This window comes from Lysinibacillus sp. NPDC093692, from assembly GCF_050280125.1.
GTDB lineage: Bacteria > Bacillota > Bacilli > Bacillales_A > Planococcaceae > Lysinibacillus.
In genome coordinates, this window is record NZ_JBNNUW010000027.1 from 1 (window position 1) to 57,671 (window position 57,671).

Below are 57,671 nucleotides of genomic sequence, written 5' to 3' on the forward strand. Positions count from 1 at the left end.
TTTGATGTCCAAAATTTTGTTTCGTTCACTAACTCAAGGTTAGCTACTGAAAACTTTATTGATTACGTTTTGCTTGTTCAGTTTTCAAGGTTCATTTGTTTGTCTCATTTAAGTGACTTTCTATACTTTAACATGTCGTTAACTTCATGTCAACTATTAATGTTAATGTTTTGTTGTTGTTTGTTTCTTTCGTAACAACGTTTATAAATATATCACCTTACTTGTAAGTTTGCAAGCGGATTATTAAAGTAAAACTATTCTAATTAAATAAAAAAGGAGTTTCTTCTATAATATGTGAATCAACTTCAACTACACATGAAAGTGATATGCTTCACATTGACGCTATAACCGCTGATCTCTCATATTAGTAGCTTTCCTTTTCTAGTGCATGATGAAATCTTTTTACCATTATATATTTTTATAGTTTTTAATTCTCCAATAAGAAAGCACCTACAATTGTTAGTTTCGTTTCTAACAATTGTAGGTGCTGTTTATAATTCTATTGTGTATTTATAATTAGCGTACCCAGATAAAGTATGCCAGGAAGACAAAGAACAACCCGTACATCATAGGATGGATTTCTTTTTTACGACCCGCTAAAAGCATTGTTACTGGATAGAATACAAAACCTATAGCAATACCAGTAGCAATTGAGTAACCAAGAGGCATCATTATTACTGTAAAGAATGCAGGTACTGCAATTTCGAATTTATCCCAATCAATTAAACGTAATGAGGATACCATCAAAACACCTACAATAACTAGAGCTGGCGCTGTTACCGCTGGAGTTACCACAGCAAGTAACGGTGAGAAGAATAATGCTATCAAGAAAAGGATTGCCGTTACAACAGCAGAGAAGCCTGAACGAGCACCTGCTGCTACACCAGAAGTTGACTCTACATACGCAGTAGTTGTTGATGTACCAAATAAAGAACCAATTGTGGTTGCAAGGGCATCCGCCATCAACGCACGGCTTGCACGTGGTAATTTATTATCTTTTACTAATCCTGCTTGTGTTGCAACTGCCATTAAAGTACCTGCTGTATCAAAGAAATCCACAAACAAGAATGTTAAGACAACAACTAAAAATTTAACGTTTAATAATGAACCGAAGTCATGGAAAATTGGATCTAAAGCTACCATAAATGTAGAATCCACGCTCGGAATAGCTGAAACAACTGCTGCAGGTGGATCAATCACACCCGTAATCATACCAACAATTGCTGTTATAACCATCCCTAAGAAAATACCAATACTGCGTAGTTTAATAATAAGAATAATTGAAAGGACAATCCCAAATACAGCTAGTAAAGTTGAACCAGTGAATGTTCCTAATGTAACCAATGTAGCTGGGCTATCTACGAGGATACCCGCTCCTTGTAAACCTACAAATGTTATAAACAATCCAATTCCTGCTGAAACTGCATATTTAAGTTGGACCGGAATTGCATTAATTACTGTTTCACGAATACCCGTTAGTGAAAGAATGATAAAGATAATCCCTGAGAAGAAAACACCTGTTAAACCAGTCTGCCAAGGAATACCGTAAGCTCCAACTACAGTGAAGGCAAAGAATGCGTTTAAGCCCATACCAGGAGCAAGGGAAATTGGGAATTTAGCGAATATACCCATAATCAGAGAACCGACTGCAGCTGCTAATGCTGTAGCTACGAATACAGCACCTTTATCCATCCCTGCATTTTCTAAGATGCCAGGGTTAACAGCTAAAATGTAAGCCATAGCAAGGAATGTAGTAATACCACCTATTATTTCGCGGCGATAATTAGTTCCTAATTCATCGAACATGAAATACTTTTTCATTTTAAAGAAATCCTCCGTATGGTCGTCTTCAATATCGAAAACAAAAAAGACACACTGACTACTCTACTAGTCGCATGTCTACGATACATTTCATCACCGTTATTGTGAGAAATTAATTTAGTGTCTATACATTAATATATATAACTAAAATCGTAGTCAAGTTATTTACGGTAACTTGGTAGAAACTCACGGGCCTTATCCCCGACATTATACGACGACTTATTTAATTTACAATCGTAATATATCATTTCATTTTTTAGATTTCAACCCCATTTCCGAACATTTTTTATAAATACCACGAGAAAGTTCGTGTAAAATACTTATTTGACTTCTTTCAGTAGATGTCACATTTTAAGAAATTGTTTAGGACATAATGCTTTATTGATAGTTATAAAATAAAAAACCCCCTAGAATTCATTCGAATTCTAGAGGATTTTTATACAATGACTGTAGGAGATTCTCCCTTGATCAACATATATTTAATTCATCACTTTACTTTGCAAGAGCTGAATTCTTTTTTCTAATTTTTGTTTCCAATCCTCTGCTAATGCATCAACTGCTTGTATGCGTTTCATGGCAAGTGCATCCTTGTTTTTAAAATACACTTCGTTGCAATGCAAAACTGAAACACACGCAGGATGCTTTTCCACTAATTCAATTTTTGAATCTGCATAGATTGTCCCTTCTTCCAGTACACGTGCAAGAAAGCCCGTATAACCTGTTTCAATTAAACGTTTGAGTAATATGTTCGCCTCAGTATATTTATCAATCGTGCTACATGGTACACGTCCTTGTGTAATTTGGATGACAGCATCACCTATTTTATAAATATCGCCAATACAAACATCAGCTTCTAACATATTCGTTACTGTTAAGTTTTCACCGAACGCTGCTGTCGGCAACGGTTTACTCAGTTCCTGTTCCCATTGTATGTAATGCTCCGCAGGATATAAGCAAACAGCACGGTCAGGACCACCATGATGTTTTTTATCTGCTACATCGTCCCCCTCAAATCCACGAGCGGACAAATAAACCTCTTGCACTTTTCGTTTTTCAATCCCTGTAATCATCGAGCGCTCGTTACTATAATGCAATTCTTTTGGCATACCAATAGCAAGTGTATGTATCATCGCTATATTTTTTCCCATCTTATCCCCCCCTAAAACTAAACAACGACATAGAGTCCTATTTATATTTATTAGTTTACTATACCGAACGATTCATCGTATAACTATTTCTTAATACGAATCTGTTTCATCGAAGGGCCCATTCTGGAATATACTTTGGATTAACTCGATATTGAACTTTCCAAATACATTCTTAAGAAAACCCAACTTGTTAATTTGCGGATATTGATCCGCCATAGTTCTAATTTTTATATTCAACAAAGCAACAAATATTCCCTTTATTTAAATTTTTGCTATCGAATCGAAAAATAAAAAGCTCGAAGAAAACCCAATTAAATGAGTATCTTCAAGCTTTTTATAGTTGCTATTTAATTATTCCCACTCGATAGTTGCTGGTGGCTTAGATGTAATATCATACAGTACGCGGTTAACGTGTTTTACTTCGTTTACTAGGCGGACAGAGATTTTCTCTAGTACATCCCAAGGAATGCGTGCCCAGTCAGAAGTCATACCGTCGATAGATGTTACCGCACGGATACCGATTGAGTAGTCATACGTACGTGCATCGCCCATTACGCCAACTGAGCGGATGTCAGGTAATACCGTGAAGTATTGCCAGATATCGCGATCAAGACCAGCTTTTGCGATCTCTTCACGTAAGATGAAATCAGATTCGCGTACGATTTCTAGTTTTTCTTCTGTTACTTCACCAAGTACACGGATTCCTAGACCAGGGCCTGGGAATGGTTGACGCCAAACGATTTTTTCGTCAAGGCCAAGCTCTAATCCTAATGCACGCACTTCGTCTTTAAATAATGTGTTAAGTGGCTCAATTAATTTGAATTGCATGTCTTCTGGAAGACCACCAACGTTATGGTGTGATTTAATCGTTTGTGCAGTTGATGTTCCAGATTCAATGATATCTGTGTAAAGAGTACCTTGTGCTAAGAAGTCCATACCTTCAAGTTTAGCCGCTTCTTCATCAAATACGTAAATAAACTCGTTACCGATAATTTTACGTTTTTTCTCTGGATCAGAAACGCCTGCAAGTTTATCCATGAAACGTTGACGTGCATCAATTTTAATAAGATTCATGTCAAAGTCTTCTGTGAATGTTTTCATAACTTGTTCAACTTCACCTTTACGGTTCAAGTTGTGGTCTACGAACATACAAGTTAATTGGTCGCCAATCGCTTTATGAATTAGAACCGCAACAACTGATGAGTCTACACCGCCAGAAAGTGCACATAATACTTTTTTGTCACCTACTGTTTCGCGGATTTTTGCGATTTCAAGTTCAATGAAGTTTGCCATAGACCAATCGCCTTTTGCTCCACAAATGTCGAATACAAACTGACGTAATAAGTCGTTACCATATACAGAGTGACGTACTTCTGGGTGGAATTGTACTGCGTATAGTTTACGCTCTACATTTGCCATTGCTGAGATAGGGCAAGCAGCACTTGTTGCGATTACTTCAAAACCAGCTGGTACTTCTGTTACATGGTCACCGTGGCTCATCCAAACGATTTGTTCAGTTGGTAAGCTACCGAATAACTTGTTTGAAGCTGTTACTTTAATTTCTGCTTTACCATATTCGCGTGTTTCAGCACCTTCAACTTTACCACCTTGCGTATGTGCCATTAATTGCATACCATAGCAAATACCTAGAATTGGTAAGCCTAATTCGAAAATAGCTGGGTCTACATGGAAGGCATTTTCGTCATAAACTGAGTTTGGACCACCTGAAAAGATAATCCCTGCTGCGTTCATATTTTTAATTTCTTCTGCTGTAATCGTATGAGGATGTAACTCACTGAAAACACCAAATTCACGGATACGACGCGTAATCAATTGGTTAAATTGGCTACCGAAGTCAAGAACAACGATTTTTTCTTGCTCTAATAAAGGGCTAGCTGACAAAATTTCCACCTCTTCTACTATTTTTAAAGGACTTTTCATATGTTCAAAGAAAAACGCGTATGGAAGTAAAAACTTCCTACGCGTTCATAAGTTCTAAATTTATAAAGGCGAATGCGTAGCAAAGAAAAGTGATTTACTAACCTTCTCACCTAACCAAAACATTCACCTTCATAGAGAAATCATTTACGGTGATTTCGTAGAAACATTCGAACCTATTATCGAACTTATATGAAAGCAATCCTCATCATATATAATTTTTTTCATTTTACTCTTTGTACCCATCAAAATCAACTGATAGTGCGATTGATTAAATTTTCCCAACTTTCTTTCAGTTTTGCGAAATCAACCTCTTGTTTATCTTTGCCATAAATATGTTGTTCATATACAGCAGTCAGTTTTTGCATTTCTTCCGTCTCTAGCGACTCATCTACTCTTGTAGCAAATGCTCGTAATGTTTCGCCATCCTTCCTGCGTAATCCAATACGAGATAATTGCTTCGTTAAAACATGGTATGAAGCATCAAAAGTTGTCCAGTCCGCTTCTTTTTTACGAAAAGCGCGTACTTGCATTTTAGGTATCCACGTTTTACGTTGCATAAACAAAGTGATACTAGCGATGATCATCAAAATAACTAGAGCAATCCATACGTAAATATGCTTTTTCACCCATGTCCACACAGAATCAAAGCTAAACGTTGTTGAGCTAGAAGATTCTTTCTTCGGCTCTTGCTCTTCCTTCTTTGGTTGTTCTTGCTTTTTTTCTGGCTCCAACACTTGCTCCTGCTGAGGAGTATCTTGCTCAATATCATAATCGATATTCACATTTCCTGAAAATCCAATTGTCGGTTCAAACTCCATCCACCCTGTTCCAGGTATATACGCTTCCACCCAAGAGTGTGCATTATCATTTGTAATTTGATACTCTTGTAAACCGTCTGATATTCGACCAGGATTACCAGGTGCAAAGCCTTTCACCCAACGTGCAGGTATCCCTGCCGAACGGAGGAGCACAACCATTGATGTTGAGAAATTATCACAGTAGCCAACTTTAGTATCGAATAAAAACTGGTCAACATAGTCCTGACCCTCAGACGGGATGGCTACTTCTTTTTTATCGTATCTAAAGCCATGAGATGAAAAATATTTTTCAACCGCTTTTATTTGATCATAGACCGAAGCTTTATCCTGTGTGATTTCTTGCGCTAAATTCCCTACACGTTGTGGAAGTGTGTCTGGCAATTGTAAAAAACGGTCAAAGGACGGATCTACTGTTTTTAGCGTGGAAGGGTCTGCCATTTGGAGCTGTTCCATGCTAAATACTGGCTCACTATATGAGATCGTATAGTTAGATAATAATTTTGAGTCGCCATTCTGTTGTTCTATTGCTATTTTTTCAGTGTGTTCATCTTGAATAAAGAGCGGTGAATCCTGTGTAGATACAGATATCATGCCATATGTTTGAATTAAAAAAGGCATCGGTACAGCAATGTCCATTTGAACCTGTCGCTCAGTTTCAGGAGATCCAACTTGTAATGAAGTTTGGATAGGAGTATTAGTCTCATAGACATTTTTTCCAAAGCTCCCCTCCGAAAGAATCCAGCCCTTCGAAGTATAAGTATCCTTTGTATCGATACGCCAATAATGACGATCACGGGTAGATGCCGTAAATATTAGTGTATTATCACCTTGGAACGGTCCCCCTAATTGACTATCATCCTCGCTGTAACCAACTGTTTTTTCGCCTGTTCCAATGCCATCTTGCCCTGCCACCCCCTTAATAAAAGGGACTGGATCAGCCCAAGTTGGCCCTGCCTTAGGTAAATAGAATGCCACTCCACTAACAAGCATTACCGAAACAATCATCGGAATAACCAGTTTCCACTTTCCTATGAAATTGCTCGGTGCATCTATTTGAAGCCATAAGCGCTTAACAAAAAGGAAACCTGTCATTATTAATCCAAGCACAAGTACTTTAACAATTGCCACCTTTCCATCATAGTCACTAAATGTATCTAGTGTGGCAATAAAGAATACTGTTAAAGCAAAGAAATAGAATATATTTTTCCGCACGGTTATCCAGTGGTGTATCAGGTATATTAACATCCAAATAAGGGCAACGAAGAGCACCGTTCTAAATGAATCCGATACTTTTCCAAAATCGCCCGAAAAGATGGCAGTCATATTCCATTTCCATTCATGCATTAAAAACGGTATTGTCTGTCCAGAAAAAAAGGGACTTTCACTATAAACAAACACTATAAACCAAGTAACATAACCAAATTTCACTAATCCCGACAGTATTGGGTGCACTTGAAATAAACTGAGTACCAATGATAAACCGATGAACACTAAAAATAAATGAAACAATCCTGTATTTGTTAGCTGCATGACAGGAATAAGCCATTCACGTAAAATTAGAAAAATAATTACGTATGCTATTGCTAATTCGATAAAATTTCCTAGTGATTTTTTCACGGCTTCATCACCTCCGTGAACAAATGGTAATAATCTGTTGGATTTACATGTACAACTTGAATTTGCCTATAACGCTTTGCCAGATTTGTTTGCATAGGCGGCTCCTCCGCTACTACAAAACAAATACAGCTTTTCACCATATTGGCAAGAGAATGTATTAATTCATCTGATACTTCATTCGTAACATATAGTAATGTTGCAACATGCTTAAACACTTGCTGATCTCGAAATTGGAATTTGACAGTTTCAGCAGGTTTTATAGCAGCTAAATGATGCATTACTTGATCTAGCTGCTTATTACCTTGAATAATCGGAAACACCTTCGTGTTAAAACCAGCTGAAACAAATGAAATATCTCCACGTTCTTTGACAATGGTTTGTAGCATCGATGCTACAAGCTCAATTTTTTCTTCAAATAAGGGAGACTTTCCGGCATGGAGTACAAGCATTAACTCCTGTGATTGTCGATCTTCAAATTCTTTAGATTGCAACGTTTGTGTTTTCGCAAATGATTTCCAGTGAATCCACGAAAAACGGTCACCTGGAACATACTCACGTAAACCAACAGCCATTGATGTATCCTTAACAATTGAATAAGGTGACATCATTGTACCAACATCAAATTTTGTTTGAAGCGCGGCATACCTCATTTCGCGTACTCTCGGGTATACTAAAATGACTTGTTCCTTGTCTGCCACAACTCGCTTTTTTGCCCAGCCAAAAAAATCACAGAAAACAATATTAACACCTAAGTAACGATGCTCGCCACGGGACATATTTCCCAGCACATAATTCCAGCTAAATTTTTTCCTGAAGCCAACGAACTTAATGGTATTCGTTCCTTGCACCCTCGATTGAATAAGGACTTCGCTGTTTACAAGTTCCTCCATCATCATATAAGCAAACGGAAAGCGTGTTTTTCGTTCTACCGTAATTGTTACCTTAGCAGATTGTCCACTCTCTACGCAGGAGGGCTCAATTTTGCGTTCCACCAGTAAAATATCTTCTTTCACTAGTAAGAAAATAAATGCGTATAACAAAAACGGGCTAACTGTGAAAAATACAAACCAGCTGACAAACCCACCTTGGAACATGGCATAACAAAACGTTATGATCATTAACAAAGAAATTAAAAGGAAATGTTTACTTTTCTCTATTAAGGCTTGCCATTTCTTCATTGCTCCGCAAACCTCTTTGTTGGCACAGGTATCTTCGCAATAATTCGCTCAATAATTTCCTCTGCCGTTACGTTATCATAGCGAGCATCTGGCTTTAATATTAAACGATGGCTAAAGACAAATGGTGCTAAATATTGAACATCATCAGGTGTAACAAAACTACGCCCTTTTATAAATGCATAAGCTTGTGAAGCCTTCATTAAAGCAATCGTTGCGCGAGGACTTACTCCTAAATGTACATAGTTATTTTCCCTCGTTTGAGTCGCCAATTCGACCATATAATTTTTGACTGAATCCTCAACATGCACACCCTGTACAAGCTCCTGCAATTCAATTAATTGCGTAACTGTTAGTACTGCTTCAATTTTTTCAATCGGTTTACCATGCTCAGCACGACGAAGAATCTCCACTTCTTGACCTCTTGAAGGATAGCCCATTTTTATTTTTAGTAAGAAACGATCTAGCTGTGCTTCCGGTAAAGGATATGTTCCTTCATGCTCAATTGGATTTTGAGTGGCCATAACGAAAAATGGTTGGTTGATTGTTAAGGTTTTACCATCAATCGTGACCGATGCTTCCTCCATCCCCTCAAGTAAAGCAGATTGCGTTTTTGGAGATGTACGGTTAATTTCATCCGCTAAAATTACATCTCCCATGATCGGACCAGGTCGAAATTCGAATTCCAGCGTTTTCGGATTATAAATCGACACCCCTACAACATCTGACGGTAATAAATCCGGTGTAAATTGAATCCTTTTAAATTGTGCCTCAAAGGATTTTGCCAGTGCTCGAACCATCATTGTTTTACCGACACCTGGTACGTCCTCAAGCAAGATATGACCCTTTGCTAGTAGGGCTACTATGCTAAGCTCTGCAACCTCTCTTTTGCCGATCATTACTTTTTCTATATTTTCTAATACACTTTGTATTTGTGAATTCATAAATAAAAAAACCTCCTATTTCATCCAACAATTATTAGAATTGTATGATAACTTATTTAAGAATAACGAAATATGTTTAGTAACACAATTATATGAGACGTTCACCTATTGCTTTAACACCATAGTTCGAGCACTAGCGAGAAAAGTAATAATACTTTAACATGAAAAAGAAGGCCTGCCTGAATACAATCAAAGCAAACCTATCTTTTAGTATAACGTCATTATCTATCAGAATGTTACAGATTTAATTTTTTTAACCATAAATTCTCTAACGAAGATGAATTTTCTTGTAAAAGTATTTCCTCTAATTCACCAGAAATAAGTATGTTCCCTTCGTGTAAAACCAACACATCGTCCGCTACTTCTTCCGCAAAAGACAGTAAATGCGTAGAAAATATGACCGTAGAGCCCCTTGCTTTTTCCTCTAGCATCATTTTTTTCAGCTCTGCAATCCAAAAAGGATCGAGCCCATTGGTCGGCTCATCTAAAATAAGCAAAGAGCCTTCACCGAGTAAACTTTGAGCGAGATTAAGCCGTTGACGCATCCCCTTAGAGAAATGCTTCACTTTTTGCTTTCGAACATCCCATAAAGCAACGCGCCTTAGTACTTCCTCCTGTTCCTTTTTACCAATCTTCTTTAATGAGGCAAGTAGCTGCAAAATTTCTGCTGCTGTTAACATAGAAGGAAAGTCCACATCATCAGGCATGTATCGAATGGCTTGTGGTTTATGCCATATTATTTCTCCTGATTTTTGCTTTTCCTGTCCAGTTAGCAGGCGAATTAAAGTACTCTTTCCAGCGCCATTTCCCCCTACAAGCGCTAAAATACGCCCCGTTTGTAAAGAAAAGGAGGCTTCATGAAGACCTCTATTATTATCATAGATATTTGATAACTTCTTTGTTTCTAATAGCATCATCTTCTATCCCCTTTCTATCAATTATACCTCGGCATAATTGCGTCCAGAATCGGCTTTGTGCTTGCACAAAGCACTCCTTTCCGATTCTGTGACATCCGCCGGAGGCTTTATCTCCTTTCACCGAAAGAAGATAAAAGTAAGCTAGTGTAGGCTAACGGACAAACTATCCAAAGTAATGTCACAGCTACGTATACTGCATAACCTAGTGGCGACGAATAAAACTGCGTTACTTTATAAAATGCTGGCCCAAGAACACTCGCCTGATCTGTAAAAATAAAGTATCCAAAGCGTAGCCACTCCACAGGATTAATATGTATCGCTATAATCGTCAGTTTTTGAAGAATATGACCGGCCACGACAGTTCCGATAGCCATTAAAGCGTAAGAGATTAGCAATAAAAAAATGGACCAAAAAACAAGTGACAACGACAGTGCAAATAATCTTGTTTTCGCAAAGGCTCCTACTGCAATGGCCAATGACACAAAAATGAAAATGCATAGCAAAGTTAAAACAATGAAGATAAATGGCAAACGTACTCCACCAAGAAATCCACCAAGCGCTAATATTACGCCGAACGCCACGGCCACGACTAATAAAAAAGCAAGCACAGAAGCAATATACTTTCCTGCAATATATTGCCTACGTGTCATTGGATATGTTTTTAATAATGAAAACCATCCTGATTCCACATCACCAGCTACACTCATACTACCGATCGTTAATATAAACAGCGGCAATAAAAACAACAATACATTTAAAAAGGAGGCTGTCTGTCGTGTAAAACCGTCTACATCTGGTAATGCCATTTGCTGAATGACAATGATAGCTGTAAACACGAATGTGAAAAGTAAGCCTACAAGTTGCATCCATCGACTTCTGAGCATTTGCTTCAATTCTAGTTTAATAAGCATACTATTCATCACTTATGGATCCCCCATTTAAAATCGTGTAAATCCTTATAGTCTAGTAGCTGACCTTCTCCCTCTGTCGTCATCCATTCCTGTGCTGCTTCCTTCGAATCGAATGCAACTACCCCATAATTCATCGGAGTCCAATAATCCTTGTTGTACACATAAACAGCGTTAATAACGTCAATCCATTCATTTTTTGCCGCATCTTTAATATATGCTGCTCCAACTACATCTTCCCCATTCGCTTTCATATATTCCATAAGACAACCAATATCATCAAACATTTCATAATCGCCATTTTTCAATGCAATCTGGCCAGCATATGCATTATGAACGATACTCATATTACAAATTTTACATACATCAGTTTCACTCACTATTTCACGAGGCTCATATGTTTTTTCACTACAGCCCACCAATACACCACAACATAGCAATACACTCATCAGCCATTTTTTCATTCTGTGATCCCTCTTTTCCATAGCCATAAACTACTTAATGCCAAGAATAAACCTACTAGCATTTGCACCACGTTCATCTTGTTCTTTTCTTGCACATACTTCATCGCCAATTTCGGCGTATGATCAACAAGCATGTTCTTTTCAGTTTTATTAATTTGCTGATCCAGAGATGTCAGTAAAAGGACGCTCGGAGATGCTACAAAATATTGGTAAACAGGCTGGCGTACCATCCATTGACCAAAGCTTGACACAGCCACATATGGAATATCACCGACGCCATTGTCTTTTAAATCAATCCCTGAGTAATCATCATAATAATTATTTTTAAGTTGAAAGCCTTGCTGATCGGAGCGCGCCGTTAAAATATTCCCTGTAAAGTTATTACTACTAGCCAAAGTGTCGTTACTAACCTTTGTACCTTCAAGGGCAGTTTGGTTCATCTGAAAATCATTTGTTTCAATTTGGATAGTTGAACTTTTCTGCATTGCAACACCAGTCCGATTATTTTTGATTGTGTTATGTTTAATTTTTGCTTGCTGCACATCAAACAGCAGCATACCGTAGCCATTAAAATCAAAATGATTAGCTATTGTATTATTTTCAAGGAGGATGTCTGTTGTCATCATAATCATAAGACCAGTCACATTGTGAACATATGTATTAAAAAGTGCTTTGGCATCACTTGTATACATAAAATGCGTACCATAACGGCTGCTCGTCACCTTATTACGTTGAACAACAATACGCTTTACCTCCTCTACATAGATTCCATCCTGTACTTGCTCAATAGTATTGCCTTCGATCGTAATATCCTCACTTTTATAAACTGCCAACCCATTACCTTTTTGGGAATAATGATCCTCGATACCAGTCACATTGATTTCCTGTATGCGCACATTTTTGCAGCGTTGTATATGAACACCTGTATGAACATCTTTCATTTGTAACTTACGTAGCTTAAGTCCGTCTACATTACTAACAACGATCGCTTTACTTTTTCCTGATAACGTTATATTTTCCACACTGACATTAGTAGTATTTTCAATTCGAAGTGCTGGTTTGTCACTTTCACCGATTAGTTCAGTTCCCTCTTCGCCTTGTAGTGTTATCGGTTTCGTCACAATAAAATTACCTCGGTAACGACCAGCAGGAATATGAACGATCTCCCCTGGCTTTGCGACATTAATCGCCTCCTGTACATCGAAATCTGCGTACACTGTCTGACTCATGAATAGAAAAAATAATAAGGCCATCCCTATTTTTTTCACCAATCCTTACCTCCCAGTTCAGCACGAAAAGACTAGAGGAATCCCCCCTAGTCCATTCGATTAATGACTATGACCGTCTTGATTCTTTTCTTCCATATGCATGGAGTCAGATTCACCTTTGGCCTCTTTTTCAGCTTTTTCTTTCATCTTCTTTTCACGACGCTCTAATGCATCGTCTTTAATTTTTTGTAATTCCTCTACATGTGCAGTTGGATTGTCAGCGATATACTTGTCTGCATCAGCTTTATCTTTGAAATAAACATATCCCCAATTCATCGGAGATTTTAGATCCGTTTTGACGATAGTTGCATCATCAACCTTTACCCAATCTTTTGTATTAAAATCACGTACAAATTTTTCGTTCTTTTCATTATTTGCAACCTCGGCATTTACTAAACAGCCGATGTCATCATAAAAGGTAACTGTTCCGTCCTCTTTTATTGCTTGAGTAGAAAATTCACCCATATCTTCGTCCTTCATATATACTTTCATATTACACATTTCACACATTGTATCTTCTTTTGGCTCTTGCAAACGTGGATCCACTAAAGAAGCGACTTGCGTAGATTTATCCTTTGCTTCTGCCTCATTTGCTGTGATATCTTGCTTCGTTTCTTCTTTCTTCCCTTGATCTTCGTCTGTACCACAAGCCGCGAGTAAAAGTGATGCAGCTAGTACAGGTAACCATATTTTTTTCACAATTGCTTCCCCCAATTTCGTTTTTCTATTACTAATAATTACTTTACAGGTAAGTTGTGAAATAAGTTAAAAATCACTGTGAAGTATTGGAAAAATTACCTTGAATATTCATTGAACGTCTCGACTTCAAATATTTTGAATGAAAAATATAACTTCCATTTTTTAATAACTTTTATTATAGATAATGTGATTAGCGTGTCATCTTTATCGCTCTTCGGCAAAGCGAGGGGTGATCTCCGTTCCGACAGGGTGCTTTGTTGCTGCCGCTTCGCTTTCGCACAGTTAAAACATTTGTTGCTGCCGCTTCGCTTTCGCACAGTTAAATCATTTGTTGCTGCCGCTTCGCTACAGGGTCTCGGGCCAACAGATGTTTTTTGCGCGAAAGCGTAGCGCTAACTTAGCAGCAGCAAATGATTTCATGATATATAGGAAACATTCGTAAATATTGTATTGACACCATTTTGGTTTTCAACACAAAAAACTCCCTACATCCTGAATGATGTAGAGAGCTTGAATTTATGATGTTATATAGAAGAACGGTAACTATTGAGAAACTTCTTTTGCTTGCTGACCAGATTTAGCTTAACAGCAGTTTCATTTAATTCATTACGTATTTGTAAATCGTAAGCATTGTCCACAAAACTAGCTGCTACATTATTTGGACGTTGCTGTTGGATTTGTCTATTATTACTTAATTGCTTTTTACCTTTATTCTTTAGCAAACTGTTTTTAAACTGTTTCTTCGGATTTTGTCCGAAATTATGGCTTAAATCTCCAGCATGTAAATACTGTTGTTCATTACGAAATATACTACTAGTCGTCGAACTTACTCTAGAAGTCCTCATAAATAATTACCCTCCTTTACTTTTTATCAACTTTGTAGGTATATATATCGACATTATATGCTCGAACTTAATAATACAGAACCAAATTGCTTAAAAAAATAGAAAAGAGTTATTTTCAAAAGTGGTCATCACTTTTTTATAACTCTTTTCCCAAATATTACTCATCATCAATAACGTGGAGTTGATTTCCGTTCCGGCTAGGAGCTTTGTTGCTGCCGCTTCGCTTTCGCACAGAAAACGTCCGCTACGCTGCATGGTCTCGGGCCAACCGATGTTGGTCACGAAGGCGTTATCACAGGACGTGATGTTCTTAACCTTCGTTCCTCTATCGCTGATCCCCCCGTAGCGAAGATCAACTTATCTACATAGTAGATGCTTTAATAACTATCATCCCTATATTTTGGTAATGAATCTCAAATATAAATTACTTCCAAAAATCATCAAATATTGTAATTGGCATATGGCGTTTGTGCTGTGAACGTAAATAATGCCCTTCTAATATTTTACGAGCTTCTTCAGGGATAGCCTTCCCCTCTAAATAATCATCAATTTGGTCATACGTTAAACCAAGCGCTTCTTCATCAGGTAATGAAGGACGATCTTCCTCTAAGTCAGCAGTTGGTATTTTTAAATATAAGTGCTCTGGGCAATCAAGTGCCGCTAACAACTGCTTACCCTGACGCTTGTTGAGACGGAAGATAGGCATTAAATCTGCACCGCCATCCCCAAATTTTGTGTAAAAACCTGTAATTGCCTCCGCAGCATGATCTGTCCCAAGCACAACAGCATTATTCATAGCAGCGATAGAATATTGCACCTTCATTCGCTCACGTGCCTTTTCATTCCCTTTTGCAAAATCGCTTAGTTCAATACCTGCATTCGTTAATCCTCTAACACTTGCATCGACTGCATCTTTAATGCTTACTGTAAAAGTTTCCGTAGGTTTGATATAGTCAATCGCATCTTGACAGTCCTTTTCATCTGCTTGCACACCATATGGTAAGCGAACAGCCCAAAATGAGTACTTCGCTTCTCCCATCTCGGCATTTAATTCATCGACCGCAAGCTGCGTTAACTTTCCAGTTAATGTGGAGTCTTGACCACCTGATATTCCGAGAACAAATCCCTTTACAAAACTATAACGACGCGCATATTCCTTTAAAAAATCAATGGATTTGCGAATCTCTTCCTGCGCATCGACAGTAGGTAATACACGTAATTCCTTTATGATTTCTTGTTGTAATGTCATTTTGTCCTTCACTCCTTACGCTTTACAAGCGATTGACCATTTCACTTACTTCTTCAATATTGCGCATTTTATTATTCCAGCATTTTTGGCTTAGATCGACTGGGTATTCCTCAGGATTCATAGCACGTTTATATTCATCCCATAGCAGTTCTAAATTATCTGCTGCATAATCGCGCATTTCTTCCAAAGTAGGATTTTGATATTGTATTTCGCCATTTTTAATCACTTGTTGATGTAGGTTTTTAGCTTCAAAGTTTGTAACAAATTTTGATACGAATGTATGAACAGGATGGAACATTTTAATGCGTTTCTCTGATTGAGGATTTTCATCGTGCATTGTAATGTAATCTCCCTCTGCCTTGCCATTCTTTCTATCAATAATACGATATACATTTTTAAGGCCTGGCGTCGTTACCTTTTCAGTATTCGCTGAAATTTTAATCGTATCTTCTAATTGTCCATCGTTATTTTCTATCGCCACCATTTTATAAACAGCCCCTAAAGCAGGTTGGTCATAAGCGGTAATGAGCTTCGTACCAATTCCCCACACATCAACTTTTGCGCCTTGAGCCTTTAAGTTTAAGATCGTGTATTCATCTAAGTCATTCGATACGATTATTTTAGCGTTCGGGAAACCTGCTTCATCTAACATACGTCGTGCTTCTTTTGACAAGAAAGCAATATCCCCACTGTCTAAACGAATTCCAATAAAATTAATGCTGTCACCAAGCTCTTTTGCCACTTTGATTGCTGTTGGCACACCCGATTTCAACGTATTATAAGTATCTACAAGGAATACGCAATCACGATGGCGTTTTGCATAAGAATGAAATGCATCATAATCATTTTTATAGGCCTGTACAAGTGCATGCGCGTGTGTACCAGATACCGGAATGTTGAAAAGTTTACCTGCTCGCACATTACTAGTTGAAGCAAAACCGCCTATAAACGCTGCACGCGTTCCCCAAATCGCTGCATCCATCTCATGCGCGCGTCGTGTGCCGAACTCCATCGCCACTTCATTTTTTATAATTTGTTTAATACGACTAGCCTTCGTTGCAATTAATGTTTGGTAATTCACAATGTTAAGTAATGCAGTTTCAATTAACTGCGCTTCCACTAAAGGTGCTTCGATGCGGACAATCGGTTCATTAGCGAAAACCGTTTCCCCTTCCACCATCGAATACATATCCCCTGTAAAACGAATATTTTTTAAATATTCGATAAAATCTTCTTTATACCCAACCTCTTCACGCAAATACGCTATGTCCGAATCACTGAAATGAAAATCACGTAAATACTCAAGAATTCTCTCTAATCCCGCAAAAATTGCATAGCCATTGCCAAACGGTAACTTTCTAAAATATAATTCGAAAACCGCTTTTCTATTATGTATACCATCCGCCCAATATGATTCTGCCATATTGATTTGGTACAAGTCTGTGTGTAGCGCTAAGCTATCATCTGCATAATTTGATCTCACAAGAAAACCCTTCTTCCGCTTTGATAATTAGTCCTAGTATACACTATATACCCAAATTCTTGCGTATTACATCCTCTAACTTTAATGTCAGGTTTCCTCACATTAATAATCAGAAAATTTAGAAACGTTCACATTTTAGACATACTTTTTAATACCGCTTTCATTCCCCTTTTAAAAACATTTTCAACAAACTATTACGAAAGTCGAATTATTACATGTAATAAAACGTAACATGAATATTCAAATAATTATTGCGCCGTTTTTCATAGCGTTTTAACATGTAAATTAAATTTACTCAAGGAGCTGATATGGATGAAAAAAATAGAAGCAATCATCCGTCCCGAAGTTTTCGGCGCGGTCAGGGATGGTCTTGCACAGGAAGGAATTGCAGGGCTCAGTGTTTCAGAAATTGCTGGCTGCGGTCGTCAATTAGGGCGTACAGGGTTATTTCGTGGAAATACCTACGAAATTGAATTTTTGTCGAAGTTGAAATTAGAAATGATTGTTGATGATGAAAAAGTAGATTCCATTGTTGAAGTTTTATTACGTAAGGCAGCAACTGGCAAGGTTGGAGATGGCAAAATCTTCATTTTTCCAATAGAACAAGCAATTCGTATCCGTACAAAAGAAGTCGGATCAATTGCAGTAGAATAAGGGGGCGATATATATGGATGAGATAACAATATCTATAAATTTAGTTTGGATGATGCTCGGTACAATTTTAGTATTCTTTATGCATGCAGGATTTGCAATGGTTGAAGCAGGCTTTACACGCTCAAAAAACGCAGTCAATATTATTATGAAAAACTTCCTAACTATATCACTTGGCGGCATTGTCTATTTTCTCTGTGGTTACGCTATTATGTTTGGTGATTCAGTTGGCGGTATCTTCGGTACAAGTGGCTTTGCCTTAAATGGTGTAGATGATCTTTCCTTCTTTATTTTCCAAACGATGTTTGCAGCAACTGGAGCAACAATTTTATCTGGAGCAGTGGCAGAACGTACTAATATTTTTGCTTATATTTGCGTAATTATTCTCATGTCGTTACTTGTTTATCCTGTTGTTGGTCATTGGGTTTGGAGCGGTCATGGATGGTTAACAAATCTTGGTTTTATCGACTTTGCTGGATCAACCGTTGTACATTTAACAGGTGCAGTTGCGGCATTTGTAGCTGCGGTAATGGTCGGTCCTCGTCTCGGTAAATATGAAAATGGTCGTGTTAACGTTATTACAGGACATAGTATTCCATTAGGAGCTTTAGGCGTATTTTTACTTTGGTTTGGTTGGTTTGGCTTCAATGGTGCCTCAACATTAGCTGCTGATCCTAAACTTGTTCCTAGCGTAATTGCAAATACATTTTTCGCTGCTGCTACTGGTGTTGTGGTTACAGCCCTTTATACGAAATTTCGATATGGTCATATCGATGGGTCACTCACATTAAACGGTGCTTTAGCAGGGCTTGTAAGTATTACCGCTGGTGCAGCTAATGTTAGTATTGTCGGTTCACTCATTATCGGATTAATTGCTGCTCCATTATTGGTCGAGGGCGTCCGCTTCATTGAATGGAAATTAAAAGTCGATGATCCTGTTGGTGCCATCGCCGTCCATGGTATCTGTGGTATTTGGGGTACTCTAGCAGTTGGCTTGTTTGATATTGGTGGTCAAGGATTATTTTATGGAGGAGGTTTCGGCCAATTAGGAGTGCAAGCGATTGGGGTTATTGCTACCATTGCTTGGGTTAGCGTTTCAGTAGCTGCTGGTTTACTTATTATAAAAGCATTTGTCCCATTACGAGTTTCTGCTGAAGATGAAGTCACTGGCCTAGATGTCATCGAACACGGTGCTCCGGCTTATGAGTTTCAGGATATTTTCAAGGGCTCTGCAATGCGAGGAGAAACATTTGCTCATCGTTTAACTCATTTCGGTAAAGCAAATAACAATGTCCAAGAAGAACATGTATAGTATTTATTGAACTCCATCTTCTTTAATACAAAAAACAAGAATCTGCAATCTCTTCGGCCAACTGTTTCCCCAAAGGTTATGCAGATTCTTGTTTTATGCTCTCTCTAGCTCCAGTAAAAATTCTTTCATAGCAAGCCCACTACGGAAGCCGGTTAGTTTACCATCTTTGCCAATCACACGATGACAAGGAATAATCGCTAATATTGGATTGGCGCCGATTGCACTACCTACAGCTCTTACTGCTTTCGGATTGCCGATACGGTGTGCAATATCTGAGTATGTTGTAGTTGTACCATACGGTAGTTCCTTCAAAGCATCCCATACTGCTAGTTGAAATGGCGTCCCTTTAACATGTATTGGTAAATCAAACTCAGTAAGTTCCTTATTGAAATAAGCCGATAATTGCTTAACATATTGCTGTAACTTTTCTTTATTTTCTTCAAAACGAAAGCCTTTAAATGGCTTTTTCGCCCACACTTCCACCTCTTCGAATGGCGCATTTGGTGTTCCGATATATACTAGTCCATCATCTGAGGCAATGATATACATTGTGCCTTGTGCATATGTTAAAGTATCTACATATAATATATCCATTCTCTATCCCCCTTAACTTTATTACCCAATGTTAAATAACTTTAGCTTCCCTTTGTTTCATGCTACAGTTATTTTACCTATTAGTATAAAGGAGTTTTAACTTTATGAATACGTCATATGAGCCTGCCATTCACTTTCAACAGGTTAGCTTTTCAGCGAATGACAAGACAATCTTACGATCAATTACTGGGTCATTCCCTAAAGGAAAAATCACTACATTAGTCGGCCCTTCAGGTGCTGGTAAAACAACTTTACTTAAATTGTGCAATGGACTATTATCACCTACTGATGGTCAAATATTAATTGATAATCAAAACATTTCTACATATGAACCAACCGCTTTAAGAAGACATGTGAGTATGGCTCTTCAAGCGGCCCCTATGATAGAAGGTTCTGTATTTGATAATCTTGCACTTCCTCGCTCGTTACAAGGAGAAAAGCTTACAGAGCAGGAAGCGATCCAATATTTACATGATGTCGGACTTGATCAAAGCTTTTTACAACGCCCTACGAATAAATTATCAGGTGGACAACGACAAAAAGTTTCTATTGCTAGAACACTTATTAATCAATCCTCCATTTTATTGCTAGATGAAATTACATCTGCACTAGACCGTCAATCCGTGCAAGAAATTGAGACGCTTATTGCTACAATCAATAAAAAGTTTAATGTCACAATAATTTGGATTACTCATAATTTACAGCAAGCACTAACAATCGGCCACTTTACATGGGTCATGATGGATGGGGAACTAATTGAAACTGGACAAAGCTCCTTACTTCACGCACCTAAAAATCCACGTGTCGCTGAATTTGTACAGGGGGTGAATGAATGACGTATACTTCGCTTTCCTTAACGTTAATTTTTGTGTTAATTCCACTTCTACTGTCAAAAACCTTAAAGCTAGGACTTGAAAAAGATACTCTCATCGCTACTATTCGTTCTATTATTCAATTACTTGCCGTCGGTTACATTTTAAAATTTGTCTTCGATGCTCAAAGCTATATTTATATCTTCCTCATGATTGCATTAATGATTTTAGCAGCAACACTCAATGCTCGTAAAAAAGGGAAAGGCATTAAAGGCATTACATGGAAAATAGCAGTAACTCTCATTACCGTTGAATGTGTTACACAAGGGGTATTGCTTGGTTTTGATATTGTACCATCAACAGCGCAATATATTATTCCAATTAGCGGCATGATGATTGGTAATTCAATGGTATTATCAGTACTGTTTTTAAATCGTTTTACATCAGAAATTGCAAGTCATCAGAACGAAATTGAGTTAATATTATCGCTTGGCGGCACACCAAAACAGGCTATTCATCGACAGCTAATGCAGGCGATAAAAGCAAGTATGATTCCTACGATTGAAAGCCAAAAAACAATTGGTCTTGTTCAATTACCAGGTATGATGAGTGGCCAAATAATCGGTGGAGCAGACCCTATTCATGCGGTGCAATTCCAACTATTAATCATTTTCGCCCTGCTAACAGCAGCGACATTATCAAGCATAATGATTGGTTTTTTAAGTTATCCTGCACTTTTTAATGAACGCATGCAAGTTCTTGAAACGAAATAATCGTTATATTAAAAACAATATATATTTTCTAAATTATGTTATAATAAAAAGAAAAATGCAGCAGTGAGGAGAATGACCATGTTATTACGCGATTTTTTCATCCATTTATCTGAAAACCAACTATTAAATAGTACTGCAAAAAAATATGGCCTAAAATTAGGAGCACAAAGTGTAGTAGCTGGTACAAATATTGAAGAAACGATTGCTAGTATCAAAGAGCTAAACGCGCATAATATCTCTTGTACAGTAGATAATTTAGGGGAATTTGTTTCAACCGAAGAAGAAGCAACAAAAGCTAAAGAACAAATCCTTGCTGTTATCGAGGCTATTCACGAAAATAGCGTTGATGCGCATATTTCGTTAAAGCCATCTCAATTAGGTTTAGATATTGATGTTGATTTTTGCTACGACAACTTATATGAAATTGTAGAAAAAGCAGCAGCATATGATATATTCGTAAACTTTGACATGGAAGACTATGATCGTTTACAAACTTCTTTCGATATGGTTGAAGAGCTTTCCAAAACGTTTAATAATGTGGGTACTGTTATCCAATCTTATTTTTACCGTGCAAAAGACGATATTGAAAAATTCCAGGACTATCGCCTTCGTATCGTAAAAGGTGCTTATAAGGAGCCTGTAGAGGTTGCTTTCCAAGATAAATTAGATATTGATTTAAATTTCATTGAGTTAATTGAATATCATTTACTACATGGTAAATTTACGTCCATCGCAACACATGACCATAATGTTATTGCACACGTAAAACGCTTTGTAGAGGACAATAATATTCCACTAGATAAATTCGAATTCCAAATGCTTTACGGCTTCCGTACAGATTTGCAAAAAGAGCTTGCAAAAGAAGGCTATAACTTCTGTGTATATGTACCATTCGGCGAAGATTGGTACGGCTACTTTATGCGCCGTTTAGCGGAGCGTCCTCAAAATCTTAATCTTGTTACAAAACAAGTATTTACGAAAAAAACGAACACAGTCCTCGCTGTAGCAGCAGGTGCATTCGTTCTTGGACGTTTAACAAAACGTAAAAAATAAGGTCTAACATAATGAAGCCAGAAGCTTAATTGATTAAGCTTCTGGCTTTATTCTTTCAAGAACGTACTTTCCACAGGCAAACACTAAACCGCTTCCCTCACTTACTGATTTATTTCAGATTCTCAGTTTATCTGTTGTTCTCGCAAGTAAAATTCCATTTATCGGAAATATATTGAAAACGTGTAATAAAAATAATCAGTGAGGGTGATGAAAAGCCCCACTGATTAAAGTTTTATATTATTCAACATGTAAAGCAATGGTAGAAACAATGGCTTCTGCTGCATACTCCCATTTACCATCAATAAGACTACCTAATTTTTGCCCAAGCTCTTGGATCATTTCTAGCGTAATCGGGATATCATTTTTTTGCGCTAATGTAGCAATAAACGGAGCAGATAAACTTGTCCATCCGCCTCGATCAATTTTGATCTCCACTTGTTTTACTTCTCCGTTTTCTTTTTCAATGCGATAGTATAGCTGATCATCTGGACGCCAGCTTAAGTGATGGGATATTTGCCCATTTACAACTGTTAGATGATCCATTTTCGAAATAGAAACAGGTTTTACATTAAATTCATGACCTAGTACATTTAGTTTTTTGATTTCAGGTCCAACTAATGCTGCCTGAACAGCTTGATCCATACTACTTTCTAATGGGATAGATGAATCTGTCTCAACTATATCGTTGCTTGCAGCCAAAACGGCTGAAGGATTTGCGCTTGTCACGACAAATGTTGTTGCTAAAAAAGCTATTGAAGTAATTTTCGAAATTTTTTTCATAATCATTTCCATCCTTCCCATTAAAACGTTTTACTTTTACTAAATATTATCATTAGTAGTTAAAATATACAATATCAATTATTCTTTTATAATGACAAAAGGCACTGAATTTTAATTATTCAATGCCTTTTGTCTATTTTTTTCTTATTTTTTTCTTAGTATAAGTGTATTACTACTTATTCCACCCTTTTTCCTTAAAACGAGCGATGGCTTCAATACGATTTCCAACATTTAATTTTTCTAAAATAGTGGAGATATAGTTGCGGACAGTTCCTGCTGATAAAAACAATTCTGCAGCAATTTCTTTTGTCGTCTTGCCCTCTGCAACAAGTGTCAGTACCTGGCTCTCGCGGTCAGTTAAAGGATTTTCACTATCATCCTCATAGACAAAATCAACGAGTTCAGGCGCATATATTCTTCTGCCGTCCATAATTGTCCGAATGGCACTGGCCAATTCTTCTATCGGACTATCCTTTAGTAAATAGCCACGAACGCTGGCTTTTCTTGCACGCTCAAAATAACCTGGCCTTGCAAATGTCGTTAATATAATCACTTTACAATTAGAACCTGAGGCATGCAGTTCCTCGGCAGCATCCAATCCAGTTTTTACTGGCATTTCAATATCCATAATACAAATATCAGGCTGATGCTCTTCAACAAGCGCCAATGCTTCCTCACCATTTTTTGCTAAGCCGACGACCTCCATATCATCCTCCATACTAAGTAATGAACGGAGTGCGCCTAATAGCATACCCTGATCTTCAGCAATTACAATTCGTATCATGTCACAGTCCTCATTTCTATATGTTCTTCAGATTTTCTTTGACCTTCTGATGCGTAATCGCCACTGGAATCGACACTGTTAATGTAGTGCCCTCTTCACTTTCGATTTTAAAAGAACCGTTTATAAACTCTAACCGTTCTCGCATTCCCTTTAATCCGTTACCCGTTTTCCATGCTTGTTTTTTGGTGATTCCTTGCCCATTATCACGAACAACTAAATATACTTCCTTAAAATTTTGATGGAAGGCAATTTCGCATTTTGTAGCACCACTATGTTTAACGACATTATTGACTGCCTCTTTTAAGCACATGGATAATACATTTTCTACAAGCGGTGGAACTTGTAATGCATCTTTATCACCATCAAATACAAATTCCATTTCAGCAGCCTTTAATATTTGGGCAATACGCATAAGTTCGTCCTCAAACCTAGCCGTTCGCATACCCGATACTAATTCACGTACTTCTTTTAATGCGATACTCGCCGTTTGACGAATATCCTTAATCTCTGTTAGAGCCTGCTGTGGATCACGTTCAATTAATCTTGAAGCTAAGTCGCTTTTTAAGCCTATCATCGACAACTTTTGACCGAGCGTATCATGTAAATCCCGAGCAATACGTTGGCGTTCTTCAAAAACAATTAACTCAGCTATTCGTTCATTAGCAGTCTCAAGCTGACCTTCTAAATTTTCGCGTTTATTTTTTGAATAAATCGTTAGTGGGAGAAGCACAACCGCTAAAATTGTTAAAACAACAAATGGTAGTTGTGATAAAAATAACTGTAGCTCAACAAAAAAGCCAACACCTGTAGAAATAACCGTAAAGCCAATATGTAGACCGTATATAATAAAGAAGCCAACCGGTTTACGAAGATTTCCAATAAAGAAAGCTGTGAAAATTGATAAATACACATAGCCATACAATATCGTCATAACGATATTAATAACCATTTCAAAGCTAATCCACATATAAACAAGACCGTTTTTCGAATTCATGGAAAATCGGTAGAAAATAAAATATAGCATTAAAAATGTAATGCCAATTGATATTTCTAGATAAGATGATTTTCTAAAAATGAAGAAAAACGGTAGGAAACAGAAAATAATCCATAAATATATACTGAGCATTGGACTATTCGGAATAATACTTTGCCATTTCCTCAACATAATCTCACGCTCTTTCCTACTTTTCCCTCATTATAACAAGAAAATTTATTTTATGCCTGCACATGATGTTTACTGAGCCTGTTGTACAATGTTTACGTAAAACAGCCATCCCTTAGAAGAGATGGCTGAAAAATTTTACTAAGCAGCTAAACTGCCTCTTTCTTTTCGCTTAATTATTTCATTAACGTCTTTAAAGGTTACAAACTTGCCTTGCTCTTCATCATACAACTTGTAGCGTAATGATTCTAAGCTTGTACGTAACGTAATTGTCGTTGCAGTGTGTAATGGCGGTATGTCATTATGCGCCTTTTCAAGATTATAGTTCGGTACACGAGGAGCTAAATGGTGTACATGGTGGAAACCAATATTGCCTGTAACCCATTGTAATAGCTTTGGTAATTTATAATACGAGCTACCTTCAACAGCAGCCTTTACATAATCCCACTCTGAGTCATGCTCAAAATAAGAATCTTCATACGTATGTTGGATAAAAAATAACCAAATGCCAAGAGAAGCAGCCACAAACAATGTTACTACATGCACTAATAAAAATGCTTGCCATCCCATAAAGAAAATTAAGGCTGCACAGATTCCTACGATGGCTACATTTGTTAAATACGTATTAATACGTTCTTTCTGTTTAGCATCATTTCGATTACGACGGTTTAAAATTAACACCATAAACAGTGGACCTAAGCCAAACATTACGAATGGATTACGGTAAAAACGATACCATAAACGTTGCCCTTTAGATGCTTGTATAAATTCTTCCACTGTCATCATATCAATATCACCGATACCACGCTTATCTAAGTTCGAGCTAGTTGCGTGGTGAATTGTATGCTCACGTTTCCATTTTTCATATGGGAATGATGTTAACACCCCAGTTACAAAACCAACCCAGTCGTTTGCTTTTTTACTTTTGAAAAATGAGCCGTGTGTACAATCATGGAAAATAATAAAAGTTCGTACGACAAATCCAGCAGAAATTACACTTAACCCAACTGTTAACCATGGTGAAACATCCACTAACATATAGCCAGCTACCCAAAGGGCAATTAAAGGTATAATCGTATTAACCATTTGAAAGATACTTTTAGCCGTATCAGATTTTGCAAATGGTGCTACATCTTGGCGCAGTTTTTTTGTTTTTTCTTTATCTGTTGCCATTATATTTACTCCCTCGTTTCCTTTTTTTCTTATGACCTCATCATAAAACAAGAGTACAATCATGCAACAGAAGCAAACATCATAAAAAGGATATGACATTTGTCATATCCTTTTATAATGTGTACAAAGGAATAAATATAAATTAATATGGCTCATCACTATAAAGTGGAGTTGATTTCCGTTCCGGCTGGGCGCTTTGTTGCTGTCGCTACGCTTTCGCACAGTTAAAACATTTGTTGTTGCTGTCGCTACGCTTTCGCACAGTTAAAACATTTGTTGTTGCTGTCGCTACGCTTTCGCACAGAGCAAAGCTTCCTGGGCGCCCAGCCTACACTCAAATCAACCTATTATACAACGCGTATTTCATCTTCAACTTTTGGTGATAAGAATGTGGCATTGATATGAGTAGGCAAGCTGAAAAGATATGTCATGTCGAATACTTTCTACACTTTTGGTCCAGTTAACTGTAGCTGATAAAATACAAGATCTAGCCACTGTCCAAATTTGTAGCCTGCGTTTTTTATTGTCCCCGCATATTCGAAACCTAGTTTTTCATGTACTTTTATGCTCACGATATTTTCACCATCAATGCCCGCTACGAGTGTTTTCACATCTTGCTCTTTAGCAATTCGAATAAGCTCATACATTAATTGGATAGCTATTCCCTTTTGATAATGATCTTTATGCACATATACAGAGTGCTCCATTGTGTGCTTATAGCCTGGATATGGACGGAACTGACTATATGTTGCAAAGCCGGCTACTGTGCCATTGACGTCAAAGACTAGCAGTGGATTACCGATTGCTTGCTGGTCCTTGAACCATCGTCTTTTTTCTTCTAACGATTGAGTTTCATATCGATAAACGGCTTTGCTCGTTAAAATAATGTCATTGTAAATATCTAAAACACCAGGTAAATCTTTCTCTTCCATTAATCGAATCATCATGCTCACGTCCTACTTCAATTATGCCGAGGCTTTAACCTCTTTACATAAAGTTATAACACTTTTCCTAGCATTACACATTAAAATACCGAGCATCTGGATGTGCAAAGACTATTGCTGAAACAGAAGCTTCAGGCTCCATCATAAAGCCTTCCGTTAAATGCACACCAATGTCTTCTGGTTTTAATAAGCCAAACAATTTCTCTTGATCCTCCAAGTTCGGACATGCAGGATAGCCAAATGAAAAACGCTGCCCTTGATATTTTGCGGCGAAACGATCACGCATTGTAAAATCTGTCTTATCCGAGAAGCCCCATTGATCACGAATTTCTTGGTGCATACGCTCCGCGAAGCCTTCCGCAAGCTCAAGTGCTGTAGATTGTAATGCATGACTTTCAAGGAATTTCCCTTCCTCTTTTAGCTGACGAGCTTTCGTCATAACCCCTTGTCCAGCTGTTACTACCATTAAGGAAATATAGTCCATTTCACCGCTTTCAACTGTTTTCAGGAAATCTGCAAGACATAAAAACGGTTCAACTTGCTGACGCGGGAAGGTAAATCGTTCAATTTCTGTTTTGCTATCTGCTGGATCATAAACAACTACATCATCCCCATCGGCTTGTGCAGGGAAAAACTGATACACACCCGAAGGCTTCAATAAATCACTTTGTAAATAATCGTCGACTAAATCTTTTAACTCTGTTGCCCTTGCATCGCCAGCATCAAGCAATTGCTGTACTTGACCTTTTAAGCCTAGGTGATGTCCAAGTAATGTCCGCATATTAACATATGGATATAAATGCGAAACCGCATAATCTCTCTTTACATGGCGTCGCAAATCAGCCGGAAGAAAGACAGAAGCTCCCTTTACCGTGCGTACAGGCTTAACAGTTACTTCTTTAGCCGTGCGAGCTGCTCTTTTTTCGTCTGCCTCTAAGCGTTTTTTGCGAGATTCCTCAATTTCAACTAAGAAATCCGCACGTGTACCTTTCCCCATTAACCGATTTACTTGCTCTAATCCTTGCATCGCATCCTTTGAATAAATGACAGGACCATTATATTCGCCAGCGATTTTTGTTTCAGTAAAGCGACGAGATAATGCCGCTCCCCCTACTAAAATAGGAACATCAATACCCGCTTCCTTGAAATCTTGAGCTGTAATAACCATTTGCTGTGCTGATTTTACAAGTAAGCCTGAAAGCCCGACGAAATCTGGCTTCTCCTTACGAATCGTTTCTATTAACTGAGCAGGTGTTACTTTAATGCCAAGATCAATTACCTTATAGCCATTATTACTTAAAATAATATCGACAAGGTTTTTCCCAATATCATGCACATCGCCTTTTACAGTAGCAAGTACCATTTTCCCCTTGCCAGCACTCTCTTCATTTTTCTCCATGAATTGCTCTAAATGTGCCACTGCTGCCTTCATAACCCCTGCTGATTGTAATACCTCCGCTACGATGAGCTGATTATCGTTAAATAAACGGCCAACCTCTGCCATTCCGTCCATTAATGGTCCATTAATAATATCAAGCGGTGTTTCAAAAATTTCACGAGCAGCATCTAGATCCTCAATAAGCCCTTCCTTTGTACCTTCTAAAATATAGTAAGCTAAACGACCTTCTACTGTTTTTGGAATATCTGCCTCTGTTTTTTCCTTCTTTTTATCACGATAGAAATCCGTGAAAACAGCTAATGTTTCATCATTTGTATGGAAGAGTAAATCATTGGCTAGCTTAATTTCCTCCTCAGGAATGGATGCATAACGTTCTAGCTTCTCCGTATTCACAATTGCATAATCTAATCCAGCCTGTGTACAGTGATATAAATATACGGCATTTAATACTTCACGACCTACTGGTGGCAATCCGAACGAAATATTACTAACACCAAGTACCGTTAATGTACGTGGCATTTTTTCTTTAATCAGGCGAATTCCTTCTACCGTTTCAAGTGCTGAACCAATATACTGCTCATCTCCCGTTCCTACTGGGAACATTAATGGGTCAAAGATAATATCTTCAGGAGCAATACCCCACTTTTCTGTTAACAATTTATAGGAACGTTCAGCAATCTCAAGCTTACGCTGTCGATCAACCGCCATGCCTTGCTCATCAATTGTCCCCACTACTAAAGAAGCACCATATTTTTTCACTAGCGGTAAAACTGCGTCAAAGCGCTCCTCGCCATCCTCTAGGTTTATAGAGTTAATAATCGCTTTCCCTTGAGAAAACTTAAGTGCTTCCTCAATTACTTTTTCATCTGTCGAGTCAATTACAAGAGGTACTTTTACTTTTTTTACAACCTCCTGCATAAAGCCACGCATATCTTCTAGTTCATCGCGGTCAGGGTTTGCTAAACAAATATCGATAACATGTGCTCCATTTTTCACCTGGGCACGCGCGATTTCTGCAGCTTCCTCAAACTTCCCGTCAATAATTAAATTTTTAAACTTACGAGAACCGATTACATTTGTCCGTTCACCAATAAATAACGGACGCATAGAATCGTCATACACCAATGGATCGATACCAGAAACTACATGACCATGTGTGGCATCTGGTAATTGACGAGGCTTTTGGTCCTTTAGCACTTCTCGAATAGCAGCAATATGTGCTGGAGTTGTACCACAGCAGCCTCCGATAATATTTAGCCACCCCTTTTCTGCAAAGCCTTTTAGCTTTTGTGACAGCGATTCAGGTGACTCATGGTAGCAACCTTCCTCGTCAGGTAAGCCTGCATTCGGGTAACAGCTAATATAGCCTGTTGAAAGCTCTGCTAGTGAACGGATATGATCCGTCATAAACTCTGGTCCAGTTGCACAGTTTAAGCCAACTGATAATGGCTTAATATGCTCGATGGAAATATAAAAAGCATCAATTGTTTGACCGGCCAATGTTGTTCCCATCGGTTCAATTGTTCCCGATATCATCACAGGTAGCTCTTTTTCAGTTGCCTTAAAAGCACGAGATACCCCCAATGTTCCTGCCTTAACATTCAACATATCCTGACTAGTTTCTAGCAACAGAACGTCGGCTCCGGCTTCGATTAATGCCTTGGCCTGAACATAGAAGTTTTCCTCTAACTCATCAAATGTAATACCACCTGTAACTGACAAGGTTTTTGTAGTTGGTCCCATAGCCCCCGCTACAAAACGTGGCCAATCGGATGTAGAAAACTCATCTACTACTTTGCGTGCAATTTCCACAGCACGTGTATTGATTTCTTCTGCCTTCGCACCAAGATCATATTCATTTAATACAAGTGGTGTACTTCCAAATGTATTTGTACAAATAATATCTGCTCCAGCTTCTAAATATTTTCTATGAACTTTTTCAAGCACATCTGGTCTAGTTAGCACGAGATTTTCATTACAGCCATCATATTCCTCGCCGCCAAAATCCTCTGCTGATAAATTTTCATTTTGTAGCATTGTACCCATTGCGCCATCAAGAATTAAAATTCGTTTCTCTAGTTGTTCTTCAATCAAGTGCTTAGCCATTTATACTTACCCCTTTTTTCTGTTCATCCAATTGCTCAATAAATTTCATCAATTCTAGTGTCATGTCATAGCGTAAAAATGGTGTGATGAGGTAAATACCATTGAAATATTCCGCTGCTACTTCTACTAATTCCTTAGCAATTGCAATTCCTTCTAGTGTTGCGCGTTCTTTATCATCGCCACATTCCTTCATACGGGTTAACACATCATCGGATAGTTTGATACCTGGCACTTCATGATGTAAAAACTCCGCACTTTTATAGCTCGTTACTGGCATAATGCCTATATAAATTGGTGTTTCTAAATGCTTTGTCGCCTCGTAAATTTCCACGATTTTTTCCTTTGTATAAACAGGCTGCGAAATAAAATAATCTGCGCCATATTCAATTTTCTTCTCTAATCGAGATACCGCGCGATCTAGTACACGTACATTAGGATTAAAGGCTGCCGCTACAGAGAAATTCGCCTTTTTACGAAGTGGTTTCCCCGAGAAAGATACACCTTCATTTAACTGTTTTATTAATTGGATTAGCTCCATTGAAGATACGTCATAAACGCTTGTGGCCCCTGGAAAATCGCCCACCTTCGTCGGATCTCCAGTCACTGCTAAAATATCGTGAATGCCTAGTGCATTTAATCCCATTAAATGTGATTGAAGTCCAATTAAATTACGATCCCGGCATGTTATATGAGTTAACGGTCGTACCCCGTGTGTTTCTTTCAGTAAGGCACCCATTGCGACATTACTAATCCTTGGGGAAGCAAGTGAATTATCTGCCATCATGACTACATCTGCGCCCGCCTCATATATTTTTCTTGCTCCTGCAATAAAGCCTTCAATTTCTAAATGTCTTGGTGTATCTAACTCCACTATAACGGAGCGTTCACGTTTTACTTTTACATGTAATGGTTCGTAATTTGCTGGCTCAGCCTCACGGACAATCTCTACTTTTTCTGGCTTTGCATACTTTTCTTCGACTGGGGATAACTCCTCTAAGTACTTTTTCGCTGCAGCAATATGCTTTGGTGTCGTACCACAACAACCACCAATTAAACGTACCCCCTGATCACGAAGCTCTACAGCTGCTCGACCAAAATAATCTGCCTCCGACTCATAAACGACACGGCCATCCTCTACATCAAGAAGAGACGCATTCGGATACGCTGACATAAATGCTTTCTTAGGAAGCTCTACACCTTCAAATGCTTGTATTGTATGGTGGGGACCTAAGCGACAGTTAACACCTACGAGATCAGCACCTAGCGCTTCAAGTTCATGTAAAGCGTTATTTAAGCTCATTCCATTTTGTAAAATCCCTGGTTCGTGCATAGAAATTTGAGCAATAATCGGTAATTTCGTTTTAGCTCGTAGCATTGCTAAAGTCGCTGTTAACTCTTCAAAATCATAATATGTCTCCAGTAAAAGGCCATCTGGATTTCCTGCAAGTAAAACGGTTGCCTGCTCATCAACTGTTGCTAAGATTTCCTCTAACGTTGCATCGCTTTTTCGAATACCACGGATTCCCCCAATAGTACCTAAGACAAATTGTCCACCATCTGCCGCTGCTCGTTTTGCAATCGTTATAGCAGCTTCGTTAAACTGCTGCACACGAGATTCTAATCCATAGCGGGCTAATTTTATGGCATTAGCTCCGTAAGTGTTCGTTTGAATAATATCGGCACCTGCCGCTATATACTCTCTATGAATCTTTTCAATTAATTCAGGTCTTTGTATATTCATTTCCTCGTGGCAATACTCCAAGCCATAGCCGTATAAAACTGTACCAATTGCACCATCTGCTGTAAGAACATGCGTTTTTAACCTTTCAAGCAATCCCATAAAACTAGCCTCTCTTCCTTTATTTATCAATTATGCCTCGGCATAATTGCATCCGGAATCGGCTTTGTGCTTAGGCCTGCACGAGGGCCGACACGATGTCGGTCATTTCGGTAATGCCACAGGAGGTGGCGTTTTTACCGATGCAGGTCAGTTAGCCATTATCGCATGGGTGCGATGGTTTTAGGCTAACATCCCCAAAGCACTCCTTTCCGATTCCGTGACAACCGCCGGAGGCTTTAACTTCTTTCAGTGGATATTTGGTACCCGCTGAAAGAAGTTAAAATAAAAAAGCCTTCTTTTACAAAAAAAGAAGGCTTTAACGTTTCGTCATTGTTTTTTCCTTCTCATCTTCGACACTATGGTCCTCTGGATTTAGCACCTGACAATAAGTTGGTTGCTGAAGCTTCATAGGGCCAGTCCCTCAGCTTCTCTTGATAAGAATGTTGTATGAATTTTTTAAATAATTAAAAGAATCATATCGTTTACGAACGATTGAGTCAAGACTATTTCACAGAACAGAGGTAAAACTTCACGAAAAATACCAGATTTTGATTTAAATCAAACAATTACGATAGTTTTTCAGCAAGCTCCTCACCAATTTTTTTACCATTTTGAATACACGCACCTATGCCTACTCCGAAATAAGAGCACCCCGCTATTGATAAATTCGGATAGTTTTTCTCAAGCTCTTGTACGAGACCTTGCAACGCTTCACGATGTGCCAAATCATATTTTGGCATTTGGTCGATCCATTTTGTCACATCCACAATTGTTGGTGTTTCCTCAATACCCAAGCTTTTTCTTACATCCTCTAGAGCAACCGCTGCTAACTCTTCATCTGACATCAAACGCAATCTCTCATACTCAGGGTTAATGCTCTTATAAAAAAGTCGAACTAGTAATTTTCCTTCTGCTGACGTGTGTTTCCACTTGCGACTTGTCCACGTTGCTGCATTACAAATAACATCTGAATTATGTGACGCAATATAGCCTGTTCCATCCGCCGGTAATCTATTATCGGGTACATCAAACCCTAAGTAAATCGTAATGGCGGATGCAGTATTGAATTGTTCAAAATAGCCGTTCAAAGATTCATCCTGCACTAAGCTTTGTACCGCTTCATTTGGCAGTGCCATGACAACATGATTTGCTTCAATTATTTTACCGCTTGCTAATGTAACGGAGTACTGATTCTCCTGCTTTTTAACACTTGTAGTGGCAATCCCTTTTATAATTTCTACATCCGTTAATGTTTCTTCAAGTCGATCAATTAGTGATGATAAACCATTTTTAAATGAAATAAATTTTTTATTAGCGGCTTTCAAAAATTGTTCCCTGTTTGCATCAAAGCCTTTAATAATACTACCGTAATCGTTTTTGTAATCGATTAAATACGGTAAAGTGGAAGCAATTGAAAGTTGATTTAAATCTCCCGAGTATACACCTGCAAGTACGGGCGCTATTTGGTTTTGAACAAGCTCCTCACCTAAATAGTACGTTAGAAATTCCCCAATCGAACTTTCCTTAGTAAACCCTTCATTTGGCATGGTTAAATCCGTTAATGCTTCTTTTTTACCTTGCTCTGATACAAGCGTGCTTTCCTCAAGAGATTGTAAGCTCATAGGAATACCAAACGTTGAATCCGCTGGGATAGCATGTAGCTCATTATTTGTGTAAATATACGAAACACCCGTTTCGTTATACACAAGATTTTGTTCAAAATTAAGTTCTTCTACTAATTCCATAACACCTTTATGACGCGCTACTATAGAATCAGCACCTGTTTCCAAGATAAAGCCTTGTTCATATGCAGAATGAAGCTTGCCACCAAGGTATGTATTTTTTTCAACGAGTACAAGCTTTACATGTAAGTTTTTCTCCTGAACTTGGCGTTGTAAATAATGCATCGTACACAAACCCGTAATTCCGCCACCTAATACAACAACTGTTTTCATATTAACCGCCCCTATTTTTAGTTCTTAATTTCAGTATAAACTTTTTTTATCGAAAATTACGTTAAACCCTTTACAAATTTAGCAAAAATGGAGCTATCCAGCACATGGGATAGCTCCATTTTTTTCTATGTTCAATTAGTATATATTGAATTTAACAGCATATTTTCACCGGTATCTTTTATCTACCTAGCGGATCGTATATATTAATAGTTGATATAGTGTTATTTATAGCTTTTCACTTCATTAATTTAAATTTTGTGCAAAACTAGCTAGTTCTTCAGCGGAATTTTTCACTTCATTAAAAGCAATACCTAATTGACTTAGTACTTCTACTATTGCTTGTACTTCTTTTTCCATCTGTCCATTTTGTTCTTTGGCTTCGGTCATAGCGTCCAATATGTTAGTAAATTGACCTTCCGTTTGAACCATATTTTCCTCACCAGAAGTTACCTCTTCTTGAATATTACTAAGCGAGTGAACAAGTTTATCAGTCCGCTCATTCGTTTTATGTAGTAAAGTCGCAACCGATGTGACAGATTCCTTTGTTTGAATCGATAGCTTTCTCACTTCATCTGCAACAACACTAAAGCCTTTACCCGCTTCTCCAGCGCGAGCCGCTTCTATTGCCGCATTTAAAGCCAACAAGTTTGTTTGATTAGCAATATTTGTCACAACATTCATAATCGATTCCATTTCCCTTGACATATCTGCCAACTGTGTAATATTTTCCGCTATACCATCAAGCGAGTTAATAATATTACTCATATTTTGCGATTGATTCTTTAATCGTTCACGACCCTCTAATGCCTGACTCTCAGCCATAGTCGACACTTGAAGTGATTTTTTTGCCAGTTGTTTAATTTCATCCGATTGTTCGCTTAAGCGATAAAACGAGTTGTTTGTTTCCAATGATATTGTGGCAAGACCTTCCGAAGACGCTACGATCTTTTTCTCTATTACTTCTTTTCTACGTTCTATTTTTTCATGAAGTTGCTCAATGGTATGCTCAAAAGCCTCTAAAACTAACTGTTGCTCAAAATTAGATATTTTCGAGATAGCCCTAATTGTATTAAGTTGATCCATTGGATGATGAACATGTTCTTCAACTAAGTCAATAAATGATGCCGTTAAATCTTGAAAAGCACAAATATACCATTGTGTTTTAAGCCCGATATGTACATGTACTTTAGCAATTTTAACTCTTCTTTGATAAAAATCATCATCAATCGTACCATTAAACATTTCAATAATATGACGTCTTAAAGTAATTTTCAGCTTCTCTACAGAACTATGTTTATTAATAATATCTACTAGAGTACGTTCAGTTACAATCATTTCATAAAATCGATTAACAATGTTATCAATATTGCCTTCTACAAAAGGTTGAAAGGCTTTTAAATATTGTAAATCCCGCTTCGTCAATTTAAGCAAATCAATTTGCTTTTTTATTGAATGGCGATTCGCTATATCCATTTTTACAATGTATTGCTCTAAATCTAACGCCGTTGTCTTTCTCTGTTTTTGAAAAATCACACATTTACCCTCTTTCATGCCGTGTACTTTTAAAAGCTGAGAAAAATTTAATTCCATTCACTAAAAAATAAAAAAACATCACCATAAAGTAGAATTGATTTCCATTCGGGCTAGGCGCCTTCCTGTGGAATTGTCATCCCTAACTTTTAGTGAGAACACCCTCAGGATATTTATATATATATTACCTGTGACTCTGTCTTTTGTTACGGGCTACAATCAACTAAAAATGGTAACTTTATAATTAGCTATCGCTACTAACTACCTTTCAAAATCCCTCATATACCTTATACATTTTATAAATAGCTGTCAATTTTCAAATATACATTTTTTACCATTAATTGAACAAAAAGTACCTGTTGTCTTACTTATTATCTAAAACAGAAAAAAAGCTACCACAATACTTTTGGGTAGCCAATTGACATCATCTCTGTTTTTTTTATGCTTATTTTTCCTTTGTTTTAGTTCGAGGTAATACCACTTTATTATATTGATATTTTTACCACCAATCACAACTGATAATATATACCTATCTATTGCACCGGAATTGAAACTTATTATCCATTCAACAAATAGCGATAATTAATTCTAAAAACCTATTACTTTTTAATAAAAAATACTTACTTTCCTTTCAATTCTTGCAGTAAAATTGCCGCCTCCGCACTTCCTGCATCTGCTGCAAGTCCATACCATTTTATAGCCTCTTTAATATTTCTAGCTATTCCTTCTCCTTTATTGTATATGTGCCCTAGTTGTAATTTTGCTTCCGAATCACCTTGAAGGGCGGCCTGTTTAAACCAATGAATACCTTTTTCAATATTCCGTATACCTGTTAACCCTTTGCTCCAAATAAAGCCCAAATCATAAAAGGCATCGACATGATATTGCTTTGCTGCTCTTTCATACCAATATAATCCACGGTTCACATCTTTCGGTTGCCCTAACCGACCCTCTAGATAGATACCTCCAAGCCTATATTGTGCCTCAACATAGCCTACTTCAGCAGATTTTTTATAATAGCTACAAGCTTGCGCCTCGTCTTTGTCGACTCCTAATCCCTGCTCGTATATAATTCCGAGTGTAAACATGGCCTCTGCCACACCTTGTTGTGCGGCAAATTCGAACCACTTCTTCGCAAGTACCAAATTTTCTGGCACTCCCTCACCGTTAAAATACATATCCGCTAAATTATTCGCGGCATCTGGATGCCCTTGCTTTGCTGCAGCCTCGTACAGCGAAAAAGCCATGTTATAGTTTTCTTCTACACCTATACCTTCAAAGTGAAAATTACCTAGTGCATATTGTGCATCAGCATTATCTTGTGATGCTGCTAACTCGAACCACTTCACGGACTTTTCTGGTTGGAAATATGTCCCGTCGATTGCACTATAATATTCACCAAGTTGAAACTGTGCATCCGCATCCTGTTCCTCGATGGCATCTTTGTATAAGTCAATGATTACTTCATGATCAAGATCTTCTTCGTCAAATGCTTCAACTTGCTCATTTTGATGAATAAAATACCATTCCAATATATCAAGTACATCATCAACAACCTCAACGCAATTAGCTAACTTCTCCAATGAAGAAATTTGCCAAATGAAAATATAAATAGGGAGTGGAATTGCTTCACGCAGTAAATCATCATATTCAGCTAAAAGCGTTAGCACATTCTCCTGTACTGACTGTGTCTGTTCTGGATGAATAATTTGTAAATGTCGTTGTTGTTTTTTTTTCAATAGCCCCTGCACAACTTGATATACAATTTTGTGCAAGGCTGCTAACTGTACTTCTTTGACTGCTATCAAATCAATGTTTTGCGCAAAACACGTATCTTGTGTTTGCGCGAGCTTTTGTAGGGACCCTATTCGCTCTTTATTTTTTTTTGCTAAAAATTGCCCATACATTCGTTTCCCCCCTCGCACACTACTATCAATTTCACCTTGGCATAATTGTTGCTGTCGCTACGTTGCACTGCGCTTTCGCACAGAAAGCATTTGTTGCTTTCGCTACGTTAGTACTTCGCTTTCGCACAGAAAACATTTGTTGCTGTCGCTACGTTAACACTTCGCTTTCGCACAGATTAATTGCCACAGGAAGTGGCACTCTTAGACTGAGTCCCCCTATTTCAGCAGGTATTTAGACACACTCTGAAAAAGGAGCCCCATCCGCATTCATTTCACCACCTTGAAGTGGGAGTCTTCTACTGAATGAAAAAAATGCACCTTGCCACTATTATATGGAAGACAGCTCTATATTGGTTACACATATGCTCTCAATATTAAGCCAATAAACAATGTAATAAACAAAAGGACAGTTACATGAATCCATTTATACATTTCTAATAAACCAATAAATTCACGAGTAAATGCATTAGGTACATAATAAAAGGCTGTCTTTGAACCAACACCTTGTGCATCAAGCTTCGCCTTTTTAGCATAAATACTTGCACGGAAAACATGAAAATTATTCGTTACGAATAAGGATCGATATTTTTTCCCCTGAGCATGTTTATCCATAATTTCTTTAGAGAATGCCATATTCTGCTCAGTATTTGTCGATTGATCTTCCATAAATACTTTTTGAGACAGTATTTGATGTTCGTCAACTATATATTTTTTCATAGCATATGCTTCTGATACTTTTTCATCACTTCCCTGTCCACCTGAGACGATAATGTAAGGTCGTTCATCATATTTTTTAAACTGCTTTACTGCCTCGTCTAAACGGCTAGCTAAAAGCGGCGGTACTTTATCTCCTATTAGCCCTGACCCTAACACAATAATATAGTTAGGCTCATAAAAGATAGGCGTAAAATGATATAGAGTAGCGTAGGCCATTATGCTTGTATATAAAAACATTGTATAACCGAAAACCAAGAACCCATAGAAGAAAAGAATATGCCAAAGATCATTTTCGATATTCATAAAAATCACAAATACATACCAAATCATCATAATAAAAAAACTCAAACCAAAAACAGCTAACAATAGATTTCGTACTTTACGTCCTTCTTTTTCAAGTAAAATTCTACTATTAAAAAACGTAGCTATCGATAAAATAAACATAATACTCGGGAAACTTCCAAGTATTACGACTATACCCATCTTCGACACAATCCCCTGCTCATTCGGGAGAAATACAGGATGACTAAGTACATTGCCTAAAATAAACAACCCTACAAGGCCCAGAACTACTGCATTGAAAAACCGTCTTCTTTCCGTTATATAAAAAATTAAAAAAATTGAAATTAATAGTAATAATGTTGAGATCATCGTTTCACTCCTTTCTTTCCATATACCCTTTTTAAGGCTTATCCTCTTAACTCGAGGTTGATTTCCGTTCCTACTAGTGGCGGACGTCCAACCTCACTACAATTAACGATATACGTAATGCATGTCCAATATTTGGATTAGCATTGTCACTACTTGTTCAAATTTGTGCATATACATAAATTGATGAAAGCGTTTATTTTATTTTTTGAGATGGTTCATGTAAAATTACTATTAGATTAGTTTATGACAAAACTAAAAATTATATTGGAGGAATGTAAGTAATGAAAAAAATTCTTGCCGCTCTTTTTGCAGCGACACTTATGTTTGCAACTGTAGGTGCAACATTGTTCATCTCAGATACACCAACTGCAGAAGCTAAATCCTATAAGTCAGGTAAAAAAGGCTTCTCAAACAATAATAATAACAATAGCTCAAATTTCCAAAAATCTCAGGATAAATCTAAAGATCAAAATAATGCAACAACAAATAAAAGCACAAACAAAACGGATTCAACAGCTAAGAAAGGCGGCTTCTTCTCAGGCGGTCTTATGAAAGGCTTAATGCTTGGTGGCTTAGCTGGCTTACTATTCGGAAGTCTTTTCAGTGGTATGGGTATGCTTGGTAATATTTTAGGCTTATTAATTAACGTTGCAGCCATCATGGTTATCATAATGCTAGTTGTAAAAATTGTTAATATGTTTAAAGATAAAAAGCGTAAAGAGGAAGCACAATGGCACAAATAATTAATGAGCAAGATATAATTAATGCAATTTGCTTATCTCAGGCTTACTATAAAAACATTCGCCCTGAGGATGTATTTGTAGAACTAACATACGATGATGACGCGGGCTTCGGTGCAGAAGTTGAAACGAATGGTCAAGTCGAGATGTTCAATACATCAGCAATGATTGGCGCACTACGTGTATGGATTAAAGACGTCCTACATGGTGATCCATTTTCAACAGGAATCGAATTAGTCTTAGACGATGAAGAAGGCATTATTGCTAGACTATCGTAAATAAGTAAAGAATAGCAGTTCAGTAAATCTTATAGATTTATTGAACTGCTTTTTTATTTTTTCAGACGTTGTATTGCTTGTTCTTTCTTTTCTTCCTCAATTGTAAAATCGACTATTGATCTGCCGAGCATTAATAGCGTAATAAACATGACGCCTGTTCCAACGATTAAATAAATCATCGTAAATATCTTTGAAAAATTACTAGTAGGATACAATCCCGTCTCAACACCGGTTGGAATTAAACTCACTACTGCAAAATACATGGCATCAATCCAATACCATCCTTCCGTTCCTTTATAAAACATTGTCCCTGAAAGAATGATAAAAAATAACGTTGTAAACAAAGATAGAAACTGCGGACGCTTGAATGACTTCCACATGCCTACTAACAATCTTTTCGCAGATAAAATAAATGACAGCATCGCATTCTCCTTTGATCCATTTTCACTCCAGCGTTATTACAACTCTAAATTCGTTTCTCGCCATAACGGTTGATTTCCGTTTCGACTGGGCGCTTTGTTGCTGACGCTTCGCTTTCGCACAGCTAAAACATTTGTTGTTGCTGACGCTTCGCTTTCGCACAGCTAAAACATTTGTTGTTGCTGACGCTTCGCTTTCGCACAGTTAAAACATTTGTTGTTGCTGACGCTTCACTTTCGCACAGAGCAGAGCTTCCTGGGGGCGTCCGATGAGCCGCTTTTGTTGTTGCTGTTGGTCACGGAGGCGTTACCACAAAACGTGATGCTTTTAGCCTTCGTTCCTCTAAATCGCTAATCCCCAAGGAGTCCCCAGCCGTAACGAAGATCAACTGATCCATATGGTAAACTTTCCAACAAACATCATCCCAAACTTTGAATGAGGAACTCCTAAATTGTACTAGATATCCATCGCAATAAAAATAACATATGCAAACGCCTAAAGGTAGAGGTTTCTATTCACAACCTCTACCTTGAATGTTTTCATTTCTTTAATAGACTATTAAAGTTCACAAATATTTTCGCTGCATGGCCACGTTTTGTAGGAGCCTCGGGTAAAAATCCCCCTTCACTACCTATAATAATACCTTGTTCATACAACATAGTGATTGCATGTTTTGTTTCTTCATCATAAGAGGCAATATCTGAGAATGGAGCTTTCCCTTTCACCACATAAGGTTTCTTTTGCTGATATACGTAAGCACGATTAATCATTACTGCTAGTTGAGCGCGAGTAACTGGCAGCCCTGCGTTAAACGTCCCATCCATCCCCTTAGTTAGCCCATATGCATAAGCTGCTGCAATTTCTGACTGAGTTCCGACATCATAGCTTGCAATGTCTGTAAATGGTGCCTGTTCCTTCGTCGTTAAACCGAGACTTCTAACAAGCATCGAAACGGCCTCTGCACGAGTTAAAAATTGCTCAGGCTTAAACGTACCATCTGGATAACCGTTCATAATACCCGCTTCAGCTGCATTCAATATAAACCCCTCTGCCCAATGCTCTTCTATATCAGGAAAGCTTAAAGTTCTTCCAGTAGTAAAAGTAACTGTTGGACTTTGAACACTTTCATTCCCAGCCGCATCAACCGCTTTAATTGCTACTGTATATGCTGTATTCGCTATTAAATTATCCAAAGTTATAGCGTTTATTGCAGCATCTTGTGTAAATGTCAGCTTACCGTTTACATATACTTTGTAACTAGTGACACCTACATTATCCTTTGCTTCCTGCCAGCTTATTTTTACCGTTGTACTATCCATCATGTTTGCTTGGATCGTTTTTGATACATCCCATAACGTACTTGTTTTAATCGCTGGTAAAAACGCCTCGTTCGCTACTGCTAAATAGCCTGCTTCACTTAAATGAATATTATCAGGGTTTGGTAAATAGCTTGGAACATCTTTTGCTACAATATTGTATGTCGGTACAAAAATGGCACCCGCTTTTTCAGCAGTTGTTTTTATCGTTGCATTCATAACTTTTAATAGCATTTTAAATTGTTGCTGTACATCCTCACTATAGTACGGAAAAGAATTATAATAGCCCATCACATAAATTTGAGCATTCGGATTAAGCTTCTTAATTTCTTCTAAAATAGCAGCAATATTTTTTATTGCTCCCTGGGAAGCTTTTAGCATCATTGCTGCATTAATGCCTGTTGTCTGAGACTCTTCTAAAATAGGTATTAAATCATTGGCACCAACGGTTAGTGTAATAATTTCAGCCTCTTTAATAGATGTGCGAACCTTTGCCTTCTCGCTTGGATAACCGAATCCTACCACTGACTTTTCCACATTATTTTGTATATCCTTTAATATATCACTCGTTGTATAGCCTGAATTGGCAAAACCCTTATTATAAGACGTAATTAAACCATCTTGCTGTAAAGCTTGTGCAACAAAATCCGTGTAACCTAACCCAATCATACCAACCTCATTCATACCATGTGCTAAGGAATCACCCAGTGCCACATAATCTGCTTGAACTACCCAACTTGGCGCTATGTAGTCTCTTTGTTCCTCAGCATTTACACCTATTGGTACTACTAATTGACATGCCAGAATGCTAGCCGCTAAAAACCGAAATTTCTTTGATGATTGCACACCCTCACTCCTCCAAATTTCACTAATTACTATTTTAATATACAGGAGATGGAAATAGGCTAAAAAAGCGTAATTATTTTTTCGTGGTCATCACCAAAAGTTGTGATGACGTTTGCTAAAATGTACGCCAAGTCTTCGTTCCGACTGGGCGACTCCTTGGGGATCAGTGAACTGCGCCTATGTGATGAACCTTTTTTATTCCAGCTGAACCTTCCCATAAATGCCGCCACCACCAACTTCGATTGTCAATTGCCCCGTTCTTGCTAATTCAATCATCTTGGCAATTTTATGTGGCACGATTTGTTCGAGTTGTTCTAGCGTAACTCGATGCAAGATGTTCATCTCTGTACCAAATGCTTGTACTAATCGTTCCATCATTTTCGGCCCTAATCCTGGAATAAAGTCTAGTGGTACTTGGTGAATATATGGTGGTCGTGCACGTTTATCAGTTCCTTGCTCTGAAAGCTCCTTTATGCGTGTTGCAACCCCTTTTATAATTTGCGTGCTTTCGCAGTTTGTACAAATTATTGTCGAGTTGCTGAGTTGCTCACCACATTTTGCACAGACGGTTTGATGATATTTACCAAGCAAAGGATTTAAACCATAATTGGCTGTTACTGCTCGACCTTGTTGCTCATGAAGCGCCATCCTTAATTCTGTAAAATTTGCATTAGAAAGTCTCAATTTTTGATACTCACGTGCAATTTTCCCAAGTGAATGTGCATCAGAATTGCTGACAAATGTATATGCTTGCAATTCTCTAATGTTACTCACCATATCAGTATTGGAGCTTAGCCCAAGCTCTATCGCATCTATAAGCTGAGGGTCAAAAACTTCTGTTAAACTACGATGTACACCTTTACCGAACAAACTTTTAAATGGTGTAAAGACATGGGCAGGAATAAAAAGACCGCCTAATTCATGAACCTTTTGCTGCAATGTGCGCCCATCGCAATAAATTCGCTGAGAGCTTAAATGGATATTTTTCATATGATTAGACATCCAGTCTGAAAATTCCCTCATAAGCGAAAGTGTTGGAAAATAAGCAAGCACATGGATGGGTCCAAGGCAATGCTGATCATAAATCTCAATTTCAGAACCTGGAATAAGTGTAGTTTCTTGAAAACGAAGTCCCCCCTGTTCCAGCTCCTTCAATTCGCCCTGTTCTATCATCTTTGCCATTTCATCCATTACTTCTGGTGAATGACAATCAATAATCCCGATAATCTCTAGTCCCTTTCTTGCGCTTGAATTCTCTAAAATTCTTGCTAATGTTAACGTTTTACTGCCAGTTATTTTAACAGCACGCCCACTTGAAGTGCGTCCAATATGAATATGTAAATCTGCATAGAAATCCTGCATCATTGTAACCAACCCCTATCCACTCTTTAAAGTGAAATAAAAAAACCTCACATTGCTGCAAGGCATTTTATTCGTAATTATGATGGATGATTGCTGTGAGTACTATTATTTGACTCAAAGGCACCCGAGCCCTGTGATGACATTGTTGAAGAATAATAGGCTACTAAGGTCACCCCAATGTTCTTTTCTAGCTCATTAATTCTTTCAAGCTGTTGCTGATTTAGTTGCGCAATTTTTATCTCTTCCATTTTCATCAAATCCTTTCACGAATAAAGTTCCCTAAACAAGAAACATATATACACGAAATAAATGACTGACTGTCAGTCATTTTTCATTGACTTTATTTCAGCTATTTTGTAACATAATAAATAAGCAGGCTAAAAGCGAGGGATTCCATGTCAAAAGAAGAGAAAATTATTCAAGCTGCAATTGAAGTTTTTCGTGAAAAAGGAATTGAAAAGACAAAGGTTTCAGATATCGTAAAAGCTGCAGGTATTGCGCAAGGGACATTTTATCTTTATTTCCCATCACGGCTTTCAGTTATGCCTGCCATCGCAAAAGTTATGGTTGAGAAAATTATTGCTGATATAAACGATGGTATTTCAACACAGGAGCCTTTTGCAAAGCGGCTTGAAAAGTTAGTAGATATTGTTTTTTCTCTAACAGAGGAATATCGAGATGTATTTGCACTTATTTATGCTGGTATTACACAAACCGAGCATATGAAAGAATGGGAAAATATATATGCTCCCTATTACGAATGGATGAATAATTTCTTATACGAAGCTCAACAAGAAGGAACGATACGTGAATCTCTAAACACTACACGTTCTTCTAAACTTATCATCGGTCTAGTAGAATCTGCTGCTGAACAAATTTACTTGTATGATGACAGTGAAGAAGAAACAATTAGACTTCAAAAGCTTGAGCTCCTCGACTTTTTACATCATGCACTCGGTTTACGTCACGCCTAAGTGACGTTCTCTTTTACACTAAAAATGACTGAATGTCAGTCATAATCATGGATAAATGAAAGGAATAACTATGCAAAAAGATTGGATTTATGTTGGATTAACTAGTTTGTTTGAATTGTTTTGGATATTTGGTTTTAATGTTGCCGGTGCTTGGTGGCATTGGATTATTATTGTGTCCTTAATTGCATTGGATTTTCATTTCTTATCGAAGGCTTGTGAAAACCTACCTACTGGCACAGTTTATGCGACTTTCGCAGGGGTCGGTGCGATTGGTACTACATTAATGGACATTTTTATTTTCGATGGTGAGTTTAATACGATTAAAGGAATTTTCATGTTCATTTTAGTATTGGGTGTTATCGGTCTTAATTTAGCTGATAACCCTTCGAAAGATTATGATGAAAAGAAAGGAGCTAATGCATAATGGGCTGGTTACTTGTTTTATTAGCCGCAATTTCAGAAATTATCGGTGTTGTAGGTTTACGCTTTTATAGTCAGAACAAAACTATACGTAATTTATTAATATATGTTGGCGGCTTTGGTATGTCCTTTGTGCTTTTATATACCTCCTTTAACTATCTACAGTTAAGCATTGCCTATGTAGTGTGGATTGGTATTGGTACAGTTGGGGCTGTTCTCGTGAATATTATATTCTTCGGTGAATCTAAAAACCTGACGCGAATTATTAGTATCATCGCCATTATCATTGGTGTGGCAGGCTTAAAAGCAGTATCTTAATTTGACTTCAATTCTTTAATACTGTGAATAAGCCTTTTGAAATAAACTTTTTCGTTGAAAATTTATTTTATAACTATGTAAATAGTGTATCTTGAGGATTTTATCACTATTAATTAGAGTGACAGGCCAGAAGATATATACTATATACAGTGGTTGATCTTCGTTACGACTGGGCGACTCCTTGGGGCTCATCGGACGCCCCCAGGAAGCTCTGCTCTGTGCGAAAGCGAAGCGGCAGCAACAACAAATGTTTTAACTGTGCGAAAGCGAAGCGTCAGCAAAAAAGCGCCCGGTCGGAACGGAAATCAACCCCTCGCTTTGCCAAAAACCATAATTACAACCTTAATTTTTTTGACATAATAGGCTTTGATATATCAATCACTTTATGTAGTTTCTAAAGCTTCCTTCGTGAATTGCTCTGGGATATACGTTAAATATGGCTTACCTGTCAGTGAATGTGTTTGAATATCGGCATAAACCCCAAATACATCTTGTAATAATGCCGGTGTAAGTACTTCTTCTGGTGTGCCAAAACAAACAATTCGACCTTGCTGTAAAACATAAATTTGATCGCAATACATAGCCGCAATGTTTAAATCGTGGATTGCAGCAACAACTGTTAATTGTAAGGTTTGGATTAGATCCATAAGCTGCAATTGATGCTGAATATCTAGATGATTTGTTGGCTCATCTAAAATAAGCACTTGTGCTTGCTGAGCAAGGGCACGTGCAACCATCACACGCTTTTTTTCGCCACCTGAAAGAGAGCTATAGCTACGTTTCTCTAAATGAACGATACCCGTTTGCTTCAGTGCATCCTTTACGATTTGAAAATCTTGCTCTTGATCAAGCTCCAATAGTTTTTTATGGGGTGTTCTTCCCATACTCACTAAATCATGCACTGTAAAATCGAATAAGACCGGTGTTTCTTGACTCACAACTGCTAGATTTTTAGCTATATTTTTACTCGATTGCTTTAGAATATCTTGTTCATTTAATAACACTGTTCCACTTTCTGGTTTTAACAAACGATACATATTCTTTAATAGCGTTGACTTCCCACTACCATTAGGACCGATCAACCCAACAAATTGCTTGTCCTTTATTTGAACATTTACTTCATGTAATATGCGTTCATCAGAAATGGAGAATGATATTTGTTTCGCTTCTAATGTCATATATTTTTAATCTCCTTCACCGAAAGAATAATTGTTACGACGTAGCAGCCAAATGAAAAATGGACCTCCGCAAAAAGCCGTGATAATTCCTATCGGCATTTCCTCAGGGGCAATTAATATTCGAGCAAGTGCATCAGCCCAAACTAAGAAGATCCCCCCTAATAATGCGCTAATCGGTATGACATACTTATGATTTGAACCTACAATTAGCCGTACAATATGTGGAATGATTAAACCAACAAACCCAATTGAGCCACTTACAGCAACCAGCACACCCGTTAATAATGATACTAATAAAATAAGCTGTATTCGAAATTGTTGTAAGTTAACCCCTAATGTAACTGCTGCTTCTTCTCCAAGAAGTAATAAATTTAAGCTGCGATAGTTGAGCCATAACAAGGCAAATACTACAATAAAAATGACTGCAGGAATTACAAGAATACTCCATTTCGCACCTGCTAGGCTTCCTAGCATCCAAAACATGACTGCCTTCATTCCCCCCTCTTGCTTCGACAGCATTAAGATAAAATTTGAAATAGCAGATAAAATAAATGACACCGCCATCCCTGAAAGTAAAAGTCGAAAGACGGACACTCTACCGCCAACATGTGATAAGAAGAAAACTAACCCCATTGCTGTGAGAGAGCCTAAAAAAGCTGATACGGACAGAGCATAAACGCCCAGAAATGAAAAGGCACCTAAAATGATGACAGCTGTGGCACCAACCGTCGCTCCAGAAGAAATCCCTAAAATATATGGTTCTGCAATTGAATTACGAACGAGTGCCTGAATAGCTGCTCCTGCAATTGCCAAGCCTGCTCCGACGATAGCAGCGAGTAATACACGCGGAGCCCTTATTTGCCAAATGATAATTTCCTGTGAGCGACTCCAATCTTGTACGATTGAGCTTTGTATAATAGGGATTTTAGAAAGGATAACCTTCCATACATAAAGTGGTGTAACGGAAACCGATCCAACCATAATTGCAATTGTCATTGAAATTATAAGTACTAGAAAAAGGGTCATTGAAAGTAACATAAATTTTCTATTCATCTGTTTATTAACTCCTAATCATTAAACATCAATTTCACCAAGCCGTAATTGTAGCTGATGCTTCGCTAACATTAGCAGAACGAAGATAAATGAAAGAAAAAAGGGTATTCCATACACATGCGCATGGAAATACCCTAGAATCAATTAAACCTCGGCATAATCGCGTCTTTCAGCGTGTGTTTGGACACCCGCTTAAAGAAGTTAAACATAGTTAGATTATCTTCTACTATTGTCCGTAATCGCTTTCATCCTCGTGGGCATTACAGGAATATAACTAAATGGCAGGTCTCCTGACTTCGAATCAAAGCACCTATGATTGCCTTCCCATCCTAGAACAGTGGCTAAGTCATCATAGAACTCCTCGTTACAGTTGCGGGACAGTGTCGGATTTGCACCGACTTCCCTTTTAAGTGACACTTTGTAAAAGATGTCACACCATTAGCATCGAATAATTTAAAATTATGACAATTCTATCATATATTTCAATAGTTAGTCTATACTATCAATCATTTATCAAGTTAAAAAACACCTTTACGTTAACCGGAAATAATAATCAAGTTGACACAAAAACTTTATTTTTTTACACTATTATTATCAACTTTACTTTCTAGGGGTGAAATAATGACAACCGTTGTGGAACATACACATCAAAAATTAAGAACAGTAGATATTGCATACATTGGACTATTTTCAACATTAATGATGATAGGAGCTAATATTACGTCCATTGTACCTTTCATGGTTGTAGGCGGAGTACCGATCACATTGCAAACATTTTTCGCTATTTTAGCGGGACTTATTCTCGGTAGTAGAAAAGGGGCTCTCGCTTGTACTGTTTATATGTGCATCGGTTTAGCAGGCGCACCTGTATTTGCACGATTCAGCGGTGGCTTTGGACAAATTTTAAGTCCTACATTTGGTTTCATTGTCTCTTTTATATTAGCTGCATTTGTCGCAGGGCTTATTGTAGAACGCAGTGGAACGAAGAAAAGCTATATAGTTGCTGCATTAGTTGCAACTGCTATTAATTATTTACTAGGGACAAATTGGATGTACTTTGCCTATAAGCTATGGGCTAGTGCGCCTGATGCTTTCACTTATAAAATAGCATGGCTTTGGATGATGCCTCCTTTGCCAAAGGATATTATTTTAGCTATATTCGCGGGTATTTTTGCATACCGTCTTCAAAAGGTATTGAAAATAATTCCAATTAAATAAAGAGATAAAAAAACTGTCCAAAAGTATATAACATACTTAATTGGACAGTTTTTGGTTCATCACCAAAAGTTGTAAATGACTTTTGTTAAAACGTTTATAGTTGATTGTAGTGTAGACTGGGCGACTCCTCGGGGATCAGCGATAGGGGAACGAAGGCTAAAAGCATCACATCCTGTGATAACGCTTTCGTGACCAACATCGTGTTGGCCCGAGACCCTGCAGCGAAGCGAAGCGGCTCATCGAACGCCCCCAGGAAGCTTTACTCTGTGCGAAAGCAGCGTCAGCAACAAAGCGCCCAGTCGGGACGGAAATCATCCACACGTTTCGGTGCTGATTCAAGTTTTTTATTTTTAAACGTATGTTTTCATCCAGTTTAAGAAGTTAGCAATAACTACATCTAGGAATTTAATAGTACCCTCATCTGTTAAATTGCCTTCAGCATCAAATTTAGTGTGTACTGCGCCGATATAAACATCATTACCACTAAGCAATGGTGAATTTACTCCAGGTGAGAATAAAATATCTCTTAAGTGTAATTGTGCTTTAACAGTACCTAAATTACCCATTGATGCGCCCATCATGAATGATGGCTTGCCAATCATTACTTTATCAACGCGAGATAACCAATCGATGGCGTTAACCATAACACCTGGCACTGTACCATTATATTCTGGAGTCAGCCAAAGAACGGCATCCGCCTCTTTTACTTTTGCTTTAAAATCTAATACTGTTTGCGGTGCTTCATTTTCGATATCTTGGTTATACATTGGTAGGTCATTTAAGCTTAATACTTCAAGATCTAATTTCTCCGCATAACGCTTTTGAATAAATTTCGCTAACTGCAGATTATAAGATTCTTTACGGATACTACCTACGATTGCTACTACTTTCACAATATTTCCTCCTAAATGTGCATTACTTTATTATTTGGATCATCACCAAAACGTGTGGTTGATTTCCGTTCCGGCTGGGCGCTTTCCTGGGGGCGTCCGATGAGCCGCTTCACTCGCGATGCTCGCTCCAGGGTCTCATCTGTGACGCTAATCCCCAAGAAGTCGCCCAGCCTCCACTCCAATCAACTTATTTACATAGTATACGCTTTAACAAAAGTAACCCACAACTGGCCACAAACCTACCATTTGTGAAACTCCCTATTTTATACAGCTTCTTTTAATAATAGGTTGCAAATTCTTCAACTGGTTTACGATAACCACGCAAGCGACGACTACTTTCTTTTTCCTTACCAATTGTAATCATTAGCGCAATTTCTTGTGTTTCCGGAACATTAAAAAGGGCTCTCATTTGTTGCTGATCAAAGCCAATCATTGGACATGTATCCCATCCACGATTTTTGGCTGCCAACATAAATAACATAGCTGAAAGTGAAGCGTTACGAATGGCTTCCGCTTTCTTAAACTCCTCGCCGCGCTCTTCATAAAATTTTGTATTTTCTTCGACAAGATTTTCTAACTCACAAGCATTAATAATGCCTAAGTCTACCATCCCTTGACTAAGGTTAGCAGTATTTTTATAGGCTTCTTTATCTCCTAAAACAAGTATAACCGCTGAGGCTGAGTGCACTTTATACTGCCCATATGCCGCTTCTCTTACTTTTTCTTTTTTTTCTTCATCTAAAACAACGATGTAATTAGTATGCTGTAAATTAAAGGCAGATGGAGCAAGTTTGACATCCTCCAAAATGGGACGTATATCTTCTTCGCTCATTTTAATGCCCTCTATAAAATTATTCACAGAACGACGCTTATCTATTACCTTTGCAAATTCCATCCAATTGACCTCCAATCATTTTCTTTCAAAAATATGTAATTTCCATTCAGCGAGGCTTGTGTTTCTCTACTGAATGGAATTAAAAATATTACTCTTATTCTTTATCGAACGTAATCGTACTTCTTACAGTGTCTATAGGACGAACAAGCTCTTCAATTTGTGCACGCTTTGGCTCTAAAAACGGTGGCAACGATAACTTTTCACCTAATGTTTCATAAGGCTCATCCCCCATAAATCCTGGACCATCAGTAGCTAGCTCAAATAAAATTTGTGGTGCAACTCGCGCATAAAGTGATTCAAAGAAGTGACGGTCTACATAACCCGAAGTATTGAAGCCAAAGCTTTCAAATCGTTCAGTCCATTCATCTAATACAGCGCGATCATCTACGCGGAATGCAGCATGATGTACTGTACCGAAGCCTTGACGAGCTACTGGTAAAACTGCGTTAAACTCTACAACGATTTGTGCACCGTTTCCGCCTTCACCAACCTCAAATAAATGGAAATCCTCTTCCTCTGCAATTTCTGTAAAGAGCATCACTTTTTCTAGCATTTCTTTGAAATATTTAAAATTAGCAACTCTTATAAAAACCGGACCTAAGCCTGTAATTGCATACTCAAGAGGAATCGGTCCATCTTGCCATGGAGTACCTGATGCAACGCCTGTATTGTTTTCATCAGAAATAAGTTGATATTGCTGATCATCAAAATCTACGAATGATAAAGTTTTCTTGCCAAATTGCTCTTGTATACCTGTATGTTTAACATTTAATCGATCAAAACGTTTTACCCAATAGTCCAATGCCGCATCTGTAGGCACGCGGAATGAAGTTTTGGAAATTTCATTAGTTCCATGCACACCTTTTGGGATGTTTGGGAAATCGAAAAATGTCATATCAGTACCAGCACTACCTTTATCATCTGCAAAGAATAAATGATATGTTTGGATATCATCCTGATTTACTGTTTTTTTCACTAATCGCATCCCTAATACATAAGTAAAGAATTTATAATTCTCTTCCGCACTACTTGTAATAGCTGTAACGTGGTGAATTCCTTTTAAATGATTCATTTTATGTTCCTCCTATTTATCTCGAATTCGAGATATATACGTAAAATTTTTTATTTTTCAACTGCGTTTAAACCAACCTTTTTTAAAGACAGGATCATTGTGTCCATCTCCTGTTGATCTAATACTTCAAAAATCTCATTAATTTTTTGTTCATGCTTTGGAAATATTTCTTCCATCAACGTTTGTCCTTCATATGTTAATAAAACATATGTGACACGACGATCCTTTGGGCAAGCTCGTCGATACACAAAACTTTTTTGTTCGAGCTTATCAATAACATACGTAATACTACTGCTTGCAATTAAAATTTTCTTTCCAATCACTTGAATTGGTTGCTCACCATGGTGATATAAAAACTCAAGTACTGAAAATTCGGTTTGATTTAAATCGTATTGAAGTAAATCTCTCTTTGTTGCATCCTGAATCGTTTGATACGCCCGGAACAAGACCGTAAAAGCTTTTAAATTACGATTGTTTTCCTTCATACGACTCCCTCTTCTCATTTACTTCGAATTAATTTATCTTTAATTCGAGATAATAATAACATATAAAATTATTAACGGCAATCCTTTTGTTTTACTGTAATCATCAATTATGCCTCGTCATATTTGTAACTGCCGTTTCGCTTTCGGTACAGAAAACAACTGCTGAAAGAAGTTAAAAAGGGCATCCCCTAAAATAGGAGATGCCCCTTCATATATCGATTACTGATTAATAGTAGTAATGGCGGCCGTTGTCTTCCTCATTAATAGCCTTTGCTAGACGAACTGTAGAAATCGCCAAATCTGCATACGTCACTTTCCCAGTAGCATTGAATTTATTTTGCTGTCCATCAATTAGACCCATCGCACTTGCTAAAGCAATATAACCTGCGTATTCCTGTTTAATTGAGCTTGCATCAGCGAAGTTTAATTTGTAAATGTCACTATGCTTAGCAGCACTCTCTAAATTTAATATACGTACTAACCATTCTGCAAGCTCTTGACGAGTCAATTCTTTATCTACTGCAAATTGATCCGCAGGTTGTATAATATTCATGCCTACAGCTTGTTCAACGACTCCATATAATGGATGCTTTTTGTCAATGTTATTAAAGGATTGCTTCTCGTCACCTCTTCCATAAGGACCAAAATCATAATATCCGTATGTTAATGATTTAACTAAAATTTTCAAAGCTTCGCCCTTGTTTACAGCTGTATCAGCGTTAAAGTTCGCTGGGTCTTTAACTTCTAATACATTTTGTTGTAGTAAATAATTTAATTCTCCTCCAGCTGTTGGATGTGAAATAGCTGGTTTTTCTTTGGCATCATCAACATCTTGAAGCCATTTACCAGTTGTTGCATCAATACTATTGAATAAGCTTCCATCATAAACTGGAGAGTATACTAAATCATAGTGATGTTTATCCTCGCCATCCTGTTTTGCATACTGAAGCTCCAAGCCTAGCCCCTTATTGAACGTTTCTTTTGCTTTATCAGCAGGAATAGCTTTATTCACAGCTGGCCAATTATCAATCTTGTGATTACTAATATTTAATGAACTTAATTTCCCATCTGCACTAATACCTACAGAAATTTCATCCCCTACTACAGCAATACCATTGACAATACGTGGGAAGGAGAAGTAATAACGTTTACTATCTTTATCATATATTGTTTCTTCTATTGGTTTTGAATAGTTATGAAGATAGGACGGAGCCCACTCTTTTAAGTAGTCTATCGCTTTTGCTAAAGCAGCTTCTTTTGCGATCGGTTCAACTTTCTGATCTGTCTCCATGAAATCTCTACGTATATCCCAGTAGTCTGTAATCTCACCCGTTGCCTTGTTCACTTCGAATGATGCGCCATAGCCACTATTTGCTAAATGATACATATAATTCACTGAATAAATTGTCTCACCATTGTCATTTTCTCTTTCATTAACCGACTCAATTTGTAGCTTCACTTTGTCTGAATCAACTTTCAAGAAAGACTTAGCTAACTCTTCAACTTCTGCTACTGTAACGTCCTTCTTTCTAGGTTCAAGTGGTTGCGATGCCAGTTTTTCTACACCTTTTGCCGTTGGTACTTGAGAAGTAAAACCATTTAATGTATGCCACTGCCCATTTAATGCATGCACACCCGTGAAGTTTGTTGGTGGCATATACACAAGCTTCGCAATAGATTCGCCTGTTTGGTAGTTATAATCCACCATATAGCGTAAATCTACTGACAAATTTTCGCGAACTTGTGCAAGTATATCTGATTCATTCTTTTTCTGAACTACATTATCAAATGTTGCCTTACTAGTTGACTCAGTATTACGATACATACTTACAACTTCACCATTTGCTAGAACAGTAATATTGAGATTCTCATTACTTAATGGTACACCATTATGTGTTGGCGAATAATTGAATGAATACGTAATTGGTTCAGATAAAGGTCGACTAAAACTAAAACCAAAATCACCAAACCAATCGTCTTCACGAAGCTTGTAATTTGCAGTATTCGGCAATTTCTTTAAGAAGTCTTGGGCAATTTTCTTTGCCTCAGCCTCTGAATACTTCACTGGATACAATGCATCCGCTATATTGGCAGGTTGATAGTGGAAATATTCTAATTCTAAATTTTCGCCTTTAAACGTAAAATCACCAAAAACATCTTTGCCATTGATTGTCTTTTGGAAGCTTAAGTCATAGCGTATTGTAGCATCATCATTAAAGTAATGCGCTTCCCCCATTGAGAAATCTTTCTCTGATACAAATTTGAACTTGCCTGGGAATAATGTATTCAATTGCTTAATAAGCTCACTTTTTGTAACCTTTGTTTCTGTTGAAGCTACTTGGATTGCAACTCTCTCTTGTGATTCTTTTACATTTGCTGAAGCTTGTGCCATTGGCGAAATTACACCCACTGAAAATGCAGTAGACGCTAGTATGATACCTAACTTTTTGAATTTATCCAAAATATACCTCCTAAAATATCATTTACCATTATTATAATATATATTTCCATAAATGGAAATGTCATTTCCAGATAATTAATATTTATTAGAAAAGGGAATGAGCTCCTTTTGCAGAGAAAGTATTTACTCCTTAAGATTCTCATTTCTTTACTACATCAAAATTTGATCCGATCAATAGCCAATTTTGCGGGAACGGTAGACCTAATTTCCAGTAGCCCACTCCTCTAAGGTTGTACCTTTTGATTAAATTGAACTTCGCTTGAATAGATCTTGCATCCTCGAACCAAACCACATGTGCTCTACCTTGCTCATCATAGTATTCAAAGAACGGAGCTTGAGATCTCAAATCAAACTGAATAGCGGCATTATATTTTTTAGCAATCTCAATTGCTTTTTGTGGACTAATTGCTTCTGCATTCGGGCCCCCTTGTACAAAAGGCAATGTCCAGTTATATCCATATAAATTCTGTCCAAGTATAATTTTGTTACGAGGTATCTCGCTTACTGCATATTTTACAACCGCCTCTACCTCGGGAAGTGGCGATACAGCCATAGGTGGCCCTGCAGAATACCCCCATTCATAAGTCATTAACATAACAAAATCCACTATTTCTCCATGTGCTTTATAGTCATGCCCCTCCGTCCATGGACCACGCTCACTAGCACTTGTTTTTGGGGCTAGTGCTGTCGATACGGTATAGCCTTGTGGGTGGAATCGACTCACCGCTCTCCTTAAAAAATTGTTATACGCTTCTCGTTGATCGCCCGGCAAATTCTCAAAATCGAAATGAATATCTTTAACGCTTCCTAAACGCTTTGCCTCTTCAAGAATATTACTAAAAAGCAAATCCTGTACTGCTGTACTTTGAAAAATATCTCGCGCTAAATCACCGCTAAAACTAAAATTCTCCAAATTTGAGACAACCATCGCTAGAGAAGCTCCTGTATCATTAGCAATCTGCGTCACCCCTTGACTCGGGGGACTCTTAAGCGTTCCATCCCGCCTTGCCTCATAGCTAAATAAAGCTAGATACGTTAAAAACGGACCCGCTTCTCTTGCTTGGCTCAATAATGCCTCACTAACGAATGTCCCTCTCGGCTCTAAATACGCCAATGTTTCAGCTTTTGTTTTTGGTTGAGGTGGAATATAAAGTCGCATACCCATCGATAAAGGCTGACTCGGACTAATATTATTGACTTGAGCAAGTGTTAAATAATTAATGCCAAAGCGTTGGCCGATTGAATATAAACTATCCCCTGACTGAACATAATAAAAATTTCCGACAATCGGTATTACAAGCGCTTGCCCGACAACTAATCGATTCGGTTCAGGAATTTGATTGGCATCTACAATACTTTGAACTGTTGTCCCATACGCCTGCGAAATACCCCATATGGACTCCCCTGCCCGTACAACATGTATTTGAATGACAGTGCCTCCTTCTTGCTTGATAAAATTACACCTATAAAGCTTATGAATTAGAAAAGGAAAAGATGTCATTACTCAGTAAGCACAGATTCCCTAAAACAAAAAAAAGATCCATCGCTTGTTACAGCGACTGAACCTTATTACCATTAATTTTTTTATAGTATTTATGACACGCTCGATAATAGAATATGAATAGAAAATAAGCAAACAACTGAAGTATAGAACCTATAAAATGAACATTTTCTCGCATACTTGTATCAACATTTATTGAAAATGCCTGTATGACAAAACCGCAAAGCATAAATGCCATGAATTTCTGGTATGTTTTAAATGTTTTAACTTCAAGAGGTTTATTATTATGAATGTGTAATAATAATTGAAAAACCCAATACATGAAGATGATGAATAAAAATTGCATAAACTGTACACCAATTTCACCTAGTATACTATGTCCTAGCCATTGACCTAGCTCTAAGAAAAATGTCATTACCGCCAAAATAATAGCGAAGTTTTTCGACCAACGCTTTAAATTATGGAACGTTGGCAGTAAGTGAATACCATATGCAAAAAATATATATCCAATAAAATCTGGGAACATATCCGGTAATCCGAAAAAACTTGAATCTACAAAAACAAAGCACACCCCGTTAAATAAATGATCGTAAGGATTTTTCATTATTTCATACCCCTCTCATTTGTTTTCATCAAATAGTTACCATGTTCCTGTTGAATTTCATCTAAATAGTACTGCTTACTCGTATAATCGTAGGATTCGCTATAGCTTGGTTGTACAATAGGTTCATCCATATTTTGATGCTCTGCATAAACTAGGTTCCCTACCCATGCCAAGAAAGACAAAGAAAATGTCATGTA

At 37.6% G+C, this 57,671-nt stretch carries 52 protein-coding genes and 4 riboswitches (1 of these 56 running past the window's edge); of the genes, 11 read left to right on the plus strand and 41 right to left on the minus strand.

Annotated elements, in window-relative coordinates; translation table 11 throughout:
- Positions 1–516 precede the first annotated feature (516 nt).
- The 15 genes from ACQKN4_RS21700 to ACQKN4_RS21770 all read right to left on the minus strand — a co-directional run bounded on the left by ACQKN4_RS21700 (position 517) and on the right by ACQKN4_RS21770 (position 17,297).
- Positions 517–1,821, minus strand: a complete 1,305-nt coding sequence (locus tag ACQKN4_RS21700) for an NCS2 family permease (protein ID WP_079564274.1) — start codon at positions 1,819–1,821, stop codon at positions 517–519.
- Between the two features lie 133 nt (positions 1,822–1,954).
- Positions 1,955–2,056: riboswitch (purine riboswitch) on the minus strand.
- Between the two features lie 244 nt (positions 2,057–2,300).
- Positions 2,301–2,969 carry an MOSC domain-containing protein gene (locus ACQKN4_RS21705; RefSeq protein ID WP_427484782.1) on the minus strand — a complete coding sequence of 223 codons (669 nt, stop codon included), beginning with the start codon at positions 2,967–2,969 and terminating at the stop codon, positions 2,301–2,303.
- A 351-nt stretch (positions 2,970–3,320) separates the two neighbouring features.
- Positions 3,321–4,871, minus strand: coding sequence for a glutamine-hydrolyzing GMP synthase (gene guaA / locus ACQKN4_RS21710; protein WP_079564295.1), 1,551 nt, complete (start codon positions 4,869–4,871; stop codon positions 3,321–3,323).
- Positions 4,872–5,022: 151 nt separating this feature from the next.
- Positions 5,023–5,123, minus strand: a riboswitch (purine riboswitch).
- Positions 5,124–5,158: 35 nt separating this feature from the next.
- On the minus strand, positions 5,159–7,345 hold the full coding sequence (locus tag ACQKN4_RS21715; RefSeq protein ID WP_427484783.1) for a DUF4129 domain-containing transglutaminase family protein: 2,187 nt from the start codon (positions 7,343–7,345) through the stop codon (positions 5,159–5,161).
- The gene (locus ACQKN4_RS21720) at positions 7,342–8,523 is read right to left on the minus strand and encodes a DUF58 domain-containing protein (protein WP_079564281.1); all 1,182 of its coding nucleotides are present in this window, start codon (positions 8,521–8,523) and stop codon (positions 7,342–7,344) included. Before ACQKN4_RS21720 ends, ACQKN4_RS21715 begins: the two co-directional genes overlap by 4 nt.
- Positions 8,520–9,464 (minus strand): AAA family ATPase, encoded by a 945-nt coding sequence (locus tag ACQKN4_RS21725; RefSeq protein ID WP_079564284.1) that lies wholly within the window; start codon positions 9,462–9,464, stop codon positions 8,520–8,522. The genes ACQKN4_RS21720 and ACQKN4_RS21725 overlap by 4 nt, the downstream gene beginning before the upstream one ends.
- Before the next feature lie 236 nt (positions 9,465–9,700).
- Positions 9,701–10,381, minus strand: a complete 681-nt coding sequence (locus tag ACQKN4_RS21730) for an ABC transporter ATP-binding protein (protein WP_427484784.1) — start codon at positions 10,379–10,381, stop codon at positions 9,701–9,703.
- Between the two features lie 107 nt (positions 10,382–10,488).
- Positions 10,489–11,301, minus strand: a complete 813-nt coding sequence (locus ACQKN4_RS21735) for an ABC transporter permease (protein ID WP_240518393.1) — start codon at positions 11,299–11,301, stop codon at positions 10,489–10,491.
- Complete coding sequence (locus ACQKN4_RS21740) at positions 11,301–11,753, minus strand: nitrous oxide reductase accessory protein NosL (RefSeq protein WP_079564290.1); 453 nt, start codon at positions 11,751–11,753, stop codon at positions 11,301–11,303. The genes ACQKN4_RS21735 and ACQKN4_RS21740 overlap by 1 nt, the downstream gene beginning before the upstream one ends.
- Positions 11,750–13,021 (minus strand): right-handed parallel beta-helix repeat-containing protein, encoded by a 1,272-nt coding sequence (locus ACQKN4_RS21745; protein ID WP_427484803.1) that lies wholly within the window; start codon positions 13,019–13,021, stop codon positions 11,750–11,752. The genes ACQKN4_RS21740 and ACQKN4_RS21745 overlap by 4 nt, the downstream gene beginning before the upstream one ends.
- 60 nt (positions 13,022–13,081) lie before the next feature.
- Positions 13,082–13,720 (minus strand): nitrous oxide reductase accessory protein NosL, encoded by a 639-nt coding sequence (locus ACQKN4_RS21750; protein ID WP_079564292.1) that lies wholly within the window; start codon positions 13,718–13,720, stop codon positions 13,082–13,084.
- 524 nt (positions 13,721–14,244) lie between these two features.
- On the minus strand, positions 14,245–14,565 hold the full coding sequence (locus ACQKN4_RS21755) for an NAD synthetase (protein WP_079563653.1): 321 nt from the start codon (positions 14,563–14,565) through the stop codon (positions 14,245–14,247).
- A gap of 90 nt (positions 14,566–14,655) precedes the next feature.
- Positions 14,656–14,847, minus strand: coding sequence for a hypothetical protein (locus ACQKN4_RS21760; RefSeq protein ID WP_427484785.1), 192 nt, complete (start codon positions 14,845–14,847; stop codon positions 14,656–14,658).
- A gap of 142 nt (positions 14,848–14,989) precedes the next feature.
- Positions 14,990–15,814 (minus strand): ammonia-dependent NAD(+) synthetase, encoded by an 825-nt coding sequence (gene nadE / locus ACQKN4_RS21765; RefSeq protein WP_079563652.1) that lies wholly within the window; start codon positions 15,812–15,814, stop codon positions 14,990–14,992.
- Between the two features lie 22 nt (positions 15,815–15,836).
- A complete protein-coding gene (locus ACQKN4_RS21770; protein WP_079563651.1) occupies positions 15,837–17,297 on the minus strand; it encodes a nicotinate phosphoribosyltransferase in 1,461 nt (486 codons plus the stop codon).
- Between the two features lie 312 nt (positions 17,298–17,609).
- On the opposite strand from ACQKN4_RS21770, the gene ACQKN4_RS21775 reads away from it, so the two are divergent.
- Together ACQKN4_RS21775 and ACQKN4_RS21780 are read left to right on the plus strand one after the other, a co-directional pair.
- A complete protein-coding gene (locus tag ACQKN4_RS21775) occupies positions 17,610–17,951 on the plus strand; it encodes a P-II family nitrogen regulator (RefSeq protein ID WP_079563650.1) in 342 nt (113 codons plus the stop codon).
- A 13-nt stretch (positions 17,952–17,964) separates the two neighbouring features.
- The gene (locus ACQKN4_RS21780; protein WP_427484786.1) at positions 17,965–19,260 is read left to right on the plus strand and encodes an ammonium transporter; all 1,296 of its coding nucleotides are present in this window, start codon (positions 17,965–17,967) and stop codon (positions 19,258–19,260) included.
- A gap of 93 nt (positions 19,261–19,353) precedes the next feature.
- On the opposite strand, the gene ACQKN4_RS21785 is transcribed toward ACQKN4_RS21780, so the two are convergent.
- Positions 19,354–19,854, minus strand: coding sequence for a methylated-DNA--[protein]-cysteine S-methyltransferase (locus ACQKN4_RS21785; RefSeq protein ID WP_079563648.1), 501 nt, complete (start codon positions 19,852–19,854; stop codon positions 19,354–19,356).
- A 104-nt stretch (positions 19,855–19,958) separates the two neighbouring features.
- On the opposite strand from ACQKN4_RS21785, the gene ACQKN4_RS21790 reads away from it, so the two are divergent.
- The 3 genes from ACQKN4_RS21790 to ACQKN4_RS21800 all read left to right on the plus strand — a co-directional run bounded on the left by ACQKN4_RS21790 (position 19,959) and on the right by ACQKN4_RS21800 (position 22,492).
- Positions 19,959–20,690 (plus strand): ABC transporter ATP-binding protein, encoded by a 732-nt coding sequence (locus ACQKN4_RS21790; protein WP_079563647.1) that lies wholly within the window; start codon positions 19,959–19,961, stop codon positions 20,688–20,690.
- Positions 20,687–21,439 carry an ABC transporter permease gene (locus ACQKN4_RS21795; RefSeq protein ID WP_079563646.1) on the plus strand — a complete coding sequence of 251 codons (753 nt, stop codon included), beginning with the start codon at positions 20,687–20,689 and terminating at the stop codon, positions 21,437–21,439. Before ACQKN4_RS21790 ends, ACQKN4_RS21795 begins: the two co-directional genes overlap by 4 nt.
- A 78-nt stretch (positions 21,440–21,517) precedes the next feature.
- Entirely contained in the window at positions 21,518–22,492 is a 975-nt protein-coding gene (locus tag ACQKN4_RS21800) for a proline dehydrogenase family protein (RefSeq protein WP_079563645.1), read from the plus strand.
- A 237-nt stretch (positions 22,493–22,729) separates the two neighbouring features.
- Here ACQKN4_RS21800 and ACQKN4_RS21805 read toward each other — a convergent pair whose 3' ends face one another.
- The 11 genes from ACQKN4_RS21805 to ACQKN4_RS21855 all read right to left on the minus strand — a co-directional run bounded on the left by ACQKN4_RS21805 (position 22,730) and on the right by ACQKN4_RS21855 (position 39,440).
- Complete coding sequence (locus tag ACQKN4_RS21805; RefSeq protein ID WP_079563660.1) at positions 22,730–23,272, minus strand: hypothetical protein; 543 nt, start codon at positions 23,270–23,272, stop codon at positions 22,730–22,732.
- 172 nt (positions 23,273–23,444) lie between these two features.
- Complete coding sequence (locus tag ACQKN4_RS21810) at positions 23,445–24,056, minus strand: response regulator transcription factor (protein ID WP_079563644.1); 612 nt, start codon at positions 24,054–24,056, stop codon at positions 23,445–23,447.
- 16 nt (positions 24,057–24,072) lie between these two features.
- Positions 24,073–25,221, minus strand: a complete 1,149-nt coding sequence (locus ACQKN4_RS21815; RefSeq protein ID WP_427484787.1) for a sensor histidine kinase — start codon at positions 25,219–25,221, stop codon at positions 24,073–24,075.
- A 138-nt stretch (positions 25,222–25,359) separates the two neighbouring features.
- Positions 25,360–26,391, minus strand: a complete 1,032-nt coding sequence (locus ACQKN4_RS21820) for a fatty acid desaturase (protein WP_079563643.1) — start codon at positions 26,389–26,391, stop codon at positions 25,360–25,362.
- Positions 26,392–26,834: 443 nt separating this feature from the next.
- Positions 26,835–27,335, minus strand: coding sequence for an N-acetyltransferase family protein (locus tag ACQKN4_RS21825; protein WP_427484804.1), 501 nt, complete (start codon positions 27,333–27,335; stop codon positions 26,835–26,837).
- 73 nt (positions 27,336–27,408) lie between these two features.
- Positions 27,409–30,840 carry a methionine synthase gene (gene metH / locus ACQKN4_RS21830; RefSeq protein WP_427484788.1) on the minus strand — a complete coding sequence of 1,144 codons (3,432 nt, stop codon included), beginning with the start codon at positions 30,838–30,840 and terminating at the stop codon, positions 27,409–27,411.
- On the minus strand, positions 30,833–32,680 hold the full coding sequence (locus ACQKN4_RS21835) for a bifunctional homocysteine S-methyltransferase/methylenetetrahydrofolate reductase (protein WP_427484789.1): 1,848 nt from the start codon (positions 32,678–32,680) through the stop codon (positions 30,833–30,835). Before ACQKN4_RS21835 ends, metH begins: the two co-directional genes overlap by 8 nt.
- A 341-nt stretch (positions 32,681–33,021) precedes the next feature.
- Positions 33,022–33,121, minus strand: a riboswitch (SAM riboswitch).
- Positions 33,122–33,246: 125 nt separating this feature from the next.
- Positions 33,247–34,635: a protoporphyrinogen oxidase gene (locus ACQKN4_RS21840; protein ID WP_079563640.1), complete on the minus strand. Its 1,389-nt coding sequence runs from the start codon at positions 34,633–34,635 to the stop codon at positions 33,247–33,249.
- 243 nt (positions 34,636–34,878) lie between these two features.
- Complete coding sequence (locus ACQKN4_RS21845) at positions 34,879–36,168, minus strand: globin-coupled sensor protein (RefSeq protein WP_079563657.1); 1,290 nt, start codon at positions 36,166–36,168, stop codon at positions 34,879–34,881.
- A gap of 617 nt (positions 36,169–36,785) precedes the next feature.
- Positions 36,786–38,072 carry a tetratricopeptide repeat protein gene (locus ACQKN4_RS21850; RefSeq protein ID WP_427484790.1) on the minus strand — a complete coding sequence of 429 codons (1,287 nt, stop codon included), beginning with the start codon at positions 38,070–38,072 and terminating at the stop codon, positions 36,786–36,788.
- Positions 38,073–38,426: 354 nt separating this feature from the next.
- Entirely contained in the window at positions 38,427–39,440 is a 1,014-nt protein-coding gene (locus tag ACQKN4_RS21855) for a YdcF family protein (protein WP_427484791.1), read from the minus strand.
- A 281-nt stretch (positions 39,441–39,721) separates the two neighbouring features.
- On the opposite strand from ACQKN4_RS21855, the gene ACQKN4_RS21860 reads away from it, so the two are divergent.
- Both ACQKN4_RS21860 and ACQKN4_RS21865 read left to right on the plus strand, forming a co-directional pair.
- The gene (locus ACQKN4_RS21860) at positions 39,722–40,183 is read left to right on the plus strand and encodes a hypothetical protein (RefSeq protein ID WP_079563637.1); all 462 of its coding nucleotides are present in this window, start codon (positions 39,722–39,724) and stop codon (positions 40,181–40,183) included.
- Positions 40,171–40,458 carry a DUF2653 family protein gene (locus ACQKN4_RS21865; RefSeq protein WP_079563636.1) on the plus strand — a complete coding sequence of 96 codons (288 nt, stop codon included), beginning with the start codon at positions 40,171–40,173 and terminating at the stop codon, positions 40,456–40,458. The genes ACQKN4_RS21860 and ACQKN4_RS21865 overlap by 13 nt, the downstream gene beginning before the upstream one ends.
- Before the next feature lie 53 nt (positions 40,459–40,511).
- Here the strand turns inward: ACQKN4_RS21865 and ACQKN4_RS21870 are convergent, their stop codons facing one another.
- The 4 genes from ACQKN4_RS21870 to ACQKN4_RS21885 form a co-directional block, all read right to left on the minus strand.
- Entirely contained in the window at positions 40,512–40,880 is a 369-nt protein-coding gene (locus ACQKN4_RS21870) for an ion channel (RefSeq protein WP_427484792.1), read from the minus strand.
- Between the two features lie 537 nt (positions 40,881–41,417).
- Positions 41,418–43,040 carry an S-layer homology domain-containing protein gene (locus ACQKN4_RS21875; RefSeq protein WP_427484793.1) on the minus strand — a complete coding sequence of 541 codons (1,623 nt, stop codon included), beginning with the start codon at positions 43,038–43,040 and terminating at the stop codon, positions 41,418–41,420.
- A gap of 195 nt (positions 43,041–43,235) precedes the next feature.
- Positions 43,236–44,402, minus strand: a complete 1,167-nt coding sequence (locus tag ACQKN4_RS21880; RefSeq protein ID WP_079563656.1) for an endonuclease Q family protein — start codon at positions 44,400–44,402, stop codon at positions 43,236–43,238.
- Between the two features lie 77 nt (positions 44,403–44,479).
- Entirely contained in the window at positions 44,480–44,650 is a 171-nt protein-coding gene (locus tag ACQKN4_RS21885; RefSeq protein WP_427484794.1) for a hypothetical protein, read from the minus strand.
- Positions 44,651–44,797: 147 nt separating this feature from the next.
- Between ACQKN4_RS21885 and ACQKN4_RS21890 the strand changes: the two genes are divergently transcribed.
- The 3 genes from ACQKN4_RS21890 to ACQKN4_RS21900 all read left to right on the plus strand — a co-directional run bounded on the left by ACQKN4_RS21890 (position 44,798) and on the right by ACQKN4_RS21900 (position 46,114).
- Positions 44,798–45,376, plus strand: a complete 579-nt coding sequence (locus tag ACQKN4_RS21890) for a TetR family transcriptional regulator (RefSeq protein WP_427484795.1) — start codon at positions 44,798–44,800, stop codon at positions 45,374–45,376.
- A 70-nt stretch (positions 45,377–45,446) separates the two neighbouring features.
- Positions 45,447–45,800, plus strand: coding sequence for a DMT family transporter (locus tag ACQKN4_RS21895; protein WP_079563632.1), 354 nt, complete (start codon positions 45,447–45,449; stop codon positions 45,798–45,800).
- The gene (locus ACQKN4_RS21900; protein WP_079563631.1) at positions 45,800–46,114 is read left to right on the plus strand and encodes a DMT family transporter; all 315 of its coding nucleotides are present in this window, start codon (positions 45,800–45,802) and stop codon (positions 46,112–46,114) included. Before ACQKN4_RS21895 ends, ACQKN4_RS21900 begins: the two co-directional genes overlap by 1 nt.
- Before the next feature lie 383 nt (positions 46,115–46,497).
- Here the strand turns inward: ACQKN4_RS21900 and ACQKN4_RS21905 are convergent, their stop codons facing one another.
- Together ACQKN4_RS21905 and ACQKN4_RS21910 are read right to left on the minus strand one after the other, a co-directional pair.
- Positions 46,498–47,292: a heme ABC transporter ATP-binding protein gene (locus ACQKN4_RS21905; RefSeq protein ID WP_079563630.1), complete on the minus strand. Its 795-nt coding sequence runs from the start codon at positions 47,290–47,292 to the stop codon at positions 46,498–46,500.
- 6 nt (positions 47,293–47,298) lie between these two features.
- Positions 47,299–48,345 carry a FecCD family ABC transporter permease gene (locus ACQKN4_RS21910; RefSeq protein ID WP_079563629.1) on the minus strand — a complete coding sequence of 349 codons (1,047 nt, stop codon included), beginning with the start codon at positions 48,343–48,345 and terminating at the stop codon, positions 47,299–47,301.
- Between the two features lie 263 nt (positions 48,346–48,608).
- Positions 48,609–48,800: riboswitch (cobalamin riboswitch) on the minus strand.
- A 166-nt stretch (positions 48,801–48,966) separates the two neighbouring features.
- Here ACQKN4_RS21910 and ACQKN4_RS21915 point away from each other — a divergent pair.
- Positions 48,967–49,563, plus strand: a complete 597-nt coding sequence (locus ACQKN4_RS21915) for a biotin transporter BioY (RefSeq protein ID WP_079563628.1) — start codon at positions 48,967–48,969, stop codon at positions 49,561–49,563.
- A 350-nt stretch (positions 49,564–49,913) separates the two neighbouring features.
- Here the strand turns inward: ACQKN4_RS21915 and ACQKN4_RS21920 are convergent, their stop codons facing one another.
- From ACQKN4_RS21920 to ACQKN4_RS21955, 8 genes are all read right to left on the minus strand, one after another.
- Positions 49,914–50,456 (minus strand): NADPH-dependent FMN reductase, encoded by a 543-nt coding sequence (locus ACQKN4_RS21920; RefSeq protein WP_079563627.1) that lies wholly within the window; start codon positions 50,454–50,456, stop codon positions 49,914–49,916.
- A gap of 277 nt (positions 50,457–50,733) precedes the next feature.
- Entirely contained in the window at positions 50,734–51,351 is a 618-nt protein-coding gene (locus ACQKN4_RS21925; protein WP_079563626.1) for a nitroreductase family protein, read from the minus strand.
- Positions 51,352–51,445: 94 nt separating this feature from the next.
- The gene (locus tag ACQKN4_RS21930; protein WP_427484796.1) at positions 51,446–52,423 is read right to left on the minus strand and encodes a ring-cleaving dioxygenase; all 978 of its coding nucleotides are present in this window, start codon (positions 52,421–52,423) and stop codon (positions 51,446–51,448) included.
- Positions 52,424–52,473: 50 nt separating this feature from the next.
- Complete coding sequence (locus tag ACQKN4_RS21935) at positions 52,474–52,908, minus strand: MarR family winged helix-turn-helix transcriptional regulator (RefSeq protein ID WP_079563624.1); 435 nt, start codon at positions 52,906–52,908, stop codon at positions 52,474–52,476.
- 226 nt (positions 52,909–53,134) lie between these two features.
- Positions 53,135–55,369: a YcdB/YcdC domain-containing protein gene (locus tag ACQKN4_RS21940; protein ID WP_427484797.1), complete on the minus strand. Its 2,235-nt coding sequence runs from the start codon at positions 55,367–55,369 to the stop codon at positions 53,135–53,137.
- A gap of 139 nt (positions 55,370–55,508) precedes the next feature.
- A complete protein-coding gene (locus tag ACQKN4_RS21945; protein WP_427484805.1) occupies positions 55,509–56,798 on the minus strand; it encodes a LysM peptidoglycan-binding domain-containing protein in 1,290 nt (429 codons plus the stop codon).
- Positions 56,799–56,919: 121 nt separating this feature from the next.
- Complete coding sequence (locus tag ACQKN4_RS21950) at positions 56,920–57,474, minus strand: hypothetical protein (RefSeq protein ID WP_427484798.1); 555 nt, start codon at positions 57,472–57,474, stop codon at positions 56,920–56,922.
- Positions 57,474–57,671, minus strand: partial view of a hypothetical protein gene (locus tag ACQKN4_RS21955; RefSeq protein WP_079563621.1) — the 3' portion only. It continues 348 nt past the right edge of the window; 198 of the gene's 546 nt are visible here — the last part of the coding sequence; its start codon lies off the right edge, out of view; the stop codon is at positions 57,474–57,476. Before ACQKN4_RS21955 ends, ACQKN4_RS21950 begins: the two co-directional genes overlap by 1 nt.

Excerpts from the sequence above, each read along its gene's own strand:
- ACQKN4_RS21700 (WP_079564274.1), bottom strand. The coding sequence starts at position 1,821 with ATGAAAAAGTATTTCATGTTCGATGAATTAGGAACTAATTATCGCCGC.
- ACQKN4_RS21705 (WP_427484782.1), bottom strand. The coding sequence starts at position 2,969 with ATGGGAAAAAATATAGCGATGATACATACACTTGCTATTGGTATGCCA.
- ACQKN4_RS21720 (WP_079564281.1), bottom strand. The coding sequence starts at position 8,523 with ATGAAGAAATGGCAAGCCTTAATAGAGAAAAGTAAACATTTCCTTTTA.
- ACQKN4_RS21725 (WP_079564284.1), bottom strand. The coding sequence starts at position 9,464 with ATGAATTCACAAATACAAAGTGTATTAGAAAATATAGAAAAAGTAATG.
- ACQKN4_RS21730 (WP_427484784.1), bottom strand. The coding sequence starts at position 10,381 with ATGATGCTATTAGAAACAAAGAAGTTATCAAATATCTATGATAATAAT.
- ACQKN4_RS21735 (WP_240518393.1), bottom strand. The coding sequence starts at position 11,301 with ATGAATAGTATGCTTATTAAACTAGAATTGAAGCAAATGCTCAGAAGT.
- ACQKN4_RS21740 (WP_079564290.1), bottom strand. The coding sequence starts at position 11,753 with ATGAAAAAATGGCTGATGAGTGTATTGCTATGTTGTGGTGTATTGGTG.
- ACQKN4_RS21755 (WP_079563653.1), bottom strand. The coding sequence starts at position 14,565 with ATGAGGACTTCTAGAGTAAGTTCGACGACTAGTAGTATATTTCGTAAT.
- nadE (WP_079563652.1), bottom strand. The coding sequence starts at position 15,814 with ATGACATTACAACAAGAAATCATAAAGGAATTACGTGTATTACCTACT.
- ACQKN4_RS21775 (WP_079563650.1), top strand. The coding sequence starts at position 17,610 with ATGAAAAAAATAGAAGCAATCATCCGTCCCGAAGTTTTCGGCGCGGTC.
- ACQKN4_RS21780 (WP_427484786.1), top strand. The coding sequence starts at position 17,965 with ATGGATGAGATAACAATATCTATAAATTTAGTTTGGATGATGCTCGGT.
- ACQKN4_RS21785 (WP_079563648.1), bottom strand. The coding sequence starts at position 19,854 with ATGGATATATTATATGTAGATACTTTAACATATGCACAAGGCACAATG.
- ACQKN4_RS21790 (WP_079563647.1), top strand. The coding sequence starts at position 19,959 with ATGAATACGTCATATGAGCCTGCCATTCACTTTCAACAGGTTAGCTTT.
- ACQKN4_RS21795 (WP_079563646.1), top strand. The coding sequence starts at position 20,687 with ATGACGTATACTTCGCTTTCCTTAACGTTAATTTTTGTGTTAATTCCA.
- ACQKN4_RS21800 (WP_079563645.1), top strand. The coding sequence starts at position 21,518 with ATGTTATTACGCGATTTTTTCATCCATTTATCTGAAAACCAACTATTA.
- ACQKN4_RS21805 (WP_079563660.1), bottom strand. The coding sequence starts at position 23,272 with ATGAAAAAAATTTCGAAAATTACTTCAATAGCTTTTTTAGCAACAACA.
- ACQKN4_RS21810 (WP_079563644.1), bottom strand. The coding sequence starts at position 24,056 with ATGATACGAATTGTAATTGCTGAAGATCAGGGTATGCTATTAGGCGCA.
- ACQKN4_RS21815 (WP_427484787.1), bottom strand. The coding sequence starts at position 25,221 with ATGTTGAGGAAATGGCAAAGTATTATTCCGAATAGTCCAATGCTCAGT.
- ACQKN4_RS21820 (WP_079563643.1), bottom strand. The coding sequence starts at position 26,391 with ATGGCAACAGATAAAGAAAAAACAAAAAAACTGCGCCAAGATGTAGCA.
- ACQKN4_RS21825 (WP_427484804.1), bottom strand. The coding sequence starts at position 27,335 with ATGATTCGATTAATGGAAGAGAAAGATTTACCTGGTGTTTTAGATATT.
- metH (WP_427484788.1), bottom strand. The coding sequence starts at position 30,840 with ATGGCTAAGCACTTGATTGAAGAACAACTAGAGAAACGAATTTTAATT.
- ACQKN4_RS21835 (WP_427484789.1), bottom strand. The coding sequence starts at position 32,680 with ATGGGATTGCTTGAAAGGTTAAAAACGCATGTTCTTACAGCAGATGGT.
- ACQKN4_RS21840 (WP_079563640.1), bottom strand. The coding sequence starts at position 34,635 with ATGAAAACAGTTGTTGTATTAGGTGGCGGAATTACGGGTTTGTGTACG.
- ACQKN4_RS21850 (WP_427484790.1), bottom strand. The coding sequence starts at position 38,072 with ATGTATGGGCAATTTTTAGCAAAAAAAAATAAAGAGCGAATAGGGTCC.
- ACQKN4_RS21855 (WP_427484791.1), bottom strand. The coding sequence starts at position 39,440 with ATGATCTCAACATTATTACTATTAATTTCAATTTTTTTAATTTTTTAT.
- ACQKN4_RS21860 (WP_079563637.1), top strand. The coding sequence starts at position 39,722 with ATGAAAAAAATTCTTGCCGCTCTTTTTGCAGCGACACTTATGTTTGCA.
- ACQKN4_RS21865 (WP_079563636.1), top strand. The coding sequence starts at position 40,171 with ATGGCACAAATAATTAATGAGCAAGATATAATTAATGCAATTTGCTTA.
- ACQKN4_RS21870 (WP_427484792.1), bottom strand. The coding sequence starts at position 40,880 with ATGCTGTCATTTATTTTATCTGCGAAAAGATTGTTAGTAGGCATGTGG.
- ACQKN4_RS21880 (WP_079563656.1), bottom strand. The coding sequence starts at position 44,402 with ATGCAGGATTTCTATGCAGATTTACATATTCATATTGGACGCACTTCA.
- ACQKN4_RS21885 (WP_427484794.1), bottom strand. The coding sequence starts at position 44,650 with ATGGAAGAGATAAAAATTGCGCAACTAAATCAGCAACAGCTTGAAAGA.
- ACQKN4_RS21890 (WP_427484795.1), top strand. The coding sequence starts at position 44,798 with ATGTCAAAAGAAGAGAAAATTATTCAAGCTGCAATTGAAGTTTTTCGT.
- ACQKN4_RS21895 (WP_079563632.1), top strand. The coding sequence starts at position 45,447 with ATGCAAAAAGATTGGATTTATGTTGGATTAACTAGTTTGTTTGAATTG.
- ACQKN4_RS21900 (WP_079563631.1), top strand. The coding sequence starts at position 45,800 with ATGGGCTGGTTACTTGTTTTATTAGCCGCAATTTCAGAAATTATCGGT.
- ACQKN4_RS21905 (WP_079563630.1), bottom strand. The coding sequence starts at position 47,292 with ATGACATTAGAAGCGAAACAAATATCATTCTCCATTTCTGATGAACGC.
- ACQKN4_RS21910 (WP_079563629.1), bottom strand. The coding sequence starts at position 48,345 with ATGAATAGAAAATTTATGTTACTTTCAATGACCCTTTTTCTAGTACTT.
- ACQKN4_RS21915 (WP_079563628.1), top strand. The coding sequence starts at position 48,967 with ATGACAACCGTTGTGGAACATACACATCAAAAATTAAGAACAGTAGAT.
- ACQKN4_RS21925 (WP_079563626.1), bottom strand. The coding sequence starts at position 51,351 with ATGGAATTTGCAAAGGTAATAGATAAGCGTCGTTCTGTGAATAATTTT.
- ACQKN4_RS21930 (WP_427484796.1), bottom strand. The coding sequence starts at position 52,423 with ATGAATCATTTAAAAGGAATTCACCACGTTACAGCTATTACAAGTAGT.
- ACQKN4_RS21935 (WP_079563624.1), bottom strand. The coding sequence starts at position 52,908 with ATGAAGGAAAACAATCGTAATTTAAAAGCTTTTACGGTCTTGTTCCGG.
- ACQKN4_RS21950 (WP_427484798.1), bottom strand. The coding sequence starts at position 57,474 with ATGAAAAATCCTTACGATCATTTATTTAACGGGGTGTGCTTTGTTTTT.